Annotated in this window: 38 protein-coding genes, 1 tRNA gene and 2 pseudogenes (1 of these 41 running past the window's edge); 26 read left to right on the top strand and 15 right to left on the bottom strand. The window is 63.4% G+C overall.

The window, feature by feature from the left end; translation table 11 throughout:
* Both NX05_RS14005 and NX05_RS14000 read left to right on the top strand, forming a co-directional pair.
* Positions 1-92, top strand: partial view of a TonB-dependent receptor gene (locus NX05_RS14005; RefSeq protein WP_039436314.1) — the 3' portion only. The gene continues 1,912 nt to the left of window position 1, outside the view; only the last 92 of its 2,004 coding nucleotides appear in the window; the start codon falls outside the window, past its left edge; it ends in the stop codon at positions 90-92.
* The gene (locus tag NX05_RS14000) at positions 92-1,711 is read left to right on the top strand and encodes a PepSY-associated TM helix domain-containing protein (RefSeq protein ID WP_039436312.1); all 1,620 of its coding nucleotides are present in this window, start codon (positions 92-94) and stop codon (positions 1,709-1,711) included. The genes NX05_RS14005 and NX05_RS14000 overlap by 1 nt, the downstream gene beginning before the upstream one ends.
* A gap of 122 nt (positions 1,712-1,833) precedes the next feature.
* On the opposite strand, the gene NX05_RS13995 is transcribed toward NX05_RS14000, so the two are convergent.
* From NX05_RS13995 to NX05_RS13985, 3 genes are all read right to left on the bottom strand, one after another.
* Positions 1,834-2,559 carry a phosphoadenylyl-sulfate reductase gene (locus NX05_RS13995; RefSeq protein WP_010377960.1) on the bottom strand — a complete coding sequence of 242 codons (726 nt, stop codon included), beginning with the start codon at positions 2,557-2,559 and terminating at the stop codon, positions 1,834-1,836.
* Positions 2,556-4,262 (bottom strand): assimilatory sulfite reductase (NADPH) hemoprotein subunit, encoded by a 1,707-nt coding sequence (gene cysI, locus NX05_RS13990; protein ID WP_039436309.1) that lies wholly within the window; start codon positions 4,260-4,262, stop codon positions 2,556-2,558. Before cysI ends, NX05_RS13995 begins: the two co-directional genes overlap by 4 nt.
* A gap of 108 nt (positions 4,263-4,370) precedes the next feature.
* A complete protein-coding gene (locus NX05_RS13985) occupies positions 4,371-6,218 on the bottom strand; it encodes an assimilatory sulfite reductase (NADPH) flavoprotein subunit (RefSeq protein WP_039436306.1) in 1,848 nt (615 codons plus the stop codon).
* Between the two features lie 179 nt (positions 6,219-6,397).
* Here NX05_RS13985 and cysD point away from each other — a divergent pair, with 179 nt between their 5' ends.
* From cysD to NX05_RS13925, 13 genes are all read left to right on the top strand, one after another.
* Complete coding sequence (cysD, locus tag NX05_RS13980; protein ID WP_010370926.1) at positions 6,398-7,306, top strand: sulfate adenylyltransferase subunit CysD; 909 nt, start codon at positions 6,398-6,400, stop codon at positions 7,304-7,306.
* 62 nt (positions 7,307-7,368) lie between these two features.
* Positions 7,369-9,282, top strand: a complete 1,914-nt coding sequence (gene cysN, locus NX05_RS13975; protein ID WP_172645758.1) for a sulfate adenylyltransferase subunit CysN — start codon at positions 7,369-7,371, stop codon at positions 9,280-9,282.
* A 222-nt stretch (positions 9,283-9,504) separates the two neighbouring features.
* Positions 9,505-10,575 (top strand): efflux RND transporter periplasmic adaptor subunit, encoded by a 1,071-nt coding sequence (locus NX05_RS13970; protein WP_039436301.1) that lies wholly within the window; start codon positions 9,505-9,507, stop codon positions 10,573-10,575.
* Complete coding sequence (locus NX05_RS13965) at positions 10,572-13,697, top strand: efflux RND transporter permease subunit (protein WP_011348407.1); 3,126 nt, start codon at positions 10,572-10,574, stop codon at positions 13,695-13,697. Before NX05_RS13970 ends, NX05_RS13965 begins: the two co-directional genes overlap by 4 nt.
* Positions 13,698-14,144: 447 nt before the next feature.
* Positions 14,145-15,263, top strand: coding sequence for a TrbL/VirB6 family protein (locus NX05_RS13960; protein WP_039436299.1), 1,119 nt, complete (start codon positions 14,145-14,147; stop codon positions 15,261-15,263).
* A gap of 37 nt (positions 15,264-15,300) precedes the next feature.
* A complete protein-coding gene (locus NX05_RS22695) occupies positions 15,301-15,816 on the top strand; it encodes a DUF4189 domain-containing protein (protein WP_080764581.1) in 516 nt (171 codons plus the stop codon).
* A 292-nt stretch (positions 15,817-16,108) separates the two neighbouring features.
* Positions 16,109-16,639 (top strand): hypothetical protein, encoded by a 531-nt coding sequence (locus tag NX05_RS13955; protein WP_039436296.1) that lies wholly within the window; start codon positions 16,109-16,111, stop codon positions 16,637-16,639.
* On the top strand, positions 16,636-17,295 hold the full coding sequence (locus NX05_RS13950; RefSeq protein WP_039436294.1) for a hypothetical protein: 660 nt from the start codon (positions 16,636-16,638) through the stop codon (positions 17,293-17,295). The genes NX05_RS13955 and NX05_RS13950 overlap by 4 nt, the downstream gene beginning before the upstream one ends.
* The gene (locus tag NX05_RS13945) at positions 17,292-18,644 is read left to right on the top strand and encodes a Tle-like phospholipase domain-containing protein (protein WP_053012862.1); all 1,353 of its coding nucleotides are present in this window, start codon (positions 17,292-17,294) and stop codon (positions 18,642-18,644) included. Before NX05_RS13950 ends, NX05_RS13945 begins: the two co-directional genes overlap by 4 nt.
* 295 nt (positions 18,645-18,939) lie before the next feature.
* On the top strand, positions 18,940-21,615 hold the full coding sequence (locus NX05_RS13940; protein WP_039436272.1) for a M1 family metallopeptidase: 2,676 nt from the start codon (positions 18,940-18,942) through the stop codon (positions 21,613-21,615).
* A 67-nt stretch (positions 21,616-21,682) separates the two neighbouring features.
* Positions 21,683-22,225 (top strand): GNAT family N-acetyltransferase, encoded by a 543-nt coding sequence (locus tag NX05_RS13935; protein WP_039436459.1) that lies wholly within the window; start codon positions 21,683-21,685, stop codon positions 22,223-22,225.
* Positions 22,226-22,543: 318 nt separating this feature from the next.
* Positions 22,544-23,464, top strand: coding sequence for a TrmH family RNA methyltransferase (locus tag NX05_RS13930; RefSeq protein ID WP_039436270.1), 921 nt, complete (start codon positions 22,544-22,546; stop codon positions 23,462-23,464).
* Positions 23,464-24,969 (top strand): carboxylesterase/lipase family protein, encoded by a 1,506-nt coding sequence (locus tag NX05_RS13925; RefSeq protein ID WP_039436267.1) that lies wholly within the window; start codon positions 23,464-23,466, stop codon positions 24,967-24,969. Before NX05_RS13930 ends, NX05_RS13925 begins: the two co-directional genes overlap by 1 nt.
* A 36-nt stretch (positions 24,970-25,005) precedes the next feature.
* On the opposite strand, the gene NX05_RS24955 is transcribed toward NX05_RS13925, so the two are convergent.
* The 3 genes and pseudogenes from NX05_RS24955 to NX05_RS13910 form a co-directional block, all read right to left on the bottom strand.
* The gene (locus NX05_RS24955) at positions 25,006-25,440 is read right to left on the bottom strand and encodes a neprosin family prolyl endopeptidase (protein ID WP_039436264.1); all 435 of its coding nucleotides are present in this window, start codon (positions 25,438-25,440) and stop codon (positions 25,006-25,008) included.
* A gap of 94 nt (positions 25,441-25,534) precedes the next feature.
* Positions 25,535-26,026: pseudogene (locus NX05_RS24950) on the bottom strand (neprosin family prolyl endopeptidase); the annotation flags it as partial.
* 730 nt (positions 26,027-26,756) lie between these two features.
* Positions 26,757-28,727 (bottom strand): glycoside hydrolase family 97 protein, encoded by a 1,971-nt coding sequence (locus NX05_RS13910; RefSeq protein WP_039436262.1) that lies wholly within the window; start codon positions 28,725-28,727, stop codon positions 26,757-26,759.
* 218 nt (positions 28,728-28,945) lie between these two features.
* Between NX05_RS13910 and NX05_RS13905 the strand changes: the two genes are divergently transcribed.
* The 4 genes from NX05_RS13905 (at position 28,946) to NX05_RS13890 (ending at position 37,512) form a co-directional block, all read left to right on the top strand.
* Positions 28,946-32,413: a glycoside hydrolase family 2 gene (locus tag NX05_RS13905; protein ID WP_039436260.1), complete on the top strand. Its 3,468-nt coding sequence runs from the start codon at positions 28,946-28,948 to the stop codon at positions 32,411-32,413.
* 139 nt (positions 32,414-32,552) lie between these two features.
* Complete coding sequence (locus tag NX05_RS13900; RefSeq protein ID WP_039436259.1) at positions 32,553-35,489, top strand: TonB-dependent receptor; 2,937 nt, start codon at positions 32,553-32,555, stop codon at positions 35,487-35,489.
* Positions 35,490-36,236: 747 nt separating this feature from the next.
* Positions 36,237-36,326, top strand: coding sequence for a tryptorubin family RiPP precursor (locus NX05_RS25385; RefSeq protein ID WP_425477405.1), 90 nt, complete (start codon positions 36,237-36,239; stop codon positions 36,324-36,326).
* 145 nt (positions 36,327-36,471) lie between these two features.
* Positions 36,472-37,512 (top strand): cytochrome P450, encoded by a 1,041-nt coding sequence (locus NX05_RS13890; protein ID WP_039436253.1) that lies wholly within the window; start codon positions 36,472-36,474, stop codon positions 37,510-37,512.
* 32 nt (positions 37,513-37,544) lie between these two features.
* Here the strand turns inward: NX05_RS13890 and NX05_RS13885 are convergent, their stop codons facing one another.
* The 5 genes from NX05_RS13885 to NX05_RS13865 form a co-directional block, all read right to left on the bottom strand.
* A complete protein-coding gene (locus NX05_RS13885) occupies positions 37,545-38,597 on the bottom strand; it encodes a LacI family DNA-binding transcriptional regulator (RefSeq protein ID WP_039436251.1) in 1,053 nt (350 codons plus the stop codon).
* A 352-nt stretch (positions 38,598-38,949) separates the two neighbouring features.
* Positions 38,950-40,368, bottom strand: a complete 1,419-nt coding sequence (locus NX05_RS13880; protein WP_039436248.1) for a M20/M25/M40 family metallo-hydrolase — start codon at positions 40,366-40,368, stop codon at positions 38,950-38,952.
* A gap of 122 nt (positions 40,369-40,490) precedes the next feature.
* The gene (mscL, locus tag NX05_RS13875) at positions 40,491-40,922 is read right to left on the bottom strand and encodes a large-conductance mechanosensitive channel protein MscL (RefSeq protein WP_010370977.1); all 432 of its coding nucleotides are present in this window, start codon (positions 40,920-40,922) and stop codon (positions 40,491-40,493) included.
* Positions 40,923-40,982: 60 nt separating this feature from the next.
* Positions 40,983-41,696 carry a fumarylacetoacetate hydrolase family protein gene (locus NX05_RS13870; RefSeq protein WP_039436246.1) on the bottom strand — a complete coding sequence of 238 codons (714 nt, stop codon included), beginning with the start codon at positions 41,694-41,696 and terminating at the stop codon, positions 40,983-40,985.
* Positions 41,697-42,145: 449 nt separating this feature from the next.
* Positions 42,146-42,421 carry a hypothetical protein gene (locus NX05_RS13865; protein ID WP_010378006.1) on the bottom strand — a complete coding sequence of 92 codons (276 nt, stop codon included), beginning with the start codon at positions 42,419-42,421 and terminating at the stop codon, positions 42,146-42,148.
* A 262-nt stretch (positions 42,422-42,683) separates the two neighbouring features.
* Here NX05_RS13865 and NX05_RS13860 point away from each other — a divergent pair, with 262 nt between their 5' ends.
* Positions 42,684-43,025 carry a Rieske (2Fe-2S) protein gene (locus NX05_RS13860; protein ID WP_039436244.1) on the top strand — a complete coding sequence of 114 codons (342 nt, stop codon included), beginning with the start codon at positions 42,684-42,686 and terminating at the stop codon, positions 43,023-43,025.
* A gap of 58 nt (positions 43,026-43,083) precedes the next feature.
* On the opposite strand, the gene NX05_RS13855 is transcribed toward NX05_RS13860, so the two are convergent.
* From NX05_RS13855 to thiS, 4 genes are all read right to left on the bottom strand, one after another.
* On the bottom strand, positions 43,084-44,946 hold the full coding sequence (locus NX05_RS13855) for an SLC13 family permease (RefSeq protein ID WP_039436241.1): 1,863 nt from the start codon (positions 44,944-44,946) through the stop codon (positions 43,084-43,086).
* A gap of 76 nt (positions 44,947-45,022) precedes the next feature.
* A complete protein-coding gene (gene trmB / locus NX05_RS13850; protein ID WP_010378010.1) occupies positions 45,023-45,781 on the bottom strand; it encodes a tRNA (guanosine(46)-N7)-methyltransferase TrmB in 759 nt (252 codons plus the stop codon).
* A 251-nt stretch (positions 45,782-46,032) separates the two neighbouring features.
* Entirely contained in the window at positions 46,033-46,827 is a 795-nt protein-coding gene (locus tag NX05_RS13845; protein WP_010378013.1) for a thiazole synthase, read from the bottom strand.
* Positions 46,828-46,875: 48 nt separating this feature from the next.
* Positions 46,876-47,076 (bottom strand): sulfur carrier protein ThiS, encoded by a 201-nt coding sequence (gene thiS / locus NX05_RS13840; protein ID WP_010378015.1) that lies wholly within the window; start codon positions 47,074-47,076, stop codon positions 46,876-46,878.
* A gap of 186 nt (positions 47,077-47,262) precedes the next feature.
* Here thiS and NX05_RS13835 point away from each other — a divergent pair, with 186 nt between their 5' ends.
* From NX05_RS13835 to xopAD, 6 genes and pseudogenes are all read left to right on the top strand, one after another.
* On the top strand, positions 47,263-49,047 hold the full coding sequence (locus NX05_RS13835; RefSeq protein WP_017117867.1) for an autotransporter domain-containing esterase: 1,785 nt from the start codon (positions 47,263-47,265) through the stop codon (positions 49,045-49,047).
* 116 nt (positions 49,048-49,163) lie between these two features.
* Positions 49,164-49,237: transfer RNA gene (locus NX05_RS13830), tRNA-Gly, on the top strand.
* Positions 49,238-49,304: 67 nt separating this feature from the next.
* A pseudogene (locus NX05_RS22685) lies at positions 49,305-49,754 on the top strand (DUF6538 domain-containing protein); the annotation flags it as partial.
* Positions 49,755-49,837: 83 nt separating this feature from the next.
* Positions 49,838-50,305 carry a hypothetical protein gene (locus tag NX05_RS23790; RefSeq protein WP_126922735.1) on the top strand — a complete coding sequence of 156 codons (468 nt, stop codon included), beginning with the start codon at positions 49,838-49,840 and terminating at the stop codon, positions 50,303-50,305.
* 51 nt (positions 50,306-50,356) lie between these two features.
* Entirely contained in the window at positions 50,357-50,674 is a 318-nt protein-coding gene (locus tag NX05_RS13820; protein WP_244220677.1) for a wall-associated protein, read from the top strand.
* A gap of 227 nt (positions 50,675-50,901) precedes the next feature.
* Positions 50,902-57,671 (top strand): XopAD/skwp family type III secretion system effector (gene xopAD, locus NX05_RS13815; RefSeq protein ID WP_080991473.1); only part of this gene is annotated, 6,770 nt, incomplete at its 3' end.

The raw sequence follows: 57,671 nt of genomic DNA, 5'->3' as shown, positions 1-57,671 counted from the left end.
CGTATGTGTACGCCTGGTACGACAGCGGCAGCTCGGGCTATTCGCCTGGCGATGGACGCGCGTTGTCGCTGTCGTGGGATTGGACTTTCTGATGCATGCAATGACTGACCACAGTGGCGTAGACCAGGCACGCCAAGGTAACCGCTGGCGCTTCTATCGCGCGGTGTGGCGCTGGCATTTCTATGCCGGACTGCTGGTGCTGCCTTTCATCATCTGGCTGGCGGTGACCGGGGCGGCGTTTTTGTATCAGGACGCGATCGATCGCAGCGTGCACCACGATTTGAAGGTGGTGCCGGTAGGCCACGCGCGCGTGCCCGCACAGCAGTTGGTTGCCGCTGCACAACAGCGCTACGCCGGTAGATTATTTGTCTACACCACGCCCAAACAGGCGGATGCCAGCGCCGAGATCGGGCTGGTGGATGCACATGGTGTGCGGCAGGTGGTCTATGTCGATCCATACCGTGCACGGGTGTTGGGTGCCTTGCCGGAGCACGGTACGCTGAGCTGGACGATCCGCCGGCTGCACAGCCTGGCGTTGGTCGGGCCATATGCGCCTGGCCTGATCGAAATGGCGGGCGGTTGGGCGATCGTGCTGGTGCTTACCGGTGTGTATCTGTGGTGGCCGCGCGGGCGACGTGGCGGCGTGATCAGTGTGCGTGGCAAGCCGAAGCAGCGGCTGTTCTGGCGCGACCTGCATGCGGTGACCGGTGCCGGGGTTGGGGCGATCCTGCTATTGCTGGCGCTGACCGGTATGCCGTGGTCATGGCTCTGGGGTGCACAGGTCAATCGCTGGGCCAATGGGCATGATTTTGGCTATCCCGCCGGGTTGCGTGTGCAGCAGCCGATGTCGCAGCAGCGCTTGGCCGATAGCGGTGAGCCGGCGTGGTCGTTGCGGCAGGCGCGCTTGCCGGAGTCAGTGGTGCCTGTACGAGGGGCTGGCGGCTTGGATGAGCCGTTGCATTGCGAGCACGCGAGTGCGCTGCAGGTCGGCAACGAGCACTCCGAGCACATGGCGCTTTCGGCACATGCAGGGCATGTAGACCACGAAGAAAACGCAGAGCACTTAGCCGAGTCTGAACACGCAGAGCACGTAGCCCACGCAGAGCAGTCAACCCAACACGCGCACTCGGCAGAGAGCGCGCATGCCGCCCATGGCGATGCCGGCGGCTTCGCTGGGCCGGGACGTGGAGCGATCGGCCTGGATGCGGCGATTGCGCGCTTCGATGCGCGCGGCATCCTACCGGGATATAGCGTGGCGCCGCCGCGTGGTACGACCGGCGTCTATACCGCGTCGGTGTATCCGGCCGATCTGCAGCGGCAGCGCGTGATTCATCTGGATCAATACAGCGGTGCGGTGCTGCTTGACATGCGCTACCGCGACTACGGGCCGCTGGCCAAGCTGATGGAATGGGGTATCAATGTGCACCTTGGGCAGCAATACGGCACTGCAAACCAGTTGATCCTATTGTTCGCCTGCATTGCGATTGTGCTGTTGTGCGTCAGTGCGGCTGTGATGTGGTGGAAGCGTCGCCCAAGCGGAGGGCTGGGCGTGCCGCCGTTGCCCGCTGATCCACGCACGCTACAAGGGCTGATGGTGCTGCTGGTGCTGTGCGGGCTGATCTTCCCGCTGGTTGGAGCGTCGCTGGTGCTGATGTGGCTGTTCGATCGTTACTGGATGCAGCGTGTGCAAGCGGATGCGGTCGCAGGGTGATGGGTGCGCGCCGATGCACAGGCGCTGATCGTAGCCCGTTGCCATCGTTATGAGGCGCAGCATGCCCAAACAGACGTCGCGATCTGCCTCAGTACAAGCCACATTGCAGTGGGCTGCCGCAGCTAGATATCCTCGTGGATGCCGCACTCGCGCTTCAGGCCAAAGAAGCGTGTGTCTTCTTCGCGCATGCCGGGTTCCCAGCGACGCGTGGTGTGGAAATCGCCGATGGACACGTAGCCTTGTTCCCACAGCGGGTGATACGGCAGATCGTGCGCTTGCAGGTATTGCCACACGTCGCGATCGGTCCAGTCGGCGATCGGGCTGATCTTGTAGCGTTCGCCGCGCTTCTGCACGATGGGCGTCTGCGCGCGGCCGCCGGACTGGCTGCGGCGCAGGCCAGTGAACCAGGTGCCCACGTTGAGTTCGTCCAAGGCGCGACGCATCGGTTCGACCTTGCGCAGGTTGTTGTATTGATCGATGCCGACCATGCCTTGCTCCCACAAGCGTCCGTGGCGCGCTTCCATCCAGGCGCGGCTGACCAGCGGGCGATACACCCTGAGATTGAGCTTGAGTCGCTCGGTCAGGGCATCGGCGAAGCGGTAGGTTTCCGGAAACAGGTAGCCGGTGTCGATCAGGATCACCGGAATATCCGGTCGTTGCTGGCTGAGCAGATGCAGCGTCACTGCCGATTGCGCGCCGAAGCTGGACGATAGCGCGGCTTCCTGCGGGCCGTACTGCAGCGCCCAGGCCACGCGTTCGTCGGCACGCAGTCCTTCCAGCTGCGCGTTGAGCGCCTCCAGATTGTCCAGCGCGGAAGAGGTGATCGATGCGGCAGGCAGCGCGGTCATGCGAGCAATTCCAGGTCGAGGTGACGGTGCGTGGGGTAGGGCGGCAATGCGATCAGGCCGGCGCGGTGCAGGAAATCGCCGAAGCCTTCGTCATTGGCCTGGTCGCGTTCGGCGGCGTAGCGCGCAAACAGCGGTTCCAGTGTGGCCAGGATCTCTGGCTCGGTGATGTTTTCGCGGTACAGCGTATTGAGCCGCTGGCCACGGCGGTCGCCACCTAGCATCAGGTTGTAGCGCCCGGGCGCCTTGCCTACCAGCGCGATCTCGGCCAGATACGGGCGCGAACAGCCATTCGGGCAGCCGGATAAACGCAGCACGATGGGCGTGTCGGCCAGCCCGTGCTGCTGCAGCAACGGCTGCAGTGCCGCGCTGAAGTCGGGCAGATAGCGCTCGGCCTCGGCCATCGCCAGGCCGCAGGTGGGCAATGCCACGCAGGCCATCGCGCCGCGCGCCAGAGCGGTGGCGGCCTGGTTGCCGGCATCCAGCGCGTACTGCGCAACCAGCGCATCGACGCGTGCGCGCTCGCTGGCGAGCACGCCGGCGATCACCAGATTCTGGTTGGGCGTCATGCGGAACTCGCCGACGTTCAGTTGTGCGATCGCACGCAACCCACTCAGATGCGCCGCGGTGTCGGTATCGGCAATGCGGCCGGCCGGCAGCGAAAGGGTCAGGTGCCATAGCCCGTCTTCGCCTTCGACCCAGCCATAGCGGTCGCCGTTGTGTTCAAACGCGAACGGCTTTGCGGGTTGCAGCGCAAAGCCGGCGCGGCGCGCGATCTCGGTCACGATGGTGTCCAGACCATGATCGTCGATGGTGTACTTGAAGCGCGCACGCTTGCGCACCGCACGGTTGCCGAGGTCGCGCTGGGTGGTGACCACCGCTGTGGCGACATCGAGCAGCTGATCGCGGGTGACAAAGCCAATCACGTTGGCCACGCGCGGCCAGGTTTCGGCATCGCCGTGCGAGGCGCCCATGCCACCGCCGATGCTGACGTTGTAGCCCAGCAACTGCCCCTCGCGCAGGATCGCGATAAAGCCCAGATCGTTGGCGAAGACGTCCACATCGTTGAGCGGCGGCGCGGCGAAGCCGATCTTGAATTTACGTGGCAGATAGCGGTCGCCGTAGATCGGCTCGTCCTCGCTGCCGGAGCCGGAAACGCGCTCTTCGTCCAGCCAGATTTCGTAGTACGCCCGGGTATTGGGCAGCAAATGCTCGGAGACCCGCGCGGCATCCGCATACAGCGCGGCATGTGCCTGCGACAGCAGTGGATTGGCGGCCACCTGCACGTTGCGATTCACGTCACCGCAGGCCGCCAGCGTATCGATCAAGGTGGCATTGATGGCCTGCATGGTGGCCTTCAATTCACGCTTGATCACACCATGAAATTGGAACGCCTGGCGCGTGGTGATGCGCAGCGAGTGATTGGCATAGCGCGTGGCGATGCCATCCAGCGCCAGCCATTGCGTGGGCGTAATCACCCCGCCCGGCGTGCGCGTGCGGATCATGAACTGATACGCCGGCTCGAGCTTCTGCCGCCGCCGCTCATCGCGAATATCGCGGTCGTCTTGCTGGTAGCTGCCGTGGTACTTGATCAGGGTCTGATCGTCCTCACGCAACGCGCCGGTCACCGCATCGGCCAGGCTCTGTTCCAGCGACCCACGCAGGCGGCGGCTTTCGGATTTGATGTCTTCGACGGAGTGAGTCATGGGAATCGGGAGTTGGGAATGGGGAATCGAAAAAAGCGGCTTCGTCTGCCAGGAAAGGTCAGTTGCGGGCTGTTCCGATTGCCGATTCCCCAATCCCGATTCCCGGCACTAATAAACATCACGCGCATAACGTCCCTCCACCTGCAGCTGGGTGAGATAGGCCGCAGCGGCTTCGGCATCCAGCGCACCGTGGGTGGCGACGATATCGAGCAAGGCGGCGTGCACGTCCTTGCCCATGCTGGTGGCGCCGCACACATACACATGCGCGCCGCCTTGCAACCAGGCATGGACCTCGGCGCCACGCGCGCGCAGGCGATGTTGCACGTAGAGCTTTTCGGCCTGGTCGCGCGAGAACGCCACTTCCAGCGCGTGCAACTCGCCGCGTTGCAGGGCCAGCTGCCACTCGGCCTGATACAGGAAATCGGTATTGAAATGCTGGGCGCCGAAGAACAGCCAGTTGCGGCCCTTGGCGCCGGTTTCCGCGCGCTCCTGCACGAAGCCGCGGAACGGTGCCACGCCGGTGCCTGGGCCGATCATCAGGATGTCGCGATCGGAATCGGCCGGCACGCGAAAGCGCTCGTTCGGTTCGATGTAGACCGGGGCGGTGTCGCCTTCGGCAAGCGCTGCCAGAAAACCGCTGGCCGACCCCAGATGCGCGTGCCCATGCGCCTGGTAGGTGACTTCGTCCACGGTCAGATGCACTTCATCGCCGACGCGCTTGCGGCTGGAGGCAATGGAATACAGCCGCGGGGTGAGCGGACGCAGCGCGGCGAGCAGGCCGGCGTGGTCCCAATCCGCCGGCCAGCGGCGCAGCACGTCGATCACTTGATGATCGGCGAGCAGCGCCGCCAGGCCGGCAGTCTGGGTGGGGGCGAGCAGCGCTTGCAGTTCCTGTGTGCCTGCGCGCTCGGCGTGAGCGGTGAGAAACGGCCGCGAGAGCTTGGTCAATTCGCGCTGGGTGGCGAGCCATGCATTCAACGCCAGCGTCTCCTCGCCGACGGTGACTGCGGCATCGCCGTCCAACTGCAACGTCTGCAGCACGGCATCCACTAGCGCGGGCGGATTGCGATGGCGGATGCCCAGCGCGTCGCCCGGCTCGTAGCTCAGGCCGCTGCCTTCCAGCGAAAATTCCAGATGCCGCACGCGCTTGCCGGGCGTGGCATACACGCGAAAGCCGGGCCCCTTGAAGTCGCGTCCACTGATGATCTGAGTGGACAGTAGCTCCGCAGCGAACGGCTGCTGATGCGACCACGCCGGCGCGATGGGGCTGCTGCGCAGCGGCGTGACCGTGGCAGAGTGCAGGCCGCTCTTGAGCTGCTCGCGAGCGTGCTTGAGCGCCTGCGTGCGCCACGGCGCAGCAACGCTGTCGATGTCCAGGTCGGCTTCGCCGCGCGGCTGTACGCGGCTGCCGCCGAGTTCGGCCAGGCGCTCGTCGATACGCCGCGCGATGCCGCAGAAATCGGCGTAACTGGAATCGCCCAGGCCCAGCACCGCGTACTTGAGCTCGGGCAGCCTGGGCGCGCGACGGCTGGCGAGGAATTCGACCAGGCCGATCGCATCGTCCGGCGGGTCGCCTTCGCCCTGGGTGCTGATCACCACGTACAACAGCTGCTCGCTAGCCAGCTCACGGGTGGAGTAGGCGTCGGCGCGCAGCAGGCGCACGCTCAGGCCTGCGGCTTCGGCATCGGCGGCCAGCTGCTCGGCCTCGCGGCGGGCGTTGCCAGTCTGGCTGCCGTACAGCACGGTCAGCCGTTGGCCTTCCTGGGCGATTGCGTGGGTTTGTCCACCGGGCAACACTGCCAGCGAGCGCGGCGGATGGCCCTGTGCCAACCCGGCGGCGTAGCCGGAGAGCCACCACAGCGCTGCGCTGTCCAGGCCGTCGACCAACCGATCCAGCAGCGCCTTGCGCTCGTCGGGCAAGGGGCTGGGCGGTAGCGCGGAACTGGCGGCGGTCATTCGGATCCGGGGGCTTTGATGAGATAGACGATGTTAGGGAAGCGTTGCGCCCACCAGAAAGGAGCAGCCGTTATCGCGTTATGCCGGGCGCTTATTTCGTGCAGTCATCAGGGGGGCACACACTGCAGCGCCTTGCCCTACCATCGGCTGGTCTGCCCGCCGATGCACCCGACATCCCGATGACCCTGCCGCCGCTGTCCCATCTCGACCGGCTCGAAGCCGAAAGCATCCACATCCTGCGCGAAGTCGCTGCCGAGTTCCGAACCCCGGTGATGCTGTATTCGGTGGGCAAGGACAGCTCGGTGCTGTTGCATCTGCTGCTCAAAGCGTTCGCGCCGTCGCGGCCGCCGATCCCGTTGCTGCACATCGACACACGCTGGAAGTTCCGTGAAATGATCGCCTTCCGCGACCGCCGCGCGGCCGAGACCAGCGTGGACCTGCGCGTGCACATCAACCCCGATGGCATCGCCCAGGACGTTGGACCGATTAGCCACGGCGCCGCCGTGCATACCGACATCATGAAAACCCAGGGCCTGAAACAGGCGCTGGAGCAGGGCGGCTTCGATGCGGCGATTGGCGGGGCGCGCCGCGACGAAGAGAAATCGCGTGCCAAGGAGCGCGTGTTCTCGTTCCGCAATGCGCGCCATCGCTGGGACCCGAAAAACCAGCGCCCGGAGCTGTGGAATCTGTACAACGCACGCACCAAGCCCGGCGAAAGCGTGCGCGTGTTTCCGCTCTCCAACTGGACCGAGCTGGATATCTGGCTGTACATCTATCGCGAAAAAATTCCAGTGGTGCCGCTCTACTTCGCCGCCCCACGCCCGGTAGTGGAACGCGACGGTGCCTGGATCATGGTCGACGACGCACGCCTGCCGCTGCATCCGGGCGAAACCCCGCAACTGCGCTCGGTGCGCTTCCGCACGCTAGGCTGCTACCCGCTCACCGGCGCGATCGAGTCCAGCGCCGACACGCTGGAAGCGGTCATCGCCGAAATGTTGGTCAGCACCAGTTCCGAGCGCCAGGGCCGCATGATCGATCACGCACCGGGCGCATCGATGGAACAGAAAAAGCTTGAGGGGTATTTTTGATGGGCAGTGAATGGGGAATGGAGAATGGGGAATCGCAACAGCGGTTGCCGGCAAGCGTCACGATCGAAGAGAACGCCTTTGCGATTCCCGATTCCCGACTCCCGATTCCCGGCACCATCGGTGCCTATCTCCAGCAGCACGAATCCAAGCCCTTACTGCGCTTCATCACCTGCGGCAGCGTGGACGATGGCAAGAGCACGCTGATCGGGCGGTTGCTGTACGACAGCAAGCGCTTGTTCGACGATCAGCTGGCGGTGCTGGAAAGCGATAGCCGGCGGCATGGAACGCAGGGCGAGGGCATCGATTACGCGTTGTTGATGGACGGGCTGGCGGCCGAGCGCGAGCAGGGAATTACCATCGATGTGGCGTACCGCTACTTCGATACCGACCAACGCAAATTCATCGTGGCCGATTGCCCCGGGCACGAGCAGTACACGCGCAATATGGCCACCGGCGCATCCACGGCCGATGTGGCTGTGGTGCTGGTGGATGCACGCAAGGGCTTGCTAGCGCAGACGCACCGGCACAGCTACATCGTGTCGTTGCTGGGCATCCGCCATGTGGTGCTGGCAGTCAACAAGATGGACCTGGTGGACTACGACGCGCAGGTGTTCGCTGCGATCGCAGATGCCTACAAGACGCTTGCCGCGCAGCTAGGCATTACCGATGTGCAGTGCATTCCGCTGTCTGCGCTGGCTGGCGAAAATCTGTCCAGCGCTTCGACGCGGATGCCGTGGTACAGCGGCCCGCATCTGCTGCAGCATCTGGACACCGTGCAGCTGGAGCCGCCGGAAGCCGGCAGCGGCCTGCGTTTGCCAGTGCAGTGGGTCAACCGCCCCAACGCGCAGTTCCGTGGCTATGCAGGCACGATTGCCGCCGGCCAAGTGCGTGTGGGCGATGCGGTCTTGGTGGTGCCGTCCGGGCGCCGCACGCAGGTGGCAAGCGTGCTCGATGCCAACGGCGAGGTGAGCAGCGCACGCGCCGGGCAGGCGGTGACGCTGACCCTGCGCGACGAGATCGATATCAGCCGTGGTGACATCATCGCCGCCATCGACGACCCGCCGGAAGTGGCAGACCAGTTCGCTGCGCATCTGCTGTGGATGGACGATGCCGCACTGCTGCCCGGGCGCCCTTACTGGCTCAAGATCGGCACCCGCACGGTCACCGCAAGCATCAGCGAGATCAAGCACAAGGTCGATGTGAACACGCAGGAGCGGCTGGCCGCCAAACGGCTGGAGCTCAACGAAGTGGGCTACTGCAACCTGGCGCTGGACGAGCCCATCGCCTTCTCGCCGTATGCGCGCAACCGCGTGCTCGGCGGTTTCATCCTGATCGACCGGCAGAGCAATGTCACGGTGGCTGCCGGCACGCTGGAATTCGCGTTGCGCCGTGCCGGCAACGTGCATTGGCAGCATCTGGATGTGGATCGCAGTGCACGTGCGCGCATCAAGGGCCAGGCGCCGCGCGTGCTGTGGTTTACCGGCCTGTCGGGTGCAGGCAAGTCCACTGTGGCCAACCTGGTCGACAAACGTCTGCACTCGCTGGGCTATCACACCTTCATCCTGGACGGCGATAACGTGCGCCACGGGCTCAACCGCGATCTGGGTTTCACCGACGAAGACCGCGTGGAAAACATCCGCCGCGTGGCCGAAGTGGCACGCTTGATGGCCGATGCCGGCCTGATCGTGCTGGTGAGTTTCATCTCGCCGTTCCGTGCCGAGCGGCAACTGGCGCGCGAGCGCTTCGATCAGGGCGAGTTTGTCGAAGTGTTTGTAGATGTGCCGCTGGCAGTTGCCGAAGCGCGCGATGTGAAGGGGCTGTACCGCAAGGCGCGTGCCGGGCAGATTCCCAATTTCACCGGGATCGACTCGCCGTATGAGGCGCCAGAGACGCCGGAGATCCATCTTCACGCCGATGGTGAGAATGTAGAGGTGCTGGCGCGCCACGTGCTCGAGTTTCTGGGTCTGGAACGCTGAAGGGTGGCCTCAACGACAGGGTGGGCAGTCGTCAGACGAACCTGGTGAATGGCAGAACGGCGGTGTATGAACCCATGCAGGCAGCACGGCCATGGCGGTGCTGACCAGCGCACCGTGCCAAGGACAGCAAGGGTCTTTGGTCATGGTGCAAAGCGCGTCCTTTCTGTCAATTCATGGCGGCTAGGTCGGTAAACTTTCGACGTACCCCGCCAGGATGTTCTGATGCTTGTTCTGCCCAGCGCGCGCGTTTGCGCCGCGCTCTTGTTGGCCGCTGTCCTGTCCGGTTGTAGCCGTCAGGCCAGCACGCCAGCAGCCGCCAAACCCATTCCGGTCTCTGTGCAGGCGGTGGCCACCCAACCCTGGAACTCGACGGTGCAGTCGATCGCCACGGTGCGTGCGCGCGAATCGGTGGCGCTCACCGCAGCGGTCAGCGATGTGGTGGAGCAGGTGTATTTCGACAGCGGCGACGAGGTCAAGGCCGGGCAATTGCTGCTGCGTCTGCGCGGCAATTCGCAGCAGGCGGCATTGACCGCCGCACAGGCCACCTTCGAAGAGACCGACCAGTTGTACCGCCGCCAGTTGAGTCTGGTTGGCCAGCAACTGGTGGCCAAGTCCACCGTGGACACGCAGCGCGCGCTGCGCGATGCCGCACAGGCGCGGGTGCAGCAGATGCGCGCGGAAATCACCGACCGCGAAGTGCGCGCGCCGTTTTCCGGTGTGCTGGGCATCCGCCAGATCAGCCCTGGCTCGCTGATCACCTCCAGCACGGTGATCGCCACGTTGGACGATGTGGCGCGCATGTACGTGGATTTCCAGGTGCCGGAATCGCAGTTCGGCCTGGTGCAACTCGGCAATGCGGTGAGCGGCAGCGCGGCGGCGTATCCGGGCGCGCAGTTCCAGGGCGAGGTGGTGACCATCGATTCGCGGATCGATGAGACCACGCGCTCGGTGACGGTGCGCGCGGATTTCCCCAACGACGATCGCCGGCTGCGTCCGGGCATGCTGCTGGATGTGCGGCTGTTCCAGCCGGCGCGGCAGGCGGTGGTGATTCCGGAAATTGCGGTGGTGCAGGTGGGGCGCGAATCGTACGTCTTCCGGGTCAAGCCCGACAGCACCGTGGAGCGCGCCGATGTGCGGCTGGGCGAGCGTCGGGACGGCAAGGTGGAAATCCTCGAAGGCATCAAGGCCGGTGAGCGCATCGTAGTGGACGGCACCGGCAAGCTGCGCCCGGGCTTGAAGGTGGTGAATCAGGCCCCGCCCGCAGCGCCCCGCCCCCAGGCGGCCGCACAATGAAACTCTCCGACCTGTCGATCACCCGCCCGGTGATGGCGGTGGTGATGAGTTTGCTGCTGATCGTGCTGGGGGTGATGTCGTTCACCCGCCTCACCTTGCGCGAATTGCCGGCCATCGACCCGCCCATCGTCTCGGTGGATGTGGAATACACCGGCGCCTCTGCCGCAGTGGTGGAAAGCCGCATCACCCAGGTGCTGGAAGACGCGCTGGCCGGCATCGAGGGTATCTCCACCATCGAGGCGCGCAGCCGTAATGGCTCCTCCGACATCAGTATCGAGTTCGTGCAATCGCGCGATGTGGAAGCGGCCGCCAACGACGTGCGCGATGCGGTCAGCCGGGTGTCCGACCGCATGCCCGACCAGGCGCGTCCACCGGAGATTTCCAAGGTCGAAGCCGACGCCGACCCCATCCTGTGGCTCAACATGAGCTCCAGCACGATGGACACGCTGCAGCTGTCCGACTACGCCGAGCGCTACGTGGTCGACCGCTTCTCCAGCCTGGATGGCGTGGCGCAGGTGCGGATCGGCGGGCGCCAGCGCTATGCGATGCGTATCTGGCTGGACCGCGACCAATTGGCGGCACGCGAACTCACCGTGGCCGATGTGGAAGCCGCGCTGCAGAACGAAAACGTCGAGCTGCCCGCCGGCAGCATCGAATCGGCGCAGCGCGATTTCACCTTGCGCGTGGAGCGCAGTTATCTCAAGCCCGAAGATTTCGCCAAGTTGCCGTTGAACAAGGGCGAGGGCGGTTACGTGGTACGGCTGGGCGATGTGGCCAGGGTGGAGCTGACCTCGGCCGAGCGGCGCGCCTATTTCCAGAGCAATGGCGTGCCCAACGTGGGGCTGGGCATCGTGCGCAACTCCACCGCCAATGCGCTGGACGTGGCGCGTGAAGCGCGCGCGCAGGCCGAAGAAGTGCAGAAGTCGCTCCCGAAGGGCACCAACATCTTCGTTGCCTTCGATACCACCACCTTCATCGATGCGGCGGTGGAGCGCGTGTATCACACGCTGGTGGAAGCGGTGGTGCTGGTGCTGGTGGTGATCTGGGTGTTTCTGGGCAGCGCGCGTGCCGCGCTGATTCCTGCGGTGACGGTGCCGGTGTGCCTGATTGCCGCGTTCATTGCGCTATACGCCTTCGATTTTTCGATCAACCTGCTCACCCTGCTGGCCTTGGTGCTGTGTATCGGCCTGGTGGTGGACGACGCCATCGTGGTGGTGGAAAACATCCAGCGCCGGATCGATCTGGGCGAACCACCGCTGGTGGCCGCCAAGCGCGGCACCGGGCAGGTGGCGTTCGCGGTGATTGCGACCACGGCCGTGCTGGTGGCGGTGTTTCTGCCGGTCGGTTTTCTGGAAGGCAATACCGGGCGGCTGTTCCGCGAATTGGCGGTGGCGCTGGCGGCGGCAGTGGCGATCTCGGCCTTCGTGGCGCTGACGCTGACGCCGATGATGTCGTCCAAGTTGTTGCGCGCGCATGGGCAGGCCAAGCCCAATCGCTTCCACCGCTGGTTCGATGGGCGCATGCAGGCGGTGTCCGGTGCGTATGGGCGCTCGCTGGAGCGGCATGTGCACCGCACCTGGATCTTTGCGCTGTTGATGCTGTTGGCGCTGGGCGCCAGCGCATGGCTGATGGGCCGCATTCCTTCCGAACTGGCGCCGGCCGAAGACCGCGGCAATTTCCAGATCATGATCGACGGCCCGGAAGGTGCCGGCTTCGATTACACGGTGGGGCAGATGCATCAGGTGGAAGACATCCTGCGCCCCTTCGTGGGGCCGGACAAACCCATCGTGCGCGCCAACCCGCGCGTGCCCGGCGGCTTTGGCAGCAGCGAGGAAATGCACACCGGCCGGGTTAGCGTGTTCTTGCAGGATTGGGAAAAGCGCTCCCGCCCCACCACCGAAGTGGCCGATGAGGTGCAGCAGAAACTCAATGTGCTCAGCGGCGTGCGTGCGCGCACGCAGGTGAGCGGCGGGCTGGTGCGTAGCCGTGGACAACCGTTCCAGCTGGTGCTGGGCGGGCCGGATTACGCAGAAATCGCGCAATGGCGCGACCGCATTTTGCAGCGCATGGAAGCCAACCCCGGTCTGGTCGGCCCCGACTCGGATTACAAGGAAACCCGCCCGCAGATGCGCGTCAATATCGACCGCCTGCGCGCGGCCGATCTGGGCGTGCCGGTCACTGCCATCGGCGGGGCGCTGGAAGCGCTGATGGGCTCGCGCCGCGTCACCACCTTCGTCGACAACGGCGAGGAATACGACGTGATGCTGCAGGCCGGGCGCGAAGGCCGCATGTCGCCGGAAGACCTCACCGCCATTCGCGTGCGTTCCAACCGTGGCGAACTGATCCCGCTCTCCAACCTGGTGACCTTGAGCGAAGTGGCCGAAGCCGGCACCTTGAATCGCTTCAATCGCCTGCGTGCAATCACGATCACCGCGGGCCTGGCGCCGGGCTATCCGCTCGGCGATGCCATCGCCTGGGCGCAGCAGGCGGCGCAGGAAGAATTGCCCGAATATGCGCAGGTCGACTGGAAGGGCGAATCGCGCGAGTACCAGCAATCCGGCAGTGCGGTGTTGTTGACCTTCGGCATGGCGCTGCTGGTGGTGTATCTGGTGCTGGCCGCGCAGTTCGAAAGTTTTGCGCATCCGTTGGTGATCATGCTCACGGTGCCGTTGGCGGTGCTGGGGGCGTTGGTGGGCCTGTGGCTGACCGGTGGCACACTCAACCTGTTTAGTCAGATCGGCATCGTGATGCTGGTCGGCTTGGCCGCCAAGAACGGCATTCTTATTGTGGAGTTCGCCAACCAGTTGCGCGATGAAGGTCGCAGCGTGCATGCGGCCATCGTGGAATCGGCATCGGTGCGTTTGCGCCCGATCCTGATGACCTCGATTGCGACGGTGGTCGGCGCGATTCCGCTGGTGGTGGCCGGTGGGCCTGGCTCGGCCAGCCGCGCCACCATCGGCGTGGTGGTGATCTTCGGCGTCTCGCTGTCCACGTTGTTGTCGCTGTACGTGGTGCCGGCGTTCTACAGCCTGATCGCGCCGTTTACCAAGTCGCCCGAAGCGGTGGCCCGCCAGCTGGAAACCCTGGAAGCGCAGACGCCGTCGGTGGGTGGGCATGCGTGAACGCGGCCGGCAGCGCGTTGTGCTGCCGGTGTTGTCTAAAAATCGGGGCTCGCTTGCGGTCCTGGCAGCTGTGGCGGTACGCGATCCGTAAGTTTCCACATTGACACATCGATGTGGAGCCCCAACCGAGCACCCCATTGTGGGGTGAGGAATTGCCGTCGCCGGATGTAGGATTTTTCCTACCTGATCAACGCTATGCCTGTAAATCGCCCTCCAGAGGAGTTGAACGCGCGATCTGTGAAGCATTAGTCAGTGGCAATCCGCGAGTACCTATGCCAGAGTCCGGAACAAGATGCCACAGTCGCACATAAGGATGATGGGCCTGGCAGGGGCTCATTTCCGCATCCCTGCCCGGGCTGCCTATCTCCTTCCGCGCTGTGCCCCTCGTATAACGCTGAAAGCCGTTTATCCACTTCATCGCTCACCACGACAGACAGGCAGAAGGTAATGGACGCAATTCTTTACGGAACGATGAACTGGCTACAGCCCCTGGCGGACGCCAACTTGGGCGACTTCGTTTTCTTCAAACTGATCAACGACTACTTCAGTAACGAGATTCAGGCATTCGGCCTGGCACTGATGGGCCGTGCCATGCGCTGGGTCAGCACCATCGCGCTGACGGTGACCACCTTGTGGGTGATGATCCTGGGCTATCGGATCGCCACCGGGCAATCGCGCGAGAACGCCATGGCCACCATGATCAAGGCCGGCAAGGTGGCCATCATCATCAGCGTGGCCTCCGCCGTCGGGATCCATGGTGGCATGCTCCACCAGACCATCACCCAGAACCTGGGCAAAGAGATCCACCAGCTGTTCACCGGCAATAGCGGAACCGCCTCCGATGCGATCGACGAAAATCTTGCCTACACGCAGGTGGCGCTGACCGCGCTGGATGCGGTGCGCGTGGACCCCACCGATCCGGAAGCACTGGAGAAGAAAGGCCGTGCTGTGCTGATGGCCGGCCTCGGCACCGCCAGCCCGCCGATGGCGGCCGGTGCGATGCTGCTGCTGTTCAAGTTCACGATGGCGTTTTTGATCGGCATCGGGCCGATCTTCATCCTGGCGCTGGTCTTCGACCAGACCAAGGACCTGTTCAAGAAATGGCTGTTCTATGTGCTGGGCACGCTGTTTTCGATGTCCATGCTGTCGGTGGTGACAGCGATGGTGCTCAAGTTCAGCGCCAAGGTGGCGGCGGCCTACTGGGTTGCCCGGATCATTACCCTGGGCAACGCAGAAGGTCTGTCCAGCCATGCCCTGCAGCAGGGCGGCATCGGCTTGATGATGACCGTGTTGATCATCAGCGTACCGACGTTTGCGGCGGCGATCTGGCAGGGGAATATGGGGAACTTCATGGCGTACTCGGCATTTGGGAATGCTGCTAGCCCTGGCCCGCAGGGGCAGCCGGCTGGGTCGTATGTGCCGCCGCAGATTGCAAAGAGCGGAGGAAATGCTGAGTCAAGACCAGAAGTAAACACTCCCGCCGCTATTAAAGTCACGGGCGAAAGAGCAGCTACAGCAGCACAGACAGCGGGTTCGCGAGGGCAAGCTGGACAGAGAGATGCTTAATCCCCCGGCCTTGCTTAATATAAACTAATAAATATTGATGGCTCAAATGATTAAAAATCCTGTAGCTATCTTCGGCTCCTTAGTATTTTTCTCGGGCTATGCTGCAGCTCAAGGCTGCCCAGTCGGGCAATATCAAATTGGAGGTCAAGGGGCTGTAGCGTGCGCGCCTATTCCACAAGAATCCCCAATGCAACAGGAGCGACGCCCTAGCGGGAAATGGCTTAAAACTTGGGGGGCTATCGCCGGGGACGGAGCTAGTAATCTGGGGGTCTCCACTGGAAAGCTCAGTAAGGAAGAGGCCCAGCAAGACTCGCTGATGAACTGTAAAGAATCGAGCCAGAAAGAGTGTAGCGTACTATTTTCTTATAAGAACCAGTGCGCAGCAGTAACTCAGCCTGAACGGATTGGAAAGATAACTCTCGGCGTCACTGCTGGCGCATCAATAGAAGCTGCAAGTGAGCATGCGATGTCAATTTGCAAGAAAGATAACCCTGGTGCCGACTGTAAAATCGTTTACACAGCATGTACAGACCCTGTTTTCAAAAGATTCTGAGCATAACGCCGACATTAGCTCATCTAGGAATATTTCAAAAACACATCTATTAAAAAATAATTCATGGAAAGGGATGCCATGAAACAGCGTGAACTATTGACAGCATTTTTCTGTATGACTTCAGTCCTCAGTCCAGGTTGGCTGCAGTCACTACAAATTCATCCCCTGCGTTTCAGCACTTATGTTTGCATTGCTTTGCCCAAAAGCGTTTCCTACAGGCGTCCCTCAAAGCTTGTCACGAACCCCTGAATCCGCCCGCCGTTAGTTCAATAGAGTTCGCAGGAGTGATGTAATGGATAGCGTCTTCCCCTCAAGCAACGCACAGTGGTATCGGTCACCCCAGGGCATTCGGCGCATGATGACTATCCTGTTGATCACGAGCTTACTCACCGCACTTTTGGTGGTCCTGGCCCATCGAACTTCATTCGCCTTCCTGCTGGAACTTGCGCAGTTTGCCACCATCGTCTGTGCTGTATTGTGCTTCGCTATAGTGTCGATGCTGCTGTGGCTCATCACAGGTGCCATGACCACTTGGGAAAAACTGAGATCAGAGCGGAAACATACCAAAGAACTGAAACAGCTGCGCCGCGCCATTGTCAATGCAACCGCAATGACGCTACTGATGTTGATGCTTGCAGTGGCAGCGACCTGCATCCCCTTTGTGATGGATATAATGAAGAAGTTCCCCGATTTTGGATTGGTCTTCGCAATCATGCCATTTGCCTTTTCGCTACATCGAATCAATATCAACCGCACCTGTTCAAGACTCACGAATTCCATGACCGCCGCACAGTGTGCTGCGCAGCGTACGATGGCGGCATGAACCGGCATCTGGGACTCAAGATTCTTGGATGTCTTTTCTTAGCTCTCTTGGCAGGGTGCAACCCGATGAATGCTACTTCCGAAAGACATGGCACTGGCGATACCACCGCCGACGGCGACCCGGTCTATCGCAAGAACCCGCATCCGACGCAGGCTTACCGGATCACGATGACAATCGAGGATGCGCCGGGGCCTTTTGAGTGGATTTCGGGGACTGCGTTTTATGAAATGACCAACCGCGATGCGTGCACACCCTTCGATCGCTCATTGGGTATGTCGACAAAGCCAAAAGAGGATGGAATTCCCATTCACTTTGAGAAGGTAAGTGACACAACGTATGTGGCGACGATTTATGCCGATGGCATGGTCGATGCCGACTACTACGGCAAGGGTGCTTGTACCTTTGAACTTAATGGAGTTGGCATTTCATTGAAGGCTACTGGTAAAAAAGAGGAAACCAGGTTTCAGCCAGTACTCTTTAAAGCGCAGCTGAAAAATACGACGCCCGTAGAATTTTATTTTTGGAATGGCGGATACCCGCGGAGTCGAATGGAGAACTATCCAGACACGGGCGAGTACAGTCCAGATAAATATGCCGAGCCCAATCGGAGCAATTTATTCAAGATAACGCTGAAGTCTGAGAGGGTATCTAAGTGAGCCTGACCGAGCAGCAATATGCCTTTATAGCAAAAGATGTCTACGACAGGCCGCCAGAGACAGGTCCGAATAGTAGTCCAGTCGAGATAGGGGGTTTCTTGTTCAAGCGTTTGGAGTATATGGATCGCCCTTCAGGCTATCAGGGGGTTATCTACGAGAGGATAGATACAGGCGAGATTATCGCCGCCCATCGCGGTACCGAGTTTGATCGTCAACCAAAACAAGATGGTGCCTATGCTGATGGCGGCATGGTCGCAGCCCGCCACAATTATCAAGTCGATGATGCTATTGAGTTGACTCAACACGCTTTGGATTACGCAGAACAAAAGCACCTCAAGTCCGGCCAGCCAGCCCCCGCCGTCACCGTCACCGGCCATTCCCTCGGTGGCGATCTAGCCCAGGTCACCGCCCACCACTTCGGCCTCAAGGGCGAGACCTTCAACGCCTACGGTGCGGTCAGCCTGGACCGGCGCATCCCCGAAGGCGGCACCGATGTGATCAATCACGTCATGGCCGGCGATGCGGTCAGTGCTGCGAGCAAGCACTACGGGCAGGTCAAGGTCTATGCCACGCCGCAGGAAATCGCCTTACTGCAACAGGCCGGTTACGACAATACCCACAGCGTGCTGGATGACCGCAATCCGCTCGTGGCTGTCGGGCTCGGCGACTCGCACCGCATCCACAATTTCCTGCCCGTCGATGGCAACGGCAAGCCGGATCGCTCGGTGCTGGAAGACCCCCAGGCGCAGCAGTTGGCCAAGCAGTACGCGCCGATGATCGAAAAGTACCGCAACGATGTCTCCCTGATGCGCGGTGGCCTGACCCTGGCTTCCCGCAGCCTCCAGTCGATGAATCTGGTCGATGGCATCGATCACTTGCGCGGCCCATTGGCTTCCGGTGCCGGCATGGCGGAGATGGCAGCGCAGCGGTGGGCGGAAACTCAGGAGCGCATGCAGCGCGAGGACAGGCAAGTCTATGTGCCACCCGGCTGGAAGATGCCGCTGGGTCCGTCGCCGGAGCGCTGTGTCGATCCGGGCGCTGCTTCCGTCTCAAACGAGCCGCTGTATTGGGCCATCCACAGCAACCTGCCAGCAGGCACTTCCGATGCTGTGACGATGCACGCCATCGTCGAGGCCAAGCGCATGGGCATCGTGCATCCAGATCAATTGCAGAGCGTGACAGCGAATCAGGATGCGATCTGGATCCTCGGGCACACGCCCGGCTACCGGGTCAAGGTGGATCTGGCCGAGAGCATTCCTCCCGTGCAGGAAAGCATCCGCCAGTCGCAAGCGCTGGATGCGCAGCGCTCGCCGCCAGACCTCACGCCATCGCCGACGCGTGTACTGTAAGGCGATGAACGCCTCACATGCCCAGATGACTGTAACGCCCCAGGCTGCCCCTGAGCACCGACGCGCGATGAACTGGCTATAGCCCCTGGCGGATGCCAACCTGGGCGACTTCGTTTTCTTCAAACTGATCAACGACTACTTCAGCAACGAGATTCAGGCATTCAGCCTGGAGTTGATGATGCCAGGCAGGTCGGTACAGGGAGCGCTCTCCCTTGGTCCGCGCAATGACGAAGGTCACATGACAGCCATGCCCGGATGTGATCGACTTCGGCGGTTAACCTAGTCGGAATTGCCAATGCGTCGTCTCACCTGCCTGCTTGCTCCTTCCCTTCTCGCGTTGTGCTGCGGCAACGTGCTGGCACAGTCGTCCGGCGAGCCGGTTCCCAATGGTCGTCTGCCGACCTGGGCAGTACCGGAGCGCTACAGCCTCGCACTCAAGATCGACCCGGAGCAGATGCAATTCAGCGGCCGCACCACCATCCGCGTGCAGCTCAAGCAGGCGTCCGACCATCTCTGGCTGCACGGCAAGGAATTGAAGGTCAGCAAGGTCACCGTCAAGCCCGGCAAGGGCAAGGCGCTGACTGCACGCTACGTGGAAGCCGATGCGCAAACCGGCGTGGCAAGGCTGGATTTCGGCCGCACGCTCTCGCCGCAGACGCTTACCGTGGAGATCGCCTACAGCGCGCCGCTCAACCAACAGCTGCAGGGCCTTTACCAGGTGAAATACCAGGGCAAGGCGTATGCGATGACGCAGATGGAGCCGATCAGTGCGCGCTACGCGTTCCCCGGCTTCGACGAGCCGGCGTTCAAGACGCCGTTCGACATCAGCCTGACCGTGCCCAGCGATGACCAGGCGCTGGCCAACACCATCGCGACCTCGACCAAGCCCGCCGGCAAGGGCTGGAAGACGGTGACGTTCGCCCCGACCGTGCCGCTGCCGACCTATCTGGTCGCCTACGCCGCCGGCCCGTGGGACGTGGTGGATGTGGCGCCGATGCCGGCCACCCCGCAGCGCCCCAACGCCACACCGTTGCGCGGCATTGCCGCCAAGGCCCAGGGCCCGCGCATCACCCCCGCACTGGACCAGACCCCGGCCATCATCGCTGCGCTGGAGGACTACTACGCCTTCGGTTATCCGTTCGACAAGCTCGATCTGGTCGCTGCACCGGACTTCAGCGCCGGCGCAATGGAAAACCCGGGGTTTGTCACCTTCCGCGATTGGCTGCTGTTGCTGGACAAGGATTCGCCGGCCGAGAACGTGCAGCGCTCCTTCAACGTCAATGCGCACGAACTGGCGCATCAGTGGACCGGCGACACCGTGACCATGGCGTGGTGGGACGACCTGTGGCTCAACGAAGCGTTCGCGACCTGGATGCAGCAGAAGATCACCATGCAACTGCATCCGGAATACCACGCCAATCTGGACCGTATCGGCGGTGCGCAGCATGCGATGGAGAACGACAGCCTGGTGAGCGCACGCAAGATTCGCCAGCCGATCACCGGCAATGGCGATATCGAAACCGCCTTCGACGGCATCACCTACCAGAAGGGCGCGGCGGTGCTGGCGATGTTCGAAGCCTTCGTTGGCGAAGACGTGTTCCGTCAGGGCATGCGCGCCTATATCGCCAAGCATAAGTTCGGCAACGCCACCGCCGATGACCTGGTCGATGCAATCGCAGAAGCGGCCGGCAAGGGCGATGATTTCAAGGCCGCATTCCGCAGCTTCCTCAACCAGCCGGGCGTGCCGTATCTGCAGACCCAGGCGGCGCGCGAAGGCGGCAAGACCGTAGTCAAGCTGCAGCAGCAACGCTACCTGCCGCTGGGCTCCAGCGGCTCTGCCGCGCAACAGTGGGGCGTGCCGGTGTGCGTGAAGTACGGCAAGGGCAAGAACCAGGTTGGCACCGCCTGCCAGTTGCTTGAAGGCGGCAGCGGCAGCATCGTGCTGGAAGGGGCCGGCAAGAACACCTGGGTGTTCCCGAATGCGCGTGGCGCCGGCTATTACCGTTTCTCGCTGCCCAGCAAGCAGTTGGCGGCGCTGGGCAAGCAGGTCGGCCAGCTGGACGATAACGAACAGCTCGCCTACGCCGATGCGATCAATGCGGCGTACCGTCACGGTGATGCCGACAACGCGGCGGTGCTGGCAGCGCTCGCGCAGTTGGCGCCGTCGGCATCGGCCGATGTGTCGACCGCGTTGCTGGACCGCTTCGGGTGGATCTGGCGTTACCAGGCCACCACCGAGGCGCAGCGCGGCGCATTGCGCAAGGCCGCCGAACAGGCGTACCTGCCGCGTCTGCGTGCATTGGGCTACACGCGGCGCAGCGGCGAGTCGGTCGACGACACCGCATTGCGTGCGTCGCTGGTCGGCCTGTTCGCATTGCGTCTGCAGAACGCAGAGGTACGCAAGGCACTGCTCGCACAAGGCGATGCGGTACTGGCCGGCGGCAACGGCGCACTGGATTTCTCCGCCGCCAACCCGGATCTGCTCGGCACCGTGTTGGCGGTGACCGCGCAGGAGCGCGGCGCACCGGCAGTGCAGACGCTCATCGATGCACTGCGCACGCACGCCGACCCAGCCCAACGCAACGCCATGATCGCCGCACTGGGTGCGGTGCAGGATCCGGCGCTGCTGAAGCAGGTGCGTGATTTCGCATTGACCGATGCGATCAAGGTAGGCGAAATGAAAAGCCTGCTGATGCGCGGACACAGTTACAAGAGCTCGCACGATTCGATGTGGACCTGGTTCACCGCCAACTTCGACCGCATCGTGCAACGCAGCGGCTCGTTCGACGGTGGCGGCTTGCCGGCGCTGGGCGCGGCCGGTGGCTGCAGCATTGAAGAAGCCGATCGCCTGGATGCGTTCTTCAAGCCGCGCCTGGCCAAGCTCAGTGGCGCGGACCGTGGCCTGGCCCAGACTGGCGAAACCATCCGCCTGTGCGCCGCGCTGAAGCAGGCGCAAACCGTCAAGCGTTGAGTTGCAGCGTGCGCCCGGTGTGCGCAGTATCGGCGCAGTCGATACTGCGCATGCCAGGGCCCACGCAATGGACGAATCGCTGATGCTGCACGGAGAAGGCTTCGTGCTGCGCCGCTGGCGCCAGGACGACCTGGAGGCTTTGTTGCGGCATGCCAACGACCCGGTGGTGCCGCGCGGATTGAGCGAGCGATTTCCTCATCCATACACACGTGCCGACGGCGAGGCATTCCTGGCCGGGCGCGTGGTTGATCTGCAGCATCCGGTGCTGGCCATCGAGATCGATGGCCAGGCCTGCGGCACGATTGCAGTGCGCACAGGGCAGGGCGAGCGACGCTTCTCGGCCGAGCTGGGCTATTGGATTGGTCGCGCGTACTGGGGCCGCGGCTGGATGACGCGCATCGTGGACACGTATGTCGCCTGGGCGATGCAGACGCTACTGCTCTATCGTGTGCAGGCCACCGTGCTCGATACCAACCCTGCATCGGCCAAGGTGTTGCTATGCAATGGCTTTGTCGAAGAAGGTGTGAGCCGCTGCGCGCTGGTGAAGCCGGATGGGCTGCACGATCTACGTGTGTTTGCACGGGTGAACTCGCCTGCTGTTGCGGCTTGAATGCCCGTTTGCGTGCCTTCGCTCGCTCATTGCAGGCGCGTGATTGCGATCCTTACGTGATGAATATTCACCACAGGCGGCCCACTGATCCTGCTAGCCGTCCATCGCCTCAACCTCGTCGCCCGCAGGCCGCAAGACCTTCAACCTGCCTCAGCCCAGCCGCGCCGTATACGGCCCATCGCGCCAGTGGCTTACCATCGTCGGCACTGCGCCTGCGGCAGCGGCCTTGCCGGTGCTGCAGCATGACCAACACACACTGCGAAACGGCCGGAAACAGCCGTTCCGCACTGCAAGCAATACGAATGACTGGATACGACGATGACACAGCATGATGGACGCGGCGGACGGCCGCCACGCGACGGCGGCTCCGGTGCCTCGCACAACCCGTGGGGCCGCGTTGCGCCGCGCACGCCTGCGCCACGTAGCGCAGGGCCCCGCGCGCCGGCGCAGCGCACCCCCGCCATTGCGCCACCGCCCGCCGCTGCGGCGAGCAGCAACGCGCGCGAGGTGCGGCTGTACGGCATCAATGCTGTGCAGGCCGTGTTCAAGGCGCGCCCGGAGGCGCTGCGCAAGCTCTATCTGAGTGAGGCGCGCATTCCACAGTTCAAGGCGCTGCTGGCCTGGTGCGTGACTCAACGCATCGGCTATCGCGTGGTGGAAGAGGCCGATCTGAGCAAGCTCGCTGCCAGTGCGCACCATGAAGGCATCGTGGCCGAGGTGCTGCGCGTCACCCCGCAATCGTTGCAGGAGTGGCTGGCCGCCTTGCCGCAGGGCCCGGTGCTGGCGCTATGGCTGGATGGGGTGGGCAACCCGCATAACTTCGGCGCGATGTTGCGCTCGTCAGCGCACTTCGGCGTTGCGGGTCTGTTGCTGCCGGCCGCCTCCACGCTCGGCTTGTCCGGCGCAGCGGCACGGGTGGCCGAAGGCGGTGCCGAGGCGGTGCCGCTGGTGCAACTGCCCGACACCGCAACCGCGATGGCGCAATTGCGTCAGGCTGGTTTCGCCATTGCTGCCACGCTGGTGGATGGCGGCCAGGATGTGTTCGCCGCCGCGTTGCCGCAGCGCCTGGTGTACGTGATGGGCGCAGAGAGCGAAGGCATGGACCGCGCATTTGCGCGCGACTGCGATCTGCAGCTGTCGATCCGCGGCAGCGGCAAGGTGGAAAGTCTCAACGTCGCCTCGGCCACTGCAGTCTTCCAGGCCGCCTGGCACGCACGCGTGCTCACCGGAGAACACTGATGTTGCATCTTTCTGCGTTGCTGCTTGCGAGCAGTTATGTGTTCAGCGCGAGCGCGTTTGCTGTAACGCCTGCCGCACCTCCCGAGGTGCGCACCGATCATGGCGCGGTGCGCGGCCAATGGCAGGACGACGGTAGCGCAGTGTTCCGGGCAATTCCCTTTGCCGCGCCGCCGCTGGGCGCGCTGCGTTGGCGCCCGCCGCAGCCCATTGCGCCATGGACGCAGGTGCGTGATGCCACCCAGGCCGCTACGCCATGCGTGCAGCCGGCACTGGGGTGGAACAACGCCATGGCCAAGCGCGGTACCGAGGATTGCCTGTACGTCGAAGTGCAGACGCCCAAGCTGCATCCGGCCAAGCCGCTGCCGGTGTTCGTGTGGATCCACGGTGGTGCCAATGTGGCCGGCGGCGCCGATGGGCATCTGCCCACCAACCTGGTGGCGCAGGACATGCTGGTAGTGACGCTGCAATACCGGCTGGGCGTGCTGGGCTTCCTGTCGTTGCCGGAGCTGAGTGATGGCGACAACGAAGCCGCCGGTAATGTTGCCTTGCTCGACCAGATCGCTGCGCTGCGATGGGTGCACGACAACATCGCGCAGTTCGGTGGCGACCCCGCGCGAGTGACCATCGCTGGGCAATCGGCTGGCGGCCAGGATGTAGGTCTTTTGATGCTCAGCCCGCTCGCGCGCGGCCTGTTTTCGGCGGCGATCGAACAGAGCGGCACCGCCGGCTTCGGCCTGCCGGCGCGCAGCCTGGAAGATAACCGTGCACTGGGTGTCAGCATCGCCAAGCGTGCAGGTATCGACGATCCGGCCACGCGCCTGGCGCAGCTGCGCGCATTGCCGGCCGAGCAACTACTCAAGGCCGCGCAAGGCGTGGATGTGCCGGCGCTGGATGACGACGGCTACATCTGGCTGCAGGCGGTGGTCGATGGACGCGCGCTGCCACGTGCGCCGGCCGAACTGCTGGCTGCCGGCGCGCAGGCAAAGGTGCCGCTCTTGATCGGATATGTGGTGCAGGAACTGCGCTATGGCGGCGAGGAGGGCGCCCAGAAGCGGGTGCGCCGCGACTATCCCGACCAAGCCGATGCCATCCTGCAAACGCATCGCGCCGACATCGCGCAGCGCGCCGCGCGGCAAGGCAATGCGTCCATGCAGTTGTCCACCGATCTCACCTTCCGCTGCCCGGCGGTGACCATGGCGCAACGCCAGGCTGCGCTGGGCGTACCGGTCTGGCATTACATGTTCGATACCGCCGTGTCCGGTGGGCAGGTGACGCATAGCGCGGAGTTGCCGTTCCTGTTCAAGAACCTGCCGATCGGCCAGCCGCCGGTGAGCCTACAGCGCTATTGGGCCGCGTTCGTGCGGCATGGCAATCCGAATACCAAGGGACTGCCTGCCTGGCCGGCGTTTGCACCGACGCATGCAGGGCTACAGTTCGATGCGCGTGGCGTGTATCAGATCAAGGACGTTCGCCCGGGCGCGTGTGCGCATCTCGATCTGCCGTAAGCACGCGCACTGCCAGGCAGTGCGCGCGCAAGCGATTTAGCGCGGACAGCCAGGTCCGCCAAAATAGAAACCTCCGGTGCGCATCTCCGGCGCTGGGCTGGCGCGAGTGACGCCGGTTCCCAGCGCATACGGATAGCCGTAGCCAACCAGCGCCATCGTGTAGCAGGCCGGCTGGACCACACTCATGTTCGATAGCGCCCGCACCGGATAAGTGGTCATGTTGGCATCGCGATAGAAGTGGTTGGCCTGGAATGCTGCTTGTCCATAGCCGGCGGTCGCGAACTGACCACTACCCATGCGTGGGCTGGGAATGCCACTCCTGGTCGAAACTTCGCCGCCGGCTGTCACATATCCGGCATGTCCTTCGCCGAGCTCGCCCGAGTACAGGGTGGCCTTGTAGTAGCCGATCCATTCGCCGTCGATGCGTAACCACCAATTGCCGTCGGTATTGCGCTGAAACTCCACGCCCATCAGCGTCTGCTTGCCCTGCAACACTGTAGCCTGCACTGGGACGACTCCCTAGGATTTGCCGGTTACTGGTCTGCACGAAATCGGCGCAATCCAGATTGTGGCAGCCGGTATGGGCATAGCCGTCCTGGGTGGAGTAGATGAATACGATCGGAAGATTGCCCCAGCCTGCGGCTGGCTGCGCTTCCCAACCCACTTCCAAGGTTTGTGTTTGCTGGGTGTCGCTCTGACCGACGATCCACACTTGACTGATGGTCTGTTGCTCGTCGCTACTGCGCAAGGTTGGCGCCCACAGGTTGATGTCGGCACCGGCGCCGGTGACCGCGGCATTGCCGGTGTCGAAGTACACCGTGGAATAGTAGTGACCGTCGGACACGGCAGCCGGGCTGACGCTGGTGCGGCTGGCCGCCAGCGGCAGGCTATCCGATTGCAGGAAGGCTTGCAGGTTCGCGTGCCGGGCGAGGTCGGCGATGCCGATGCGTTGCAGCGGAACGGTGCCTTGCGGGCAACGCTGTGCATCGGTCGCCGCTGCCTGCGGGCCACGCGCAGCAAGCTGCGGCGGTGTCGCCGCCTGCCGCCCATCGCGCATGCCCGGCTGTTGTGCCTGTGCAATGCAGTCGAATACCTGCGGACCTTGATGCAGCGTGGCAAGTACCGACAGCCCGTTATAACGATTGAACAGATAGCGTTGCATCTCGGCGAACGCGGTCGGGTCGGCGACCTTGGCCGTCGCCGCGCGATGGGCGTAGTCGCTGCGCGTCTGGGTTTGCCAGAACTGCTGGAAGTCGGCAGTGACTTGCGGAAATGCCAACGATAGCGCGCGCACTGCGTTGCGCCGCCTCTTGCCCATCGACCACCTGCGTGGTGGCGGCGGTGCGCAGCAACGGCGGCATCCACGTGTCGATCTGCTGATCGCGGCTGGCCGAAATGGAGGGCGCCAGCAGGTTGGCCGCCATGCTTGGCGACGCGAGGGCGCAGGCGATCAGCAGGGGCAGCAAGCAGCGGGCACGTTGTGGCCGAGACGAATGAAGGGGCATCGAGGTCTCCTTTGCGCCATGGAGAGACTGCGTGCACGCGGCGTAACATTCAGCACAGTGCAATCGACACGGCGACCGCGCTGTGCGCGATGTGTGCCGGCGATGAAGCGTGTGCATGGTAGTGCCCGCTAGCGCGTCTGCACGTGCGGCGTCGCGTTGCGTGACCGAAGGCATGTAACAAGCGCGATGGGCTACGCCTAAGCGTCATTGCATGCAATGCAATGACGCCCACGGAACGACACATTGCGCAACCGTGGCGGCGATCACCTCATTGCCGGCCGGCTACCTCTCCTCTGCCTGCAGCCTGATTGCGACACCGCCGCTAGCCGCCAATGTCAGCCGCAGCGTGTCCTGCTGGCTGAGCGTACGGGTGTCGATGCGTACCTGTGTTGGTGCTTGGCCATCGGCATAAATAGTGGCCGTCCAGTTGCCCCTGCCCAGGAACGACAACGGCACCTCCATCGTGCGCGCCTGCTCGTTGGTCATCGCACCCACATACCAGTCTTTGCCGCTACGCCGCGCTATTGCAATGTGTTCGCCGATGGCGCCGTCCAATGCGCGCGTCTCGTCCCAGCTTGCAGGCACGTCGCGCAGGAACTGCGCCGCAGGCACGTTTTCGTATTGCTCGGGACTGTCGGCAACCACCGCAAACGGACTTTCGTAGACCACGTACATCGCCAGCTGCTGCGCACGCGTGGTCATCACCTGCGGCCCAAAGTGCTGTGGCTTGAAGTCAGCCGGGCGGACATTGCGGAAGCCGCCGGGCGTGTAATCCATCGGCCCGAGCAACATGCGCGTAAACGGCAGCGTGAAATTGTGCGTAGCGGTGATGCGCGCGCTCCACTTGTTGTACTCGGCACCGAGTACACCCTCTTGAGTGAGGTAGTTCGGATAAGTGCGGGTCAGCCCGGTCGGGTGATACGCACCGTGCAGATCTACCAGTAACTTGTGCTCGGCAGCCTTGCTCAGCAGGCGATGGTAGAAGTCCACCATCTGCTGATCGTCGCGGTCCATGAAATCGACTTTGATGCCCTTGATACCGAGTTGCTGGTACCAGGTGAGCGCTTCGTCCATGTGCGCATCGAGCGCGCGCCAGTGCGCCCACAGCCACAGCCCGACGTCGCGCTTGCGCGCGTAGTTCACCAGACCGGGCAGATCGAGGTGCTCGACCGGACGGAGAATATCCGCATCGGCGTTGTACTGACCATCGCCGGTACTGCCGTAATACCAACCATCGTCGATCAGCATGTATTGCAGCTTCAATTCCTGCGCGTGGTCGATGTAGCGCTGGATGCTGGCGGTATTCATGCCCGGGTTTGCCACGCCGCTGGCCAGGCTGCCCGACCACCAATCCCACGCCGATTTGCCCGCGCGTACCCAACCCGCATCGAAGGCGGGCGGCGGATTGAGTGCAGAAATCAGGTTGGATTCGATCAGGCTCGCCGGGTTGTCGGCTAACATGATCACGCGCCATGGCGTCGCAAAATCGCGGCCATGAGCATCGATGCTGACCGCCACCGTGGGGTCGTCCAGGCGCGGCGACAGTTTTGCCGCTACGCCCAGCCTGCCATCGGGCCGGCCGGTGAGATACAAGCCGGCGTAATCGCGCAGATTCGCTTCGCCGATCGCAAGCGTGGTGCCATTGACATCGGTCTGGCACACCAGCGGTAACTCAAGCAGATTGTGCGCGCGCAATTTGGATGCGGCGATCGCATCGTATTCGCCCTCGTGACTGGTTCCGAAGCGACCCAGATTCAAGTTCCAGCAGCGGTAATCCTGCGGGAACGCGAAGCTGGTGAGTTCATCGCGAATGCGAACCTGCCCTGCATCCGGAAGCACGTAACGCAGCGCGACACCGTCGTCATACGCACGCAATTCGATGTTGAGCTTGCGCTGTTTCGCATCGATCAGCTGCACGCGCAGTTCTCGATAATGGTCGCGTACCTGTCGCGTCTTTCCAACCGTCAAGGTAAAGCGGCTGTCGTGCAGCTCGGTTGTACTGCGTTGTAGCGTCATGTCCTGGCCGAGCCTGTTACCGCGGCCCAGATCCAGCCCGAGCGGTGCATCGTCGAGCACGAGCGTGTTGCGATACAGCACGCGATAGCTGGGTACGCCGCCGGCGAGTAACGTGAATTCCACTTGCGTACGTGCATCGGGTGATTGCACGCGTAAGTGCTGTGCGACAGCGGGTGCAGCGATCAAACACAACAACGCGCATGCCGCAGCGAATGCGGACTGGATCAGGTTTCGCATGATTCCCTCCTCCTGGGATTGCTAACCCTAACGCAGAAAGGTTGTTGTCGATATCTAGCTGGGGTAACGTTACCTCGCACCATGGCCGCTGAAACAGGGGCGGCAGCCACGGGCGGCATCACTAAGGACATGACGCAAAACGTCTGAAAGACGGTTTGCCGATTGCGTCGAAGCGATGTGCACCGTTGTGTGGCAGTAGAGCTTGGGAGAGGCCTCTAATGCTGATGGTTCGCAACGCGTTCCGACGTGGAGCGCTGTGGTTGTTGTGTGGCTGCATGGGCTGGACTGCAGTGGAGGCTGCGCCTGCCAATGACCCGCCTGGTCCGTACGACGTGCGTGTGCTTGCGGGCGGCGTTGCGCTGAACAAGCAGCTCGCCACCGGGACGCCGTTGTTGTCTGCCAATGCGGACTGGAGCGTCTCCGGATGGGTGCGCCCATCACGTTCGATCACAGGCCCTGCATTGATTGCCGGCGTCGGCGATCCGCAAGGCGCCGGCCGCTACTTCACGATTGATGGCGGCAAACTCGGCTTTACGCAGGGCGCCGACAACGTGCTGCGTAGTACACACCCTTTGCCGGCACAGACCTGGACGCAAGTGGCGGCAGTGGCACGGGGCACACGTCTGACGCTGTACGCCAACGGCCGCAAGGTTGCCAGTGGTCGCGTGCAACAGGCGGCCGTTGCGCCGATGCTGGTGTTCGGCCCACGCCCACAACCAGCGGCGTATACGCAACACTTCGGCGGCGATATCGCAGGCTTTACTGCGCAGGCTGGTGCGCTGGATGCCGATGCCATTGCACGGCTCGCCGTACATGCGCCGGATCCGGCACTGCAACGCTTCGAAGATGCATCGCCAAGTTGGCGCTTACAGGTCAAACAGATGGCCGGCCAGCTCGAGCCACAGCCGGCTGCAACGCTGCCGCGCAGCGCCGCTGCGTTCTCGGCGCCGGTTGCGCAGCAGGTACCGCATGCGCCTGCGCTGCAAGCGCTGGACGCCACATCCTGGCGTGTGGGTGCATGGCAACTGGCTGCTGCACCCGAGCTTGGGCAAGCGAACGGCGCCACGCTGTCGCGTAGCGACTACGCCGCCGGCAAGGCCGCATGGCGTGCGGCCACCGTACCCGGTACCGTGCTCACCACACTGGTCGACCGTGGGGTGTATCCGGATCCGGATATCGGCCTCAACAATATGGCCATCCCCGAAGCGCTGAGTCGGCAGGATTGGTGGTACCGCAGCAGTTTCGACGTTCCTGCCGCCGCGCAAGGCAAGCGTCTGGAATTGCTGTTCAACGGTATCAACTATGCCGGCGAAATCTGGGTCAACGGTGTGGAGATTGGCCGCACGCGCGGTGCGTTCGCACGCGGTCGTTTCGATGTCAGCAAACAGCTCAAGCCCGGTCGTAACACGATCGCGGTGCGGGTGTCGCCGCCGCCACATCCCGGCATTGCGCACGAGCAATCGATGAGCGCAGGCGTTGGCGAAAACGGTGGTATGCAGGCCCTGGATGGGCCGACCTTTATCGCCAGCGAGGGTTGGGATTGGATTCCCGCCGTGCGCGACCGCAACGCCGGTCTGTGGCAAGACGTGCAACTGCATGCCAGTGGCCCGCTCGCACTCGGCGATACCCAGGTGTTGACCGCGCGGCTGGCGCCGGATCATCAAACTGCCGAGCTCGAAATCAATGTGCCGCTGCGCAACGACACGGCCGCTGCGGTGCACGGCACTGTACAGTTGGCCTTCGGCGATGTGACGATCCAGCGCCAGGTGACAGTGCCGGCCGGCGGCAGCGCGCTGAAGTTCACCGCGGCCGATACGCCGCAGCTGCGCATCGCCAATCCGCGGCTGTGGTGGCCGAACGGCTACGGCGAGCCAGCGCTGTACACGCTGCAGATTGGTATCGATGTGGCGGGCGCGCGTTCGGATGCGCAGCAGCTGCGCTTTGGCATTCGCGAGGTGACCTACGAACTGTCGTTGTTCGACGACGATGGCGCACTGCGCCGCGTGCTGGTCGATCTCAACCAGGCCCGCCAGCGTGGTGAACGCATCGTCGATGTGCGCCATGCAGCGATTCGGCCGGTTCCCGGTGGTCATGCGCAATCGCTGTATCCCGCTGCGCTGACCTCGCCGGCAGTGCAACAGCTGGACGATTCCACGCTGGCTCCGCATCTGGTCATCCGCATCAACGGCGTACGTATTGCGGTGAAGGGCGGTAACTGGGGCATGGACGATTGGCGCAAGCGCGTGTCGCGTGAGCGGTTGGAGCCGTACTTCCGCCTGCAGCGCGATGCGCATTTCAATGTGGTGCGCAATTGGGTCGGGCAGAACACCGAAGCAAGCTTCTTCGAGCTGGCCGACGAATACGGCATGTTGGTGCTCAATGATTTCTGGCAGTCCACGCAGAACTACAACATGGAGCCGGCCGACGCGGCACTGTTCCTGGACAATGCCGCTGAAGTGATCAAACGCTTCCGCAATCATCCCTCCATCGTATTGTGGTTTGGCCGCAACGAAGGCGTGCCAGCGCCCATTCTCAACGAAGGCCTGGACACGCTGGTCGCCGAACTCGACGGCACACGCTGGTACACCGGCAGTTCCAACGAGATCAATCTGCAGGGCAGTGGGCCGTACAACTACCGCGAGCCGGTGGCGTACTTCAACACATTGGCGCAGGGTTTCTCGGTGGAAGTGGGCACGCCATCGTTTTCCACGCTGGAGTCGTTCAAGGCGTCGGTGCCGGCAGTTGGCGACCAATGGCCGATCAGCGATGCGTGGGCGTATCACGACTGGCACCAGTCCGGTAACGGCGACACCAACAGCTTCATGCGCACGCTTACCGACAAGCTGGGCGCACCGACCAGCCTGAACGATTTCGAGCGCAAGGCGCAGCTGCTCAATTACGAAACCCATCGCGCCATCTTCGAAGGCTTCAACGCGCAGTTGTGGAGCAAGAACAGCGGGCGCCTGCTCTGGATGAGCCACCCGGCGTGGCCGAGCAACATGTGGCAGATCTACAGCCACGACTACGACACCCACGCCGCTTATTACGGCGTGCGCAATGCGGCCGAGACGCTGCATGTGCAGATGAACCTGCCGGGGCATGAGGTGGTGGTGGTCAACAACGCCGCCGAGCCGGTACGCGGGCTGCGCGTGCGTGCGCAGGTGTATGCCAATGACGGCACGCTGCTGCAACAGCGCGAACAAGCGCTGGATGCCGCAGCGGTGGCAGTGTCGGCGCCCGTGCTGCAGTTGGCGCCGTTGCTGAAGGATACCAACGGGTTGGGCTTTGTGCGTTTGCAGTTACTCGACCGCGATGCGGTAGTGCGATCACGCAACTTCTATTGGGTGGCGCGCGATGCAGCGGCGATGCGTGGACTGGGCGCACTCGCGATGGTGCCGCTGCAGCTCACCACGCAGCTGCAGGAGGGCAACGAGGCCGTGCTGCGCGCCACTGTGCGCAATCGGTCGCAGCAGGTGGCGCTCAATACCAAGCTGACCCTGGTGGACGCGCAAGGCCACCGCATCCTGCCGGCGTACTACAGCGACAACTATCTGAGCCTGGTGCCAGGCGAAGAGCGCGTGGTGGAAATTCGCGGTCCGTCCGCGGCCATCTTGCGCAACGCCACACTGCAATTACGTGGCTGGAATGCCGAACCATCGACAGGCGTCGCCAGCGGGCCTCCGTAGCAACGTCTGCGTGTTGCCGCGCCGTGCCGTGCACGGTACTCGCACTGACGCACCGCCTGGTGCGTCAGCCAATACCGCATTGCCGTGCCGATAATGCCAGTCGAAACGGTCGTGGATTTGTCATCCCTGGGAGGGGACCATGAACAAGCTGCATTCGAACACCCGCCATACCCCATTGGCCGCCGCACTCGCGACTGCGCTCACCCTGCTTGCCGGCGGTGCGAGCGCACAAGACACTGCCACCACTCCAGGCGTCACCGAACTGGACAAGGTGATGGTCAAGGGCGTGCGCGGTGCGCAGGCCGAGGCCATCGAAAACAAGCGCAGCGCCGCGCAGATCATCGATTCGATCTCTGCCGAAGACATCGGCAAATTGCCCGACGTCACCATCACCGATTCGCTGCAGCGCGTGCCTGGCGTGCAGATCCGGCGCTCGGCCGGCGAAGGTTCGCAGCTCAATATCCGCGGCATGCCGCAGGTGCAGACCACCATGAATGGTGAGTTGTATCTGAGTGCAGGTGGCGGCGATCAGTATGGTCAGCCGAACATCGGCCGCGCACAGCCGGACTTCGTGGATATTCCACCGACGTTGTTCAGTGGCGTAGACGTCATCAAATCGCCCACCGCCGCCGATCTGGATGGCGGCATCAGCGGCACCGTCTCGTTGAAGACGCGGAGACCGTTCGATCTGCCGGAAGGCTGGACCTTCAGCGGTCAGGCCGAAGGCTCGTACGGCGATCGGGTGCAGAAGGCCAACGCGTTGTATTCGGGGCTGGCCAGCTTCCGCACCGAGCGTTGGGGTGCATTGCTGGCGGTGTCGTATTCGGACGCCACACTGGAAAACAAGCATCCCAGCGTCTATTCCAACGGCGCACAAAAATCCACTGAACAGGACGTCGGTTTCGATTTCAACGGCAATGGACGTATCGGCAGCAATACCGACCCGAGTAATCTGCCACGCGACTATTTCTACAATTGGGTTGCCACCGAACTGGATAACCGCAGCACTGATCGCCAGCGCACCGGCGTCAACGGCTCCTTCCAGTTCAACATCAACGCTTCGTGGACGGTGTTGGCGGACGCGGCCTACACCAAGCTCGAAGACCACGACACCTCTGTTGCCGCGCAGCTGCACACCGGTTGGGCGACCAATCAGTTGCAGCCCGGATCGGTGGTCGATTCCAATGGCGTGCTGGAGTACGGCAACTTCCGTTACAACCGCTTTCAGGCGCATTCGATGGCTGGGGTGGCCGATTCGGATGCGCTCAATACCAATCTGGAATTGCGTTACGACGACGGTGGCCCGTTCCGCGCTTCGTTCCGTTGGGTGCATGGCGATGCGCAGCGCGCCTACGACGAGGCGCGTGCCGACGCGGCGGTGACGCGCGGCGACCAGATCCCACGTGCCGGCGGCGTGACCCAGTGGGCCAACGTCAACGGCCTGCCCACCGTGGATGCATCGGTGGATTTCCGCGGCACCTATCCGGCGGTGAACCTCGCTACCGATGTGTCCAATCCAGACAACTGGCAGCTGATGTCCACCTGGGCGCAGGGCAACAAGATCGAGGCCAAGATGGACGCATTGCGCGCCGACGGCACCTTCGAATTCGATGAGGGCGTGGTGCGTGGCTTCCAGTTCGGCATTCGCTATGGCGAGCGCGATTTCAAGCTGGATACCTATCGTTATCTGTCGCCGGTGTCGTCCAGCTGCGCCGACCCGAACCGTTCGTTGTACTACTACAAGGATCCGCTGATTGTGGATACCTGCAGTGGCGTGTCCGAAGCGCGCTTGCTGCCGTTCAATTCGATTCCCGGTTATTGGGCGTATTTCAACGACTTCGATCCGCTCAAGGTGACCGGCCTGGGGAGCCAGGGTCTGCCGGCGATCAACCCGCAGGTAATGAAAGACCCTATCGCCTATCTCAACAGCTTGTATCCGGGCAACGTGGCGTATCAGCAGGCGGCCGATTCGTATCAGGTCACCGAAAAAACCAGCTCGGCCTATTTCATGGCCAACCTGGAAGGCGGCACCGGCACGCGCGTGCCGTGGACGGCCAACATTGGTGCACGCATCGTGCAGACCAAGCTGGCAATCGACCAGTACTTGAGCAGCGGCAACGTCTACATCGGCAATGTCGAATGGAATGGCGTCAGTCCGGCGATCGGCACCAACCGCCTCAATCGTCAGTACACCGATGTGCTGCCCAGCGCCAATCTGTCGCTGGACATCACCGACGCGCAGAAGCTGCGCTTTGCCTACAACAAGGCGGTTGCGCGTCAGGATCTGCCGGATCTGGGACGCGGTCTGGTGAGCTTCTATGCGGTCAACGGCACGCCGCCACGTAACCCGTCGCTGCCATCGGATGCGGTGCTGTTTCTCAACGGGCGCTCGGGCAATCCGGATCTGGATCCGTATCGCGCCACCAACTACAACGCCTCGTGGGAATGGTATTTCGCCGATGCCTCGTTGATCAGCGTCGGTGCGTTCCTTATCGATGTGAAGTCGTTCCCCACCACCGTCACCAACATCGAGCCATTGCCCGATGCGGATGGCGTCGTGCGCGCGGGCGGTCCGGTCGAGCGCATCGTCAATGGTGGTGGCGGCAAGATCAAGGGTTTCGAAATCGGTTACCAGCAGGCCTTCGATTTCCTGCCGGGCTGGTTGAGCGGCTTCGGCACCAACATCAACTACACCTTCTCCGATGCCGATACCGACAGCGCCGATATCGAGGGCAACACGCTGCCGATCGGCGACAACTCCAAGCATCAGGCCAACGCGGTGCTGTGGTATCAGAAGGACAAGCTGCAAGCGCGCGTGGCCTACAACTGGCGCAGCAAGCGTTTCAGTCAGGTCAATAGTTCCGCATGGGGCGATGAGCTGGCGATCTGGAACGATGACGTCGGCTATCTGGATGCGTCGTTGAGCTATGACGTCAACGAACACCTGACCTTGTACGCCCAGGCCACCAACCTGACCGGCGAAAGCGAGCGCCGTTACGCGCAGTGGACCAATCACTACTTCGACCAGAACATCTTCGAGCGCCGTTACTACGCAGGTCTGCGTTTGCGCTTCTGATGTGATGCGCTGAATGCAATGCATCGATGTGCGACACGGCGCAACCCCGCGCCGTGATGCATATGCTGTTCTGTCACGCCTCTCCAAGCGGTCATTGTGCATTCTTCCCGTCGCCGTTTGATACGGCGCTGCAGTCCGCTCGGCGGTAACGCCGAACACCCTCCCATTCGGCCGCATCGTCGGGAAGCGATACGGTTTTTTTTGCGTGTGGCGCCGACGCCTGTCCACTCGTGCCGGCAGTGGAGATGCCGTTGCGTGCCTTCTTCGCTTATCGTCGATGGAGCGCCATCGTTCGGGCGCTATGTTCAATAATGGGTTTGCGAATTTCCTGATTCGCCCTGACCTTCAGCTGCAGCACCTGCGCACTTATCGCGAAACCAGCGCGATAGAAGGTCACGATGACGTCCTGGCTGGAAACGTCGGACCGGCTCCTCGCGTCAGCGATGCCGAAAGCGCACAGCATGTAAAACATCAGGAAAACCACGCTGTTTGCAGGACTCGAGCAAAAGTCTGGCTGAGGGTTAGGGCTACTCAGGCGAAATTTTGATTTCCAAGGCGATGCGGAGCTCGTGCAAGCATGGGTCGTCGATGAATGTGTGCACACACGCAAGTTTCTCCCGTTGCATGGTCGGTCAGCCATACGTAGCATTCGTGTTGCGGGCTCAACCATTATCGCTCGCACGCAAGTATCCGCTGATTGTGTATTTGATAAAGTCCCCCGAAAGGGCAATCCCTCCTTACATCAGGATTTCGCTCATGAAGATACTTTTTTCGATCAAGCACATGCTGGCCTCTCGCAAGAGTCTCAAGTCCTCCTCTTGGGGTTTATATATGTAAATGGCTCGAAGCGCGTTGCGGCTGTGCAATGGCAATGGCAGCCGCACCGTGTTTTCGTAGCGTTCTTCGTAATGTGAGTTAGTACGACCTCGCCCGCGCGAGGTGTGGCACTGCCGGACGCGGGCATCACCGAGCAGGAGGGCACATGCTTGCTTCCAGCGCTGATGGGTTTGCCAGGGCGACGGTGTTCGCACCGCGCTTGCAGGCGCTGTTGGGCGAGCACGTCGGCAAGGAGGTTTTCCGGCTGGATGCAGATACGGTGGGCGTTGCTGGTGCCGAGTTGACGCACCGATTGCTTGATGCGCGTGCGGCGACCGAAGCGGAGCGACCCACCTTCAAGCCGCTGCATGGGCGCTCGATCCCGCGCACCGACGCCTCCAAACTGATGCAGGCCCTCGGGCGCGATGTGCGCGAAGCGTTGAAGCGTCCTGTGTCGGCTGACCTGGATTTATGCGGGCCATGGCCGCACGTGGGTCATGTGTATCTGCGCGATCTGTTGTTGGCTGGCGATCCGCTGCGATTGCGCCTGTTGATGGATCGCATGCTTCAGTTGACGCCGAAGTTGACCTGGGCTGTCATCGCCGCCGGCGCGGCAATGCCGTTCAAACTGCAGTACAACGCCTCGGCCCTGGCCACGTTGACCGCAGCAGCCGGCAGCTACGATGAGCGCCGCTACGCAATGGGCTTGTATCGGCGCACGGCGGCGCCGGTGTGTCTCAGTATTTCGACACTGGTGGCGAATGCGCTATGGCTGGGATCGCCCTTCGATCCAGCAGTGCCCAGCCGTCATATCGTCTACGAATCGCTGCGCTTGCTGCCGCCGTCATGGAACATCCTGCGTAACGCATCGCCGGAATATCCTGCGCTTGATAGCCGCATCGGCAGTGGCGACGATGTGCTGGTGCTGCCATTGCTGAGTCATCGCGATCCCGCGCTGTGGGAGGATCCGGAGGCTTTTCGGCCAGAACGCTGGGATCACCTCGATCCGGACAATCACCCCGGCTATCTTCCGTTCGGGCCCGCGGCCGAGCGCTGTTGGGCGCGCCACATGGTAATGCCACTGGCCGAGCGCTTGTTGGATGCCCTGCGCAGTCAGGGTTTGGCCGTTAATCCCAAGCAACGTACGGCGATGGTTCCGTTGATGAGCCTGCTGGGCGTTGCACAGGTCGATGTCGTGCGCCAATAGACAACCGGTGGTGGCAACTGCGCGCTGTTGCGCTATCCCTTCGCCGGCCCGGCCGTGGAGCCACGCTTGACCAGCGTGTACTTCATCACCTGATGCACGCCGGGTGCGGTGTCGCCCTTGCGGCGTTGACGAATCGCATCGGCCAGTAACGAGACGGCGGCGCGGCCCATCGCGGTGACGGGTTGATGCACGGTGGTGAGTTCGGGCCAGATGGTGGTGGCCACCGGCGTGTCGTCGAAGCCGGCGATGGAGACATCTTCGGGCACGCGCAAGCCCAATCCATGCGCAACCGCCACCGCTGCGGCCGCCATGTCGTCATTGCTGCAAAAGATCGCAGTTGCGGGTTGCGGCTGGGCCAACAGGTTGCGCGCGGCGAGCAGCCCAGAGCGATAGGTGAACAACCCTTCGGCGATCAATCCATCTGCGACAGGTAAGCCGGCGGCTTGCATGCTGTCGAGATAGCCGTTGGCGCGCAGTGCGCTCGGGGTGTGTTTGGGGTCGCCCTTGATCAAGGCAATGCGACGATGCCCAAGTTCGATCAGGTGGTCGACGATGGCACGTGCGGCCTGGTAGTCGTCGATCCGCACCGAGCTGATTTGCGCCATGGGTGCGCCACTGGCCACAGCAACCACCGGGATGCCGCGTGCATCGAGTTCGGTAATGGTCTGGCGCGAGTCGCATAACGGCGGCGGCAGGATCACGCCATCGACGCCGGCAGCGAGCAGGCGCTCGGTCGCCGCCCGCTGGCTGCGGATGGCGCCGCACTTTTCCACCATGACCTGGCTGCCAGTGAGGCTGCTCTGTTCGAGCAGGCCGAGCATGAATTGATTGAGATAGGCCGCGCTCGGGTTGCTATACAACACGCCGATACGCAGCAACCCGCTGGTGCGTAACGAGCGGCCGGCGAGATTTGGCCGGTAGCCCAACGCCTGCACCGAGGACTCCACGCGCGCCCGCATATCTTCGCCGACATGCGGGTGGCGGTTGATCACGCGCGAAGCGGTCATCGGCGAGACACCGGCGTGTTTGGCGACATCCAACAACGTCGCCGCATTGTTCGCACTGCGTTGCCGCTTGGCCACCATTGTGTGTGCTCATCCTGGGTAGAAGCGAATGCGCGCTACAGATTCGAGGTTTAAGGCGACGACCAAAAGCAACCAATCAAGCGCGTTGTGCAGTGCCAGCGGCGGCGATGCGTCACCGCTGCGCAGAACATGTATGCGCCGCTGCCGAGCACGTGATGCGTGCCCACCTGGCGTGACGCATTGCGAGTGGCAGCTGCTTCAAAGCAACTGCCACTTGCGAGACGAACAAGCCGATCTACGCAATCACCATCGCCCGGCCTGCTGCGATTCTTGCATGCATCTGGCGCTTGCAGATCAGCAAGGCACTGCCTACACCCAGCACCCGACGCACGCGCCAGACATTGCGCGTCGCTTACTCGTTCGGTGGTTGCACGCTCTTCGCGCGGCTGCCAAAGTCGCCATCGGCTTCTGCGGCCAGATATGCGAACACGGTGTAAGCAGCCACGTTCTGCGCGAGCGCCTTCGGGTCGATCTTGTCCAGCGTGTCGTCGGCGGTGTGGTGCAGGTCGAAGTAGTCGGTGCCATCCTGCGCCAGCCATCCCCAGGCACCACCCTTGGCAGAAATCGGCCCGACATCCGGACCAGGGCCGCCCTTGCTCGGTTCATACGCGATGCCCAGCGGTGCAAGCACCTCGGCAATCTGCTTGGTTGCTGCACGCGAGTCGTCTGGCGCAGCCGCGCCGGTGTTGAATGCGTAGATGCGCCCGGCGCCGAAGTCACTTTCCGCGCCGATCTGATGCAGCGCCATGTCCTTGGCATCCTTGCCGTGCGCTGCCGCATACGCCTTGCCGCCGTACAGACCCTGCTCCTCGTTGGCGAAGGCCACCACGCGAATGGTGCGCTTGGGGGCCTGCTTGAGTTGGCCGATCAGGTGGCCGGCGGCCATGGTGATCGCCACGCCGGCGCCGTCGTCGATCGCGCCGGTGCCCAGATCCCACGAATCCAGATGACCACCGATGACAACCACTTCCTTGGGCCTGCTGCGCCCGGTGATTTCGCCAATCACGTTGTACGAGGTGGCCGTGCCGTCCCAGCCGCAATCCAGCGCCAGCCGCACGCGCGTGCTGCCCAGTGCGGTGAGTCGCGCGAGTTGATTGGCATCGGGCACCGACAGCGCTGCAGCCGGCACCGGCGTCAGGCCTTCATCGAAGCGGGTGATGCCGGTGTGCGGCACGCGGTGCGAGTCGGTGCCGGCCGAGCGCATGACAAAGCCAATGGCGCCTTTGCGGATCGCTTCCGACGGGCCCTTGCTGCGCACCGCGCCGCCGTTGCCGTAATCCTTGCCGTCGCGCGCCTTGACCATCTGATAATCGACAAACGCGATCTTGCCGGCCAGCGAGCCGGCCGGCGCGGCCTGCAACGCAGCCAAATTCTCGAAGCGCACTACCTCGCCTTCGACGGTGCCGCCCGGGCTGCCGCCCAGTGCGGTGATGGTCAGCGGCTGCGCATGCGCACCGAGCACGGCAGCGCGTTCGCTGCGACGTTCCCATTTCGGAAAGGTCACCGGCTCGGTCCACACCTTGTCGAAGCCCAGCGCAGTGAATTTCGCCTTGGCCCAGGCCACCGCACGCAAGCCCGCTTCGCCACCGGCAATGCGCGGGCCCACTTCGGTGGTCAATGATTGGACCACCGCAAAGCCGGTGTTGTCGGCCAGCGCTTGCTCGCGTAGCTGCGCGGCGGTGCGCAATGCGCTGTCGGGGATGCTGGTCTGTGCGGCGAATGCGGAGGAGCAGGCGAGTAGGGCAGAGATGGCAACAGCGAGGCGACGCATGCAGGGCGGCTCCAACGATGAGGGGACGCCGAGCTTATCAGCGCGAAGTCCCCCGTCTGCGTGCGAAAGGTCATCCTTCTGCGCGAAGTGCGCGCCAGCATGCCTCAATTGGTTGTGCCTGCTTACAGCGCGCCCGGCGACTTAAGCGTGTCGTTCTTGAGTGAGTCGCGAATCTCGCGCAGCAACAGCACTTCCTCGCTCGGGGCCTTCGGGGCATCCGGCTTGCGATGGGTCACGCGGTTGATCAACTTGACCACCAGAAAGATCGCGAAGGCGATGATCACGAACTGCACGACGGTGTTGATGAAATCGCCGTAGCCAATCGCAACCGCCGGAATTTCCTTGCCGGTGGCATCGACGCTGGCCGGCTTGAGCACCCACGCCAGGCGCGAAAAATCCACGTTGCCGATGGCCCAGCCAATCGGCGGCATGATGATTTTCTCCACCAGCGCGGTGACGATCTTGCCGAACGCCGCACCGATGACCACACCGACCGCCAGGTCGATGACATTGCCGCGCATTGCGAATTGCTTGAATTCGCTGACCATTCCCATACTGCACTCCAAGTGCGGTCGCGGACCAACTGCCGCAGCCCGATCGTAGCGGGCCCGATGTCAGCCCGCGATGATGCCGTGGCGTTCGGCGACGTTTTCCAGGCGCGCACTGAACTGGTCGCCCGGCAGCAGCGGGCCAACGCCGGCCGGCGTGCCCATGAAAATCAGATCGCCTGCGCGCAATGCATAGAGCTTGGACAGCTCGTGCAGGATCTCCGGCACGTTCCAGATCATCTGATCCAGCAACGACTGCTGACGCACCTGCCCATTGACCTCCAGCGAAAGATTCAAGGCCTCTAGCGCGCCGACTTCGCCGGCATGCACCAGCTCGCTGATCGGTGCGGAGTGATCGAAGCCCTTGGCGATATCCCACGGCAGACCCTTGGCCTTGGCCGCGGCCTGCAGATCGCGGCGGGTCAGATCCAGCCCCACACCGTAGCCGTAGATCAGGCGTTCGGCCTGCTCCACCGGCAACTCGCCGGCCGGCGCATCGCTGCCCAGTGCCACCACCAGCTCCACTTCGTGGTGCAACTCCTTGGTGCCGGGCGGGTAGGGAATCTGGTCGCCGTGGCCGACCACGATGGCATCGGCAGGCTTCATGAAAAAGGTGGGCTGGCCGCGCTCTGCTTTGGAGGCTGGTGCGGAGGCGCCCATCTCGCGCGCATGGTCGGCAAAATTGCGCCCCACGCAGTAGATTCGGTGCACCGGAAAACTGCCACCGCCCACCACGGGAATGCGCGGAACATCAGCGGCGGGAATCACATCATGGGTCATGCGCGCATCCTCAAGAACACAGACGCATGAGTCTAGCGTTTTGCTTGTGTACGACGGAACCGTTGCGCGTGCGCACATTGCATGACACGGCCGCGATGGCAGACGCTACAAAGCGGCCGGCAGCAACACTAGCTCAAGTAGTGGCGCGTACAACGAGACAATGACGAATCCAAAACAGCACGAGCGTCGCGCTGCTGCGGCGTTGATTAAGGAGAGTCGCGCCGTGTGGTGCACTGGTGCTCGATGCAGCGTCAGGTGCGCGCCTGACCAATCAACGCATCGCCCAGCAGCGTGGGAATGCTAAAGCGCGGCAAGCGCTCAGAAATCCAAGCGCTCAGAACATCAGTGTGGCTCGCCGGAAAGACATCGTCATCGATACGGGCACGCGCCCATCCGGAGAGCAACTGCGCAGACCGGCCGGCTGCGCAGCGATGCCGTCAGCGAAGATGTCAGTGCGACAAGGGCAATGCGGGCTTGCGCACCACGTGGTATTCGGCGTCGACCACACGCGTCTGCTGTGGCGTGCGGCGGCTCGACCTGCTCAACAACTTCCAGGCGATGCCGCCCAGGATCATTGCCGCGCCAACGAACACGCTAAAAAAAATCAGCACCGCAAGGATGACCAGACCAGCCAGGCCGGCGGCAACGCGTACCAACGGGTGACGCGGCTTGCGCGGCGCAAACAGGTGGTGGAGGTTGCCGAATTGGAAGATACGAGCGGGCATGGCGGTGGGCTGCCGGTCAGGAAACAAGCGCGCAGTATCGTTGCGGTTTCATGTCATTGAGTGAAAACTTCGTTAATTGACACTGCGATTTGCAGCGACGATCACAGGCGGCATGCGTGGAAAGGGGGCCAGCAAGTCCAGTTGTAGCCGGCTGTCCGCTGCTGCTGTCGTCTTCTCTCAATGCTCAGCCGCCGACTCAGGCTCATCAATGCTGCCCAAGACTGCATGCCACAATCCAGGTTCCTCGTTGCCGGTCCCTTGCATGTCGTCGCCATCGCGCACCACGCTTGCCACGTTGACGCAGATTCCCGATGCCGGGTTTTTGGAAGTCGAAGCACGCTTGGATAGCGGCGCCGAATCGCTGGTGCTGTATCGCGAAGGCACGCAGGTCCGCGCTTGGTTGAACATCTGCCCGCATGCTGGCCGCCGGTTGGACTGGGCGCCGGGCCAGTTCCTCAAGACCAAGGAAGGGCAGTTGGTCTGCGCCGCGCACGGTGCGGCATTCGAATTGAACGCTGGCGAATGCGTCAGCGGCCCGTGCCGCGGTCAATCGCTGTGTGCGGTGCCGGTACGGGTTGAGGACGAGCAGGTGCTGCTGGGGTGAGCACGAAGAACGATTGCTGATGCGGTGTGGTTAGCCGCTCTAAAAGTGCGACGCCGGATTAGCGCGCCGCCCACCAGAACATCAGGTTGATCATCGACACCATCACCACGATGTAGATCAGCGACAACGGCGCGCCCACGCGCCACAGTTCGCGCGGTTGGTAGTTGGCCGGGCCGGCCACCATCGAGATCACCGGGTTGGAAGCGGTCATTAAATTATTGGACGCCGACAACGCCACGATCAGGGCAAACGCGGTCGGGTTGCCGTTGGCCGCCAGCGCCAGATTGACCGCAATCGGCACCATCACGATGGTCGCGCCGACATGGCTGATCACCAGCGAGAACGCAGTGGTCAGCAGCGCCAGGCTGATTTCCAGCGCCCACACCGGGATGCCTTCGGGCAGGCGATCGATGGTGTGGCCGGCGACCCAGGCAGCAGTACCACTGCTGTCCATCGCCCAGCCCAGCGGAATCAGGCCGGCCATCATGAAGATGGTTTTCCAGTTGATCGATGCGTAGGCCTCGTCCATGCGCAACACGCCGCTGACCAGCATGCAGGCCACGCCGGTCATCAGCGTCAGCGCCACCGGCAGGCGCGAGGTCAACGCAATCAGGATGGTAAAGGCGAAGATCGCCATCGCGATCTTGAACTTGTGCGGGCGCTGTTCGCCTTTGGGAAAGTCGGTCACCGGCACGAAATCGCGGCTCTCCGCAGCCTGCGCCAGGTCCTGCCAGATGCTGTGGAAGACCAGCATGTCGCCGGCGCGCAACGGCACGCTGCGCACGTCCTCGCGGATGACCTGCTTGTCGCGGTTGATCGCCAGCAGGCTGATGCCGGCCTGCTTGCGCAGGCGCAACTCGGCGGCGCTCTTGCCGATCAGCCGCGAATTGGGCGGGATCACCGCCTCGGAAATGCCGGCCAGGCTGGGGTTGAACAAGTCGCCCAGGTTGCGCAGCCGCGAGGACATGCGCAGGAATTGGTTTTGCGCAAAGTCGGCCACGTCCTGGCGCGGCCCCATCGCACCGAGCACGCTGCCGACCCAGATGCGCATATCGGCCGGCGGCGCCAGGCGGGTGTCGTTGCCGGTCTTGAGCGCAAGCAGCAACGGCGCATCGTGCAAGGCTTCGGCTTCGCCCAGGGTCATGCCCACCAGCGGGCTTTCGGCAGTGACGATCAGCTCGAACACATCGCCGTCGATGCCGTAGGTTTTGGCGAAATAGCTTTCGGTGCGCGAGGGCGTGACACCTTCGTTGATCAGCTGTTCTTCTTCGATCAGTTTGCGGTCGCCGTAGAACCGGAAGTACAGCAACGCGGCGATCAACAAGGCCACGCCGATCGGCAGTGGCGCGAACATCGTCAACGGCTCGATGCTGGCCATGCCCGAGGGCAGGTTGTTGTTGGCCGACACCAGCAGGTCGTTGAGCAGGATCAGCGGTGAATTGCCGACCATGGTGAGCGCGCCGCCCATCACGATGGCGGCGGCGATCGGCAACAACATGCGCTGCAAGGTGAGTCCGGTGCGTGCGGCCAGGCGCGAGGCGACCGGCAGGTACAAGGCCATCACTGACGGGTTCTGCATGAATGACGAGTTCAAGCCGGAGATGGCCAGCGTCATCATCATCAGGCGCTGTTCGCTGCCGTGCGAACGCCGCAACAACCAGGTCGCCAGCCGGTTCAACGCACCGGTGCGTTCCAGGCCCGCGCCCAGAATGGTGGTGGCGATGATGCTCATCACCGCATTACCGGAAAAACCACCGAACAATTCTTCCGGCGCTACCAACCCGGTGACACCCAGTACCACCAGCACGATCAATGCCACCACGTCGGCGCGAATGCGCTCGAACAGGAACATCGCCATCGTGAAACCGACCAGCCCGAGGACGAGCTTCATATCGTTGGTCAGCGTCAGCGCGGTGTCCATGGGGTGCCGGGATTCGTGATTCGTGAGTGGGATTGGTTAAAAGCGCTGAAGCATCTGGTTGCCGGGCATGCCGCTGTTACGAATCCCCAATCCCGATTCCCGAATCCCGGTCATACACCAGATCCCACACGCCGTGGCCGAGCTTCTGGCCGCGCGTTTCGAAGTGGGTTTGCGGGCGCCAGGCCGGGCGTTCGACGTGGCCGCGCGGGCCTGCGCGATTGACCAGGCCCGGGGTGGCATCGAGCACGTCCCACATCTGTTCGGCGTAATCGGCCCAATCGGTGGCGGCATGCAGGCGGCCGCCGTTGCGCAGCTTGCGCACCAGCAACTGCGCAAACGCCGGCTGGATCAGGCGGCGCTTGTTATGCCGCTTCTTGTGCCACGGATCGGGGAAATAGATGCGTACTTCGTCCAGCACACCATCGGCGATCTCGTGTTCCAGCACTTCCACCGCATCGTGGTGATACAGGCGCACATGCGTGCTGCCGTCCTCATCCAGCGCGTTGAGCAGGCGGCCCACACCGGGCGCATGCACCTCGATGCCGATGTAATCGCGGCTCGTGTCCTGCTGCGCGGCAAAGCGCAACGCCGCACCATTACCGAAGCCGATCTCCAGTACCTTGTGCGCATCGCGCCCGAAGGTGGCAGCCAGATCACGCGGCGTACCGAGGTAATCCAGCCCGAAACGCGGCCACAGCTCATCGAATGCGCGTTGCTGCGCCGGCGTGAAGCGGCCCTGGCGCAGCACGAAGCTGCGCACCTGCCGGCGGCCTTCTTCGATGGTGAAGGGCTTGGGCGGCATCTTGGCGCCGTCGCTGGTGAAAGGGTCAGTCATGAAAGGCGGTCACATCAGATAACAAAGCCTCTCGCCCACCGGGGCGAGGAGGCACAGTTTGCGCGCCATGGGCGCGCGTGCCTGGGAGCGCCCGCGACGCAGGCGCGGGCCGGGGCGCGGAGCGGGGGTTGGGGTGAGGGTACGGCGTGAGGGGGCGCTCGCAGCAACGCGGGATCTGGCAGCGGTCATATCTCGCACGCGGCACTGCCAATCATTGCGCCTCGGCCGCCATGTCAACGCAGACCACCCCATCATCCAATCACGCCATCCACTGGGCTCGATGCCGATGCATAACGCTTGCGGGGAATCCGCCCGGCCAGAAACGCCTCCCGTCCGGCCTCGATCGCCTTGCGCATCGCGCTGGCCATCAGGATCGGGTTGCGCGCACCGGCAATGGCGGTATTCATCAGCACGCCATCGCAGCCCAGTTCCATCGCAATCGCCGCATCCGAGGCGGTGCCCACGCCGGCATCGACAATGATCGGCACCTTGGCGTTTTCGATGATTTCCAGCAGGTTGTACTTGTTCTGGATGCCCAACCCCGAACCGATCGGCGCGGCCAGCGGCATCACCGCCACGCAGCCGATTTCCTCGAGGCGCTTGGCCAGGATCGGATCGTCGGAGGTGTAGACCATCACTTCGAATCCGTCGGCGACCAGTTGTTCGGCGGCCTTGAGCGTCTGCACCACATCCGGGTACAGCGTCTTCTCGTCGCCGAGCACTTCCAACTTGGTGAGGTTGTGGCCGTCCAGCAGTTCGCGCGCCAACCGGCAGGTGCGCACTGCGTCCTCGGCGGTGTAGCAGCCGGCGGTGTTGGGCAGCAGCGTGTAGCGATCCGGCGGCAGCACATCCAGCAGGCTGGGCGCGTTGGGGTCCTGGCCGATGTTCACTCGGCGAATGGCAACGGTCACGATGTCGGCCGCGGCGGCTTCGGTGGCCAGCCGGGTTTCGTCCAGATCCTTGAACTTGCCGGTGCCAGTGAGCAGGCGCGAACGGTAGCGTTTGCCGGCGATAACCAGCGCATCAGAGGGGGCGGGGTTCGTCATGCGGCAATTATCACCGATCGGGCGCAGCTGCGCCGCCTGCGCGGCGCATCAACCGCCGCCCAGTGCGTGCACGATTTCCACCACGTCGCCCTCGCGCAAGGCGTGTTCTGCGTGCCGTCCACGTGACACGATTTCGCCATTGACCTCTACCGCAACGCGGCGCTGTGCTAAGCCTTCCTGCTCCAGCAGGGTGGCCAGCAGCAAGTTATCGGGAAGCGAGCGTGGAGTGCCGTTGAGTTGAATGTTCATGGCATCATTGTTGCATCGCGTGCCGCTCCGGCGCGCGTTTGCGTTATGCGGCAATGCAGCGTGAGCGCGGGCGGCGAGGGTGAAACCATGTGCCATTCGCCAGCGTACGTATGCACGCCGGTCCGGTCCCACTCACTTCAAGCAGGCATTCCGATGGCTTCAACACTTCGCCCGATCCGCTCCCTGATGGCCATGGCCATCGCTATCGCGGCCACTCCGGCCATGGCCGAATCGGCCTTCGACCAGACCGTGTTCTTCGGTGACAGCCTCACCGACAGCGGCTACTACAACCCGCTGCTGCCGGCCGCCTCGCGCGCAGTCACCGGCAAGTTCACCACCAACCCGGGTTGGGTGTGGGCCGAATATGTTGGCGACCATTTCGGCACCAGTGCCGCGCCCAACGGCAATGGCCAGACCGGCGACAACTACGCTGCCGGCGGCGCGCGCATCCAGGCCAGCTCGGTCAGCGCACTTGGCGCTGCGCCGTCGGTGACCAGCCAGATCAACACCTATCTCACCGCCAACGGCGGCCGCGCCAACCCCAATGCGCTCTACACCGTGTGGGGCGGCGCCAATGACTTGCTTGCCGCGTCCCTCGCTCCGGCACAGGCGCAGGCCATCATCGGCAGCGCGGTGACCGCCCAGGTGGGCGCCGTGGCTGCCTTGCAGAACGCCGGCGCGCGTTACGTCATGGTGCCGACCATTCCGGACGTCGGCCTCACCCCGCGCTTCCGCGCTGGCGGCGCTGTGGGCATGGCGCAGGGCACCGGCGCGGCTACCGCCTACAACACCGCTTTGTTCAACGGTCTGCAGTCGGCCGGCCTGCGCGTGATCCCGGTCGACACCTTCCACATGCTGCAGGAAATCGTCGCCAACCCGGGCACCTACGGTTTCAGCAATGTCACCAGCACCGCCTGCAACCCGGCCGTGCCGCTGCCGGCCTGTAACCCGACCAGCCTGGTCGCCGCCAATGCGCAGAACACCTATGTGTTCGCCGACAGCATCCACCCGAGCACGGCGGTGCACCAGATCCTGGGCGAATACGCCATCTCGCTGCTGGAAGCGCCGCGTTTGCAGCAGGTGCTGACCCATTCCGCGCAGGCCGTCGGCCGCGCGCGCGCCGACCAGGTGGCCTGGCATCTGGACGGCAAGCCGGACGCCGATGGCATGCGTTGGTGGGGGAGCGTGCGTGGCGACATGCAGCGTTACGACCACGCCGATCTGTATGACGGCATGGCGCCGGCCGGCCTGTTCGGTGTGGATTGGACCGCGGGCGACATGGTGTTCGGTGGCTTTGCCGGTTTCGGCCGCATGGATGCCGACTTCGGCAACCGCAACGGCAGCTTCAAGCAGGACGACAGCACCCTGGGCGGTTTCTTCGGTTGGTACACCGGCCCGGTGTGGGTCAACGCCCAGGTCAGCTACAGCTGGCTGAGCTACGACGTGGACCGTGAAGTGCAGCTCGGGCCAGCCACCCGCGTGCATAGCGGCTCGCCGGACGGCAGCAACCTCACCGCCGCGCTTAATGCCGGTTATTCGCTGGGCGAAGGCAACGTCAAGTACGGCCCGGTGGCCGGCCTGACCTGGCAGAAGATCAAGCTCGACGGCTACACCGAAAGCAACGAAAGCTCCACCGCGCTGGGCTACGCCAACCAGGACATCGACTCGCTGGTCGGCCGCGTTGGCTTCCAGGTGCGTCTGGACGGCGCGGCGGTCAAGCCGTACCTGCAGGCGACCTACGACCACGAGTTCAAGGAAGGCGGCGAAGCCAGCGCCTGGCTGCAGTCGATGCCGGAGGTCGGCATGTACACCGTTCCGGGCCAGAACTTTGATCGCAACTACGCAACCGTCGTGCTGGGCGCACACACCGGCCTGTGGGGCCTACAGAGCAACGTTGGTCTGAGCACCACCACGGCCCAGCGCAGCGCACGCGATGCCACCTTGTTCGTGAACTTCAGCGGCAACTTCTGAAGCGCGCGGTAAGCCACAGTTAGCAAGCAAGACACGTGGGCCGGGCAACCGGCCCTCGTTCTATCTGCGCGCATTGCGCCAGACACCCGCACCCGCATAAACTCTGCCAGCGCCATGCGGGCGTAGCTCAATGGTAGAGCTGTAGCTTCCCAAGCTACTGACGTGGGTTCGATTCCCATCGCCCGCTCCAGAGCTTCTGCCAAGTCTTTAAGTGCTTGACTTGTCTGGATATTTTGGCCGATTGATGATTCCGAGCGATGCCCCTTGAGGTATCAATCGAGGTATCAATCTTGCCCAAGCCTCTGATGATTGCGCGCTCGGCCGGCCTGTATGCGCGCTTCATTTGTTCCCACCGATCTTCGAGCCCTGATTGGCTCGCGTTACCTTGTCCGATCGCTGGGAAACCGTCGCGGTGACCACGCCAGGCTGGCGGCCGCCACGATGGGAATGGCACCATCGATGGCATTCGATGCCATGCGCTGCGGAAAGGGACGACCGTGGATCTGGATGAGCTGCTCAGGAAGGTCAGCAGTGGGGACATCAACGAGCTCACGCTGAAAGACGTGACGCTGCCGGACGGCACGCGCATCGCCCAGGCGCAGCTGGAGAATCCTGCCGATGCCGTGATGTTTGGAGACCTAATGGTGCGGTCGCGGCAGACGGAGCCCACCGAGGTCATGGCGGCGAGGGTGGCCAAGCGTCGGCAAACGGCGGTAAGGCCATTTATATCCATGGCCTCTCTCCGGTAGGAGCCTCAAACGACACCATTTCCGGGCCGGGCGCAGTGGCCGTGTCTGCATCGGTGATCAAAGGGCGGATCGAGGGTATTCAGGACAACAAGGCGATTGTCGGCTGGGCGTATTCTGCAGGACTACGCCGATCGATTGACGTCCATATGTATGCGGGCGGGGCTTATGGGACTGGAACGCTTGCTGCTATCGCTAGCGCAAACCTTGCCAGCGAACCTGGCGTTGCCAGCGCTTGCTCATCGTCGGGGAGTAACTACCGCTTCTCAATTCCAATTACCGAAGACCTGATTCGAAGCCAAGGCGGCAAGCCGTTCTATATCCATGGCATTTCTCCGGTCGGTCGCGACAACTCCCTCATTGATGGGTCGGGCGCACTCTCGATTCCTGCTATGCAGCGTAATGCTGCTTTCGTCTCTCAGAACATGCCGGCGCAGCTCGCAACCGGACGTTCTGTCACCGGGTCCGTGCGGTTCACGAACACGGGAAATGTCACCTGGCGCCAGGGGTAGGGCTATCGGGCTGTGTTGGTTGGCAATACGCGAGGATGGTCGCCAGGCGAAGTGGGCCTGCCATCCGATGTTCCGCCTGGCGGAAGTGTGGACTTCAACTTCAGCCTCCGCGCGCCCCTAGGTGCGGGCGGCTACAACCTGCGTTGGCGAATGCGCGATGGTGCCGGTGATTTCGGTAATGAATCCAGCAACCAGGTCGTGCAGGTGGTAGCACCGTCACCGGTGGAGCATGGCGTTGGCCTGGCGGCCCGTCGCTACGTCTACGATGCGAACCAGCAGCTGTGCAAAGTGATCGAGCCCGAGAGCGGTTCGACCGTCATGGCCTACGACGCGGCTGGCAATCTGGCATGGTCAGCCAGCGGCCAGTAGGAAATTTGTCAGCCGCCGGCATGATTGCTGCGTCGCCTAAGCGGTGTGCCACTCGAGCACGGCGCCTGACGGCAGCCGAGGACACGGCCTGCAGGTGCTACATCCAAGATATCCAATTGCTGCGACGCGTGGTGGGTCATCCGCCCAGCCCGCGGCGGGCGTCGCACACGTCTTCGGCGCTTCGTATTGAACAAGTCGCTCGCGGGCAGATTGACTAAATTTCGGGCATGAAAACTCATGCCACCAATTCAAGCGCGGTCCGCACAAACCCGCCTTACGCTCATGAGGAAAAGCCCAGGCTAACGGAGGATCAGGCAGCAGCCAGCACCAGCGGCGCGCATCAACGGCTTGGACGGCCGCCGACAAAACGGCCGAGGAGAGAGTCGGATGCCCCGGGGGCGTCGACGCGAGACAGCAAGCCCTTTCGCGCAAGCGCCTTGAAAAAAGAGGAAATCGATGCCGGCGAAGGCGCATGGGACAGGCGCTTTCGCTGGCAGCCCTCTGGCGTAAAAAACGAGCGCATCAAAACCGAGCGGCAGCTGGACACGATGACCGCTGACGTCGACGCGTCGCCAGCGCATCTTCGGCCACAACGACCCTTGCGGCATGGTGTGGAGGCAAGGGCATCTCTTCGACCGCGCGAACAACCGTCCGAGCGGTCCGCAAGAAAGCGACCACGTGAAGAGCAAGCGCCATCTCGGCAGTCAAAGCGGCCACTGCATGGTATGGGGCTGACGACCGACGACCTGCGCACGACCGAACATCAGCTGGACTGGCCGGAACAAAAGCGGCTACAGGCGCAGCGACAGCACCAGCAGCAACAGCTCGGTGAGTCCCACGGAATCGCTCGGAACCACAATGCTGGCCTGTGCGTGTCGATGGCATACGACAACGAGCTGGCGCATCGCATGCGTAACGGGATGGCATTGCCCTTCCTGGAAGAGAGTGTCAACGCGCAAGTCAACGCGCAGCGGCTGGACAAATATCTTCAGCTGATTGCCACTGCACGGCGCGCCAGAGGAGCAGGGGTGACGCCCCGCGATCTGGATCGTTGCACCGAGCTTGCGGCGCACTATCTCACCGAGACCGGATGGTTCGAAGGTGCATCGCTGGTGCAGCTGGCGCATGTGGGCAACAAGCTGAGCAAGCACCAGAACCTGCCCGCGTGCATGGAGGCCATCGCGTGGATCGCTGGACAGGTCACGCAGGCCGATGATCTGGTGGGGCTGAGGGGCTACCCGGTAGTTCTTCTCCTGAACGCCTTCTCAAAGAATCTCGACAGCGGCCGGTGCGAACGCGCGGTGGCGCTTTTGGCACGTCATCTGCGGCGTGACGAGCACGCCTGGCAGGCTCTGCAAGTGCAGGGCATCAGCCTAGCACTCAACACCTTCAGTAAGTGGTCCGATAATCCGGACTGCCAGGTCACGGCGCATCGGCTCGCTGCACTTGTCGCCAGCGACAAGCGCCTGCGTTGCGTCATGGGTGCGCAGAGCGTGGCGAACACGCTGAATGCCCTGAGCAAATGGCCCGACGACGCGGTCTGTGCGGAGGCAGTCAGCGCGCTGGCCGAGCGGCTGGTTGACGATCCCGGGTTGCGCAAGGACCTCAATCCGCAAGGCGTGGCCAATGTGCTCAACGCCCTGAGCAAATGGCCCCACGCAGAGGTCTGTGCGGAAGCCGCCAACGCGCTCGTGGCACGTCTGGTCGACGAACCCGAGTTGCGCAACGTCCTCAATCCATTAGACGCGACCAACGTGTTAAATGCCCTAAGCAAATGGCCTGGCTCACCGGTCTGCACTGCTGCGGTAAAGGCACTCGCCTCGCGGCTTGCCCACGACCCCGAGCTGCGTAATGCACTCAACGCGCATGAAATAACCAACGCGCTCAACGCCCTGAGCAAGTGGCCCGGTACGCCGGTCAGCGCGGTCGCCGCCACCGCGCTGACCAAGCGGCTGGCCGAGGATCCGAGCTTGCGCAAGGACCTGGATCCGCAAGAAGTAGTCACTGCACTGAATGCCCTGAGCAAGTGGCCCGATAATGAGCTGTGTGCGGCCGCCGCCAGCGCGCTGGCCGAGCGGCTGGCCAAAGATCCCGTGCTGCGCAAGGCGCTCAAAGCACATGAAGTAGCCAACGCGCTCAACGCCCTGAGCAAATGGCCCGACGACGCAGTCTGTGCGGCCGCTGCAAGCGCGCTGGCGGCACGGCTGGTCGAGGAGCCTGCATTAGTTGAGGCCCTGGATCTGCAAAGCGTCACCAGTGCGCTCAATGCCCTAAGTAAATGGCCTGCCAGCAGGGTCTGTGCCGCCGCTGTCAGCGCGCTGGCCGCACGGTTGGCAGGCGACTCCCGGTTACTCAAGGCACTGGAGCCGCAGGGCGTGGCCGCCGCGCTCAACGCCGTGAGCAAGTGGCCCCGCATGGATATCTGTGCGGCCGCCGCCAGCAAGCTGGCCGGGCGCCTGGCCGACGATCCCCAGTTGTGCAAGACCCTCGACCCTGTCCATTTGACCCAAGCGCTCAACGCGCTGTGCAAATGGCCCGACAACAAGCTCTGTGCGGCCGCCGTCGGCACGCTGGCTGAGCGCTTGGCCGACGAACCTCAGTTGCGCAAGGACCTGGACACGCAAGGCATGGCCAATACGCTCAACGCGCTGAGCAAATGGCCCAACAGCCAGATCTGTGCAGCCGCCGTCAGTGCGCTGGCCAAGCGGCTGGCCGACGCTCCCCAGTTGCGTAAGGACCTCCACCCGCAAGGTGTGGTTACTGCGCTTAACGCCCTGAGCAAGTGGCCCGATATGCCGGTTTGTGCGGTCGCCGCCAGCGCGTTGGCAGAGCGGCTAGCCAACGATCCCTGGTTGCGCAAGGCGCTGAACTCACAAGAATTCACCAACGCATTGAATGCCCTGAGCAAATGGCCCGACACGCCGTTCTGTTTGGAAGCTGCAAGCGCGTTGGCCGAGCGGCTGGTCGACGATTCCCGGTTACGCAAGTCTTTGGACGCGCAAGGCGTGGCCAATGCGCTCAACGCCTTGAGCAAATGGCCCGACAACGAGGTCTGTGCAGCGGCCGCCCGTGCGCTGGCCGAGCGGCTGGCCAACGACCCTGGCTTGTGCAAGGCCCTGAACTCACAAGGCCTCACCGCCGTGCTCAACGCCCTGAGCAAATGGCCGGACACGCCGGTCTGCGCGGCCGCCGCCAGCGCGCTTGCGGAGCGTCTGGGCGACGATCTTGTCTTGCGCAAGGCCCTGGACTCGCAAGGCGTGGCCAATGCGTTCAACGCCCTGCGCAAATGGCCCGGCACTCAGGTTTGCGAGACGGCCATCGACGTCTTGGCGGCGAGGCTGGCGAACGATCCCATGTTGCGGCAGGCCCTGGACCCGCAAGGCATGACCATCTCGCTCAACGCGCTCAACAGATGCCTTGCCAGGCCAGTCTGCCAGTCGGCATTTGTGCTGCTCGCCGAGCGCGCAGGTTCGCCCGAGCTGCCCTGGCGGCAGTTCCAGATGCGTGCGATCGCGATGGTGGCCAACGCGATCTCCCGGCTGTTGAACCTGGACGAAGAGGACGAAGAGGAGGATGGGCAGTTCCGGACCCTGGGTGTCGCCAAGCTGCAGGCGATGGCCGGGCACCTGGATGTGCACCGCGAGCGGTTTGCGTCCGCTTCGGCCACCGACATCGGTGTGCTCTTCAAGGCCTTTGCGTCGGCGCAGCTTCAGCGCCAGATGCGTTCGCTGGGACAGCCGGCGCTGGAGCGGGTGTCGGCCCTGATCGGGGACGATGGATTACGCCAGACCAGCCTTGAGGGGATCGGCAGCCTCTGCATGGGACTGGTGCCGTTTATCCGCAGCCCGGAGCTCAGGCCCCGCCATGGGGTCCAGGCATTGCGCGTGTTCAATACGTTGCAGCCCATCGTCGCGCGCAAGATCGACCTGTACCTGGGCGGGGACGGCGCACGCGCGTCGGCCGGCATCGAACAGCATGCAACACGCTGCCCGGCGCTGACCTTCTACCAGGTGCTCAAGGCCTACGCGGTGGTGAGCCGGCAATGGAAAGCGCGCCATCTTGAGGGGTCGCGCAAGCAACTGCGCCAGCGCCGCGACGAACTGGTGAAGTGGGTGGACCAGACGCTGGCGCGCACGCGCGAGGCGATCGAGGCGGACCTGGGCGAGATGAGCTGGAACCTGATCGCGCAGATCGAGGCCGGCGAGCAGGTGTTCGACGCCCTGGACCTGCGCATGGCCAAGGAAGCGCCGACGATTACCCAGGCCCATCCACCGACCCGCTTTGACCTGGACCGTGGGCGCTTGAGCATGTCCTCGGTTCCCGGCCGGCTGGTGGCGCCGGCGCCCGGCCACGGCAGCACGACCCATGTGGTGGTCGATCTGGTGGGCAAGGAGCTGTCGACCAACCGTTCCGAATCGGACAAGCCGTACTCGCTGTTTGCGCGCCTGACCGGGCTGCCGCTGGTGGAAGTGCAACTGCCTGGTGAGCTATCGACCTTCATGCTGGCGCGCACGTTCAACTACAACGGCGAGCCCTGGCGCTTTGACATGTTCGGCGGCAGCCGCGCGGCGCGCAGCAAATCCGGTAGCCACAGCCTGGTGCTGTCCCAACGCAAGGCGTCGGCGTCGCTGTTGCCGGCATTCCGCTATGCCGACACCGCCCCGGGCAGCAGCCTGATGCAGCTGGCGGCCAAGCTCGCTCCGCAACGCGAGGACTGGTCGCGCATGCAGCGTTCGTTGCTGGAGATGGTGCCCAGTGACCATGTCGCGGAGGGCACGCTGCGCCTGGGCGTGTTCGATGACGTCGAGGGCCCTGCGCATCCGTTCAAGCCGTTGGCCGTGGATGGCACTGCCCTGGCGTTGTGCCCCAACGATGGCTGCGGCTTTGTGAAACTGGAGGTGGCCTTGTCCATCCCCGCCTTCCGCAAGCATTACCAGGCCTGGCACGCGGTGCAGGCGAACCAGGCCACCGAGGAGCAGCGCGAGCTGGTGGCCAAAGACAAGGGGCCTTCGGTGATGCCACCGCAGGCGCTGCAGCATTACCCGCGCGATGATGCAGCGCTGGAAGAGGCGCACGCGGCGATGCAGGACCGGCTGCAGACCCTGGAGCCGGCAGGCGATGACCCGCTGTGGCTGTACAGGCCGCTCATCGGCGGCGGCTACCGGGGCCAGCGGGTGCGGGCGGTGCCTTCGGCCGACGACAAGGTGCATCTGCCGCAGCAGCGCAGCCAGGCCTTCGACGCCGCCGGCGGCCCGTTGCTGCTCGGCAAGCCCCCCTACGACAAGGAGAATCTGCTGCCGGTGCCGGAGCAGCGCATCGCCACCGTGGCCAAGGGCGATGCCACCGCCGCGTTCCTCTCCCAGTGCTTCGGCATCCAGTACAGCTACACCGGTTTTGATGATCGTTCCGGCGCCGATGCGCAGATGCTGCACAGCAAGGGCATGCTGGTGGTGGTGCCCGAGCAGCAGTGGCCGGCCGGGTTCAGCGACACCGACCTGGCCTGCTCCAAGGAAGATCTGAAGACGCTGTCGTGCTGGACAAACGGCCGTGACCGCGGTGCCTTGCCGCGCGAGATCCTCAGCACCGGCAGCCTGCGGCTCAAGGACATCGTGGAGCCTGGGCGCCTGGGCGCACTGCCGATTGACGAGCTGCGCAAACGCGACATGGACACCGACGGCGACGATGCGTTTGTCTACGCAGGCTACCCCAAGCTGGCCGCGCTGATTTCGCGGGTGATGGATCGCAAGGCCGTGCTCGGTCGGCAAAAGTCCTTCAAGCCGCCGAAGACGGCCACGCCGGCCATCGACCCGGTCAGCGGCCACTACCAGCCCGGGCGGCTGTCGGAAATCATGTCCCTCAAGCGCGGTCAGCGCATCACCTCGGCGGCGGCCACGCTGGCGTCGCGTTTCATGGGGCAGCCGGACGACCTGCGCGAAGCGATGGCGCGCGACATGATGTTCGGCACCTACGATGGCATCGAGCGCGGGTTGCGCAACGGTTTGCGCGCGCTGCTCGACGAGCAGGTCCGCGATCCTCAGGTGTTGGCCACGCTGCGCGTGCAGGCGCGCGAGGCGATCGAACGCGCCCACCTGCCCGAGGCGCGACAAGCGGCCACGTTGCTGCACGCGCAGCTGCTTGCGCTTGAGACGGACCCGGCCGCCGACAGCGCCGCGCCGGCGTTGCCCGAGGCCCTGGCTGAGGCGTTTCCCGGCCTGGCCAAGGCCTACGAAGCTGCGTCCGGCGTCGACGCCCGCATCCACGCCATCCTGGACAACTACCCGGTGTGCCGGCTGTCGCATGCGCAGTTCCCGAACGGGCAACCCGGGCTCATCCCCGGCCAGCCGGAACTGACCATGCGCAACCTGTTCACCACCGCGATCAAGGTCGGCACCGATGCGCTGAAGTCCGACACCGGCACAGCGCTGTTCGCCAAGATCGTGGAGGCCTGCGAACAGTCCGAGCGGAGCTTTGCCGAGCGGGTCCGCAGCGTGCCCTACAGCAGGGCAACCGCCCGGGCCATGCAGGACGGGCGCTTCGATCCCGAACAGACCAAGCTGCTGCTGCAGCGCATGCCGTCGATGGCCGCTGGCGTCATGGAAGACGCGCTTGAGGCGCTTCAGCAGGCCGGCTGGATCGCCCGGCCGCAGCCGCCGGCTGAGCGGCTGCGCGCCGTGCAGCCGCAGGACATTGCGGTGGAGGCGCAGGCCTTGCTGCGGCGCGCTCGCCAGATGGAGCCGCAGGTCACCGACATGCTGCAGCGCATTGCCGCGCGTCATGGCGGGCAACTGGCCGGCACACAGCATCAACTGAAGTCCTACAGCTCGTTGCAGGAAAAGCTCAAGCAGCGGATGGCATTGAAGAAGCAGACGTTGGAAGAAGCGGCAGCCAACGTCAACGATGCGCTGCGCTACAGCATGGTGCTGGAACCGCGGGACTTTACCGCCGGCCTGCGCGCCGTGCTCGCCGCACTGGACGATCAGGGCCATGCACGGGTCAG

The sequence above is a fragment of the Xanthomonas vasicola genome, from assembly GCF_000772705.2.
In the GTDB taxonomy this organism is placed as follows: Bacteria; Pseudomonadota; Gammaproteobacteria; order Xanthomonadales; family Xanthomonadaceae; genus Xanthomonas; species Xanthomonas vasicola.
This window is presented reverse-complemented; position numbering and strand designations above follow the sequence as displayed.

Coding starts and splice junctions, on each gene's coding strand:
- NX05_RS14000 (WP_039436312.1), top strand. CDS start 92: ATGCATGCAATGACTGACCACAGTGGCGTAGACCAGGCACGCCAAGGT.
- NX05_RS13995 (WP_010377960.1), bottom strand. CDS start 2,559: ATGACCGCGCTGCCTGCCGCATCGATCACCTCTTCCGCGCTGGACAAT.
- cysI (WP_039436309.1), bottom strand. CDS start 4,262: ATGACTCACTCCGTCGAAGACATCAAATCCGAAAGCCGCCGCCTGCGT.
- NX05_RS13985 (WP_039436306.1), bottom strand. CDS start 6,218: ATGACCGCCGCCAGTTCCGCGCTACCGCCCAGCCCCTTGCCCGACGAG.
- cysD (WP_010370926.1), top strand. CDS start 6,398: ATGACCCTGCCGCCGCTGTCCCATCTCGACCGGCTCGAAGCCGAAAGC.
- NX05_RS13970 (WP_039436301.1), top strand. CDS start 9,505: ATGCTTGTTCTGCCCAGCGCGCGCGTTTGCGCCGCGCTCTTGTTGGCC.
- NX05_RS13965 (WP_011348407.1), top strand. CDS start 10,572: ATGAAACTCTCCGACCTGTCGATCACCCGCCCGGTGATGGCGGTGGTG.
- NX05_RS13960 (WP_039436299.1), top strand. CDS start 14,145: ATGGACGCAATTCTTTACGGAACGATGAACTGGCTACAGCCCCTGGCG.
- NX05_RS22695 (WP_080764581.1), top strand. CDS start 15,301: ATGGCTCAAATGATTAAAAATCCTGTAGCTATCTTCGGCTCCTTAGTA.
- NX05_RS13955 (WP_039436296.1), top strand. CDS start 16,109: ATGGATAGCGTCTTCCCCTCAAGCAACGCACAGTGGTATCGGTCACCC.
- NX05_RS13950 (WP_039436294.1), top strand. CDS start 16,636: ATGAACCGGCATCTGGGACTCAAGATTCTTGGATGTCTTTTCTTAGCT.
- NX05_RS13940 (WP_039436272.1), top strand. CDS start 18,940: ATGCGTCGTCTCACCTGCCTGCTTGCTCCTTCCCTTCTCGCGTTGTGC.
- NX05_RS13935 (WP_039436459.1), top strand. CDS start 21,683: ATGGACGAATCGCTGATGCTGCACGGAGAAGGCTTCGTGCTGCGCCGC.
- NX05_RS13930 (WP_039436270.1), top strand. CDS start 22,544: ATGACACAGCATGATGGACGCGGCGGACGGCCGCCACGCGACGGCGGC.
- NX05_RS13925 (WP_039436267.1), top strand. CDS start 23,464: ATGTTGCATCTTTCTGCGTTGCTGCTTGCGAGCAGTTATGTGTTCAGC.
- NX05_RS24955 (WP_039436264.1), bottom strand. CDS start 25,440: ATGGGCGTGGAGTTTCAGCGCAATACCGACGGCAATTGGTGGTTACGC.
- NX05_RS13910 (WP_039436262.1), bottom strand. CDS start 28,727: ATGCGAAACCTGATCCAGTCCGCATTCGCTGCGGCATGCGCGTTGTTG.
- NX05_RS13905 (WP_039436260.1), top strand. CDS start 28,946: ATGCTGATGGTTCGCAACGCGTTCCGACGTGGAGCGCTGTGGTTGTTG.
- NX05_RS13900 (WP_039436259.1), top strand. CDS start 32,553: ATGAACAAGCTGCATTCGAACACCCGCCATACCCCATTGGCCGCCGCA.
- NX05_RS13890 (WP_039436253.1), top strand. CDS start 36,472: ATGCTTGCTTCCAGCGCTGATGGGTTTGCCAGGGCGACGGTGTTCGCA.
- NX05_RS13885 (WP_039436251.1), bottom strand. CDS start 38,597: ATGGTGGCCAAGCGGCAACGCAGTGCGAACAATGCGGCGACGTTGTTG.
- NX05_RS13880 (WP_039436248.1), bottom strand. CDS start 40,368: ATGCGTCGCCTCGCTGTTGCCATCTCTGCCCTACTCGCCTGCTCCTCC.
- mscL (WP_010370977.1), bottom strand. CDS start 40,922: ATGGGAATGGTCAGCGAATTCAAGCAATTCGCAATGCGCGGCAATGTC.
- NX05_RS13870 (WP_039436246.1), bottom strand. CDS start 41,696: ATGACCCATGATGTGATTCCCGCCGCTGATGTTCCGCGCATTCCCGTG.
- NX05_RS13865 (WP_010378006.1), bottom strand. CDS start 42,421: ATGCCCGCTCGTATCTTCCAATTCGGCAACCTCCACCACCTGTTTGCG.
- NX05_RS13860 (WP_039436244.1), top strand. CDS start 42,684: ATGTCGTCGCCATCGCGCACCACGCTTGCCACGTTGACGCAGATTCCC.
- NX05_RS13855 (WP_039436241.1), bottom strand. CDS start 44,946: ATGGACACCGCGCTGACGCTGACCAACGATATGAAGCTCGTCCTCGGG.
- trmB (WP_010378010.1), bottom strand. CDS start 45,781: ATGACTGACCCTTTCACCAGCGACGGCGCCAAGATGCCGCCCAAGCCC.
- NX05_RS13845 (WP_010378013.1), bottom strand. CDS start 46,827: ATGACGAACCCCGCCCCCTCTGATGCGCTGGTTATCGCCGGCAAACGC.
- thiS (WP_010378015.1), bottom strand. CDS start 47,076: ATGAACATTCAACTCAACGGCACTCCACGCTCGCTTCCCGATAACTTG.
- NX05_RS13835 (WP_017117867.1), top strand. CDS start 47,263: ATGGCCATGGCCATCGCTATCGCGGCCACTCCGGCCATGGCCGAATCG.